Here is a 57260-nt window from a genome sequence, read left to right as displayed (position 1 = left end):
GTCTACCTCGGCTCGCCCGGGTACGTGCCGAAGGACCAGCGGTTGCCCTCCGGATCGCGGGCGGCGAAGTCGCGGGAGCCGTAGTCGGTGACGTGGAGGTCTGCGGTGATCTCCGCGCCCGCTGCCTTGGCGCGGGCGTGGACCGCGTCCGGATCGGCGGTGACGACGTAGGCGCCGAAGACGCCGGGCTGAAGCGGCCACGCGTCGCCCGTCTGGTCCGGGCGGACCGAGCCGAGCATGACGCCGCCGCCCTCCGGCCAGCTCAGTTGGGCGTGCTGGACGTCGTCGCCCTCGCCGTGGACGACGGTCTCCTCGAAGCCGAACGCGTCGACCAGGAACCGGATCAGCGCGCGGGCGTCGTTCGCGCGCAAGGTCGGCCAGACCTGCGGTGCGGGATCGGTGGGCATGGTGGATGCGCCTCCTTCTGCTCCTGCTGCTCCGGCTTCTCCGGACGGGCTGCTGCTCCCAGCATCAACTCGCCGGGTGGTGGCCGGATTGGATGTTTCGGAACTCCTCCGCGAGCCACGCACTCGGCGAGCACCCCGCCAACGCGGCGAACTCACGGTCCAGATGGGACTGGTCGGCATAGCCGCAGTCCGCGGCCAGACCGGCGAGGTCGGGGCGGTCCGGGCGGGTGGCCAGGAGGCGTCTGGCCAGGTCGAAGCGGACGACACGGGCCGCGGCCTTCGGGCTGAGGCCGAACTCCGCGACGAACCGGCTCTGCAGGTGCCGTGCGCTCCAACCCACCTCCGCGGCAAGCGAGTCGACGCGGATGCGCCCGCCCTTGGCGACCAGCAACCGCCACGCGTGCACCGCCTCCGGGGGCGGCACGGACGAGATCCGGCCGGACGCCACCGCGCCACGCAGCAGGCGACCCACCAACCAGCCGTCCACGACCGCGAACCGCTCCGGCCATCCCGTGGCCGCGCGCAGCCGTTCGTGGACCTCGCGGGCGTCAGCGCCCAGCACGTCGTCGGCGTGGACGTCGATCCCGGCCAGCGCGCCGCCCGGCAGCCCCAGCAGGGACCGCGCGCCCAGCGGACTGAGGGCGATCTGCACGCCTGACTGCCGTCCCGGCACGGCGATCAGTGCGGGCGAGGTGTGCAGGCCGCCGAGCAGGGTGGGGTACTCGCCGGGCGCACCTGCCGGATCCGGGTGGGCGGCGATGCTGAGCGGCTCGTCCAGGGTGAGGATCAGTGTCAGCCACGGCGAGGGCAGGCCGCGGTGGCGGGCCTCCGGGAGGCCGCGCTGGCGGTAGCCGGAGTACCAGCCGACCAGCCCGTGCAGCGCGGGCGCAGGCGCGGCGCGGACGGCCTCGTCCACGCGTACCTCGGTGCCGATGTCCACCACGCCGGTGACCACGTCCCCATTCTCACCTCCTCCCCCCTGGCTCGCGTGCTTGCCAGTGATCACCCGAGGCGGGAGGCTGGCGGGCGACACCCGCTGCCAGGGAGGCGATCGGCTCGATGAGTGCGCAGTTCGGCGACTACCAGAACGAGATCTACTTCAACGGACTCTTCGGCCGCCTGCCCGAGCTGCCGATGGCCCACGCCGAGCTGGCCCGCCGGGCGGAGGCCGCGCTGCCGCCCGGGATCTGGTCCTACGTCGCGGGCGGCGCGGGCGACGAGCGGACGCAGGACGGCAATGTCACGGCGTTCGACGGCTGGGGCCTGGTGCCGCGGATGCTGGTCGGGGCCAAGCAGCGCGACCTCACCGTGGAGCTGTGCGGGCTGTCGCTGCCGACCCCGCTGTTCATGGCCCCGGTCGGGGTGATCGGGCTCTGCGCGCAGGACGGTCACGGCGATCTGGCGACGGCGCGGGCCGCCGCGCGGCTCGGGGTGCCGATGGTCGCCTCGACGCTGTCGGTGGACCCGATGGAGGAGGTCGCCAAGGAGTTCGGCGGGACGCCCGGCCTCTTCCAGCTCTACACCCCGACCGACCGTGAGCTGGCCGCCAGCCTGGTGCAGCGGGCCGAGGCGGCCGGCTTCGCCGGGATCGTGGTCACCCTGGACACCTGGGTCACCGGCTGGCGTCCGCGCGACCTCTCCACCGGCAACTTCCCGCAGCTGCGCGGGCACTGCCTGGCCAACTACTTCAGCGACCCGGTCTTCCGCTCCCGGCTCGACAAGACCCCGGAGGAGGACCCCACCTCGGCGGTGCTGGCCTGGACGCAGATCTTCGGCAACCCGCTGACCTGGGACGACCTCGCCTGGCTGCGCTCGCTGACCCGGCTGCCGCTGATCCTCAAGGGCATCTGCCATCCGGACGACGCCCGTCGCGCCAAGGACGCGGGCGTGGACGCGCTCTACTGCTCCAACCACGGCGGACGCCAGGCCAACGGCGGTCTGCCCGCGCTGGACGCGCTGCCGGGTGTGGTCGAGGCGGCGGATGGCCTGCCGGTCCTCTTCGACTCCGGCGTCCGGTCGGGCGCGGACGCGGTCAAGGCACTGGCGCTGGGCGCGACGGCGGTCGGGATCGGCCGCCCCTACGCCTACGGGCTCGCCCTCGGCGGCACCGACGGCATCGGGCACGTGCTGCGCACGCTGCTCGCCGAGGCGGACCTGATCATGGCCGTCGACGGCTACCCGACCCTGGCCGACCTGCGCGCGGAGGGCGCGCTGCGCCGCGTCGGGAGGTAGGGCGCCAAGGCGCCACAGGGCCATGGGGCCAAGGGGCCAAGGGGCCAAGGGGCCAAGGGGCCACCTGGCTCAGAACCAGGCGTAGCTCGGCAGGGTGTGCAGACCGACGGACGCGCCGACCGCGCGGGCCAGCGGGTTCTCGGCGAGTTCGGCGCGGGTGCCGAAGAGGACGGACTCGGGGCCGCGCGCGGCCTTGGCGGCGGCCAGACGGTGGCGCGCGTCGGCGATCCCGTGCTCGAAGGCCTGTTCCGCACCGGCCGGGAGGTCGCCCGGCTCGAACTCACCGTCCGTGCCGACCCCGAGGGCCGCCAGCCGCTCCCGCAGCACCGCCTCCAACGGCAGCACCGGGCAGAACCCGAGCAGGAAGTCGAGGACAGCGAAGAACTCGACGGTGTCCATCGCCTCCTCGCGCCAGATCGGCCAGGCCGGCTCGGGTGCGGGCTCGGGCGCGCCGCGGCCCAGGTAGTCACTGAGCGGCCGGATCCGGAAGCCGCGCCGGAAGGCGGTGTACACCGCCTCCGCGCCGTCCTCGTCCGCGACGGGCTGGGTGCGGCCGGTCAGGCCGACGAGGGTGGTGTCCGCGCGCAGCACACCGGTCACGCCATCCGGGACCCGGCCCTGCCAGCCGGGGCCGGTGAGCAGGTGGTGTCCGCCCTCGCCACCGGTGCTGCCCGACCCGACGAAGCCGACATAGCTGGTGTCCAGGTCGTGCACGGCCACGACGTAGCCACGCTCGGTGGCCGGGACGGTCAGCACCCACGGCTCGGACCGCAGGTCCAGCCACGCCCACGCGGACGGCGGCCCGTCGGGGCCGCCGGGCGCGGTCTCGTGGTGGAACACGCCGAAGCCCACCCCGCCCTCGACCGCCTGCTGGTAGAGCACGTGGTAGTTCTCCAGCAGGGCGTAGCCCCAGATCCACCCCTCGGCGGCGGTGCGGCGGATCTCCTCGACGGGCGGGAATGCCATGACGCCCTCTTCCTCCCGAGCCGGCCCCGTCCCGAGCCGGTCCTCTCCCGAGCGTGGTGGAGCGAGGCCCCCTGCGCCACCCGTACGCGCCGCAAGGGTGGCTGCACGCGCCCTCCCCACGCCCGGCTCGTGCCCAGCCGTAACCGCAGCCGCAGCAGGCTCAGCCCCGGGCGGGCAGGATGCGGCCGGAGACCTCGCCGAAGCCGATGACCGTGCCGCCCGGGCCCGGGGCGGTCGCGGTGATGGTGACCTCGTCGCCGTCCTCCAGGAAGGAGCGGGTGGTGCCGTCCGGGAGGGTGACGGGGCGTTCGCCGTTCCAGGTGAGCTCGATGAGCGCGCCCTCGGTGCCGCGGTCCGGGCCGCTGACCGTGCCGGAGGCGAACAGGTCGCCGGGACGGACCGACGCGCCGTTCACCGTCATGTGAGTGAGCTGCTGCGCCGCCGTCCAGTACATCGCCGCGAACGGCGGTCGGGAGACCACGGTCCCGTTGAGGCGGACCTCGAGGGAGAGGTCCAGGCCCCAGGGCTCCTTTGCATCGCGGTCGTCCAGGTACGGCAGCGGCTCGACGTCGCGCGCGGGCGGGGCGACGCGGGCGTGCTGCAGGGCCTCCAGCGGCACCACCCAGGGCGAGACCGAGGTGGCGAAGGACTTGCCGAGGAACGGGCCGAGCGGCACGTACTCCCAGCTCTGGATGTCGCGCGCGGACCAGTCGTTGACCAGGCAGACGCCGAAGACGTGGTCTGCGAAGCCGTCCAGCGACACCGAGTCGCCCAGCTCGGACGGCGCGCCGACGACGAAGCCGACCTCGGCCTCGATGTCGAGGCGGCGGCTCGGACCGAAACTCGGGAGCGCGTCCGCCGGCGCCTTGCGCTGACCCTGCGGGCGGACGACCGGTGTGCCGGAGACCACGACGGTGCCGGAGCGGCCGTGGTAACCGATCGGCAGGTGCTTCCAGTTGGGCGTCAGCGGCTCGCTGCCGGGACGGAACAGGCGGCCCAGGTTGGCGGCGTGGTGCTCGGAGGCGTAGAAGTCGACGTAGTCGCCGACCTGGAACGGCAAATACAGCGTCATGTTCTGACGTGGCGTCAGTTCAGGCTCGACGGCGGCCTGGAAGGCCGGGTCCGTCAACCACTCGGTCAGCAGCGCGCGCACCCGCGTCCAGACCGGGCGTCCGGCGCCCAGCAGCGGGTTGAGCGTGGGCGCGTCGAGCAGGTCGGTGAGCTCCGGCTCGACGCCGACGGTGTGGGCCACCGCCGCCAGGTTCAGGACCTGCTCGCCGACGGCGACGCCGATCCGCGGGCGCGGGTCGTCCGGGGTGCTGAAGACGCCGTAGGGGAGGTTGTGGATCCCGAACGGCGAGTCGGCGGGCAGGTCCAGCCAGGAGGCGGTGGTCACGCGGTGCTCCACGGGGTGGTCGACAGGTCGACGGGTCGACAGAGAACGGTAGCGGTACGGGCGGGAGGTGATGAATCGTCAACCATCAGGCAGACGTCAGTCGGCGGGCAGCAACCCGAGGGCGGAGAGGTCCTCCAGCGGCTCCAGCACGCTGCACGTCCCGTAGGCGGTGAACGCACCACGCGCGGCCACGGACTGTGCGGGCGTCAGATCCGCCGCCACGGAGGCGAGTCCGTCCGCGCCGTGGTCGCCGAGCACCTGCGACACCGCCTCGACGTCCGCGCCCTGCACCGCGAAGTGCGCGGCCAGCAGGATGTTGAGGAAGCCGTGGTGGGTGAAGCCGGTCGCCGGGTCGGTGTTCCGTACGGCATGGTGCAGCCCGGCCGTGCACTTGAACGCGACCTCGCGCATCGCGCAGCCGGTGACGAACGCCGCCAGCTCCTCGACACTCGGGAAGGCGGCCGGATCCAGGCCTCCGGTGCGGTACTTGGCCCGGTACGGCGACGCGGCGACGACGTCCAGGGTCAGTTCGAGACCCGGGCCACGTCGGAGTTCCACCGCGCCCGTGACGTGCTGGCCGGGCAACTCCCGGTCCAGCGCGGCACAGCCGCGTGCGGCGGACTCGGCCGGGGAGCCTTCGGGGTCGGGGCCGAGCTCCACGCCGACCGGGCGCAGCGCGGGCCACTTCTCCAACTGCGCCATGGCGGCGGGCAACGCGGCCGGTCCGGCGCGGACCACCAGCACGACGTCCAGGGGCTCCTCCCCCGCCGCCGCGCCGACGTCGGCGATGCTGTCCGCGCCGAGCAGGAACGGTCCGATCAGCGGTGCGTACCAGGCCTTGCGGTGGGCCCGGTGCGCCGGGACGGCGTCCTCGACCGGGGCGTTGCCGGGCGGGAAGAGGGCCGCGTCGTCGCAGAGGCCGGTGAACAGCGGCGGCACCGAGTGCGCAGGCCTCACTCCGCCGTCCCCCCGTCGGTGTCGCGGTGCGGCTGGTCCGCCGGGCCGCGTCCGCTCCAACTCCAGGCGTAGCGGCCGTCGTCGGTGGCGCGGGCGCCCTCGGCGAGGTCCAGCGGGCGGAAGGTGTCGACCATGACCGCGAGCTCGTCGAAGAACTCCGCGCCGATGCTGCGCTCGTACGCTCCCGGCTGCGGGCCGTGGGTGTGGCCGCCCGGGTGCAGCGAGACGCTGCCCTGGCCGATCCCGGAGCCCTTGCGGGCCTCGTAGTCGCCGCCGCAGTAGAACATGACCTCGTCGCTGTCCACGTTGGCGTGGTAGTACGGCACCGGGATCGACAGCGGGTGGTAGTCCACCTTGCGCGGCACGAAGTTGCAGATGACGAAGTTGGTGCCCTCGAAGACCTGGTGGGCCGGCGGCGGCTGGTGGATCCGGCCGGTGATCGGCTCGTAGTCGGCGATGTTGAACGCGTACGGGTAGAGGCAGCCGTCCCAGCCGACCACGTCGAAGGGGTGCGTGGGCATCACCATCACGGTGCCGCCGATGCCGCCGCCCACGCGGTGCTTGACGTAGACCTCGACGTCCTCGCCCGAACCGTCCGCGTCCGGGCCGTCCTCGACCACCAGCGGGCCGACCGGGCCGCGCAGGTCACGCTCGCAGAAGGGCGCGTGCTCCAGCAGCTGGCCGTACTTGGAGAGGTAGCGCTTCGCCGGGGTGATGTGGCTGTTGGCCTCGATCGCGTAGAGGCGCAGCGGCGCGTCGCCGGTCGGCAGCCAGCGGTGGGTGGTGGCCCGCGGGATGACGACGTAGTCGCCCTGGCGCACCTCGATGCTGCCGAAGACGCTCTCCATCACGCCCGCGCCGGACTCGACGTAGACGCACTCGTCCCCGATCCCGTTGCGGTAGAGGGGGGACGGCAGCCCGGCGGCGACATAGGCGATCCGGACGTCGGCGTTGGCCAGCACGACCCGCCGGTCACGGACCGGGTCGGCCTGCCGCCACGACGCGCCCGGGAAGAGCTCGTGCAGCTTGAAGTGAAACGGCTTGAGCGGGTGGTTCGGCTCCGGCTTGGCGTCGTCGATCCGCCAGACCCGGCTGTCGACCATGGCCGAAGGGATCGCGCGGTGGTAGAGCAGCGAGGAGTCGGAGGAGAAGCCCTCCTCGCCCATCAGCTCCTCGTAGTGGAGCGAACCGTCGGCTGCTCGGTGCTGCGTGTGCCGCTTCGGGGGGATCGCCCCCACGCTGCGGTAGTAGGCCACCTTCGTCGCCTCCCGGGCTGCTGTGCCTTCGGCCCCCGGACAGACCCCGTCCGGCGCCCTGACAGGACCAGTATTGACGATCAGCAGTACAGGGCCTAGCTTCGCTCGCTGACAACGTCCGGCGGTCGAGGTAGGCAATCTGCCAAGCTTGATCCGGAAAGGAAGGCCGCCAGATGGAAGCTCAGCGCAGAAAACCCGACCAGCTGGACGTGCTGCTGATCCGCGCGCTCAAGGACCATCCGCGTGCCGGGTTCCTGGAGCTCTCCCGGCTGACCGGCGTGTCGCGGGCGACGGTCCAGGCCAGGATCCAGCGGCTGGAGGCCGACGGAGTGATCACCGGCCACGGACCGGACGTCGACCTGGCCGCCGCCGGGTTCCCGGTGATGGCCTTCGTCAACCTGGAGATCTCCCAGGGCAGCCTGGCCGAGCTGGCGAACGAGCTGTCCCAGGTTCCCGGCGTGCTGGACGCCTACGGCACCACCGGCTCCAGCGACGTACAGTGCCGGGTCGCCGCGACCTCGCACGACGGGCTGCAGCAGACCCTCATCGAGATCAGCCGGATCCCCTGCGTGTCCCGGTCCACCAGCGTCATCGCGCTGTCCCAGGTGGTCGCGCCGCGCTACCTGCCGCTGCTGGAGGCGGAGGAACGACCGCGCCCGAGCCGCGTCCCGACCGCAGGGCGGTCGAAGGACGGCGACTCGGGCGCGTAGCGCACGGGCGGAGCGCACGGGCGGAGGGAGTGTCACCGGCGGAGGGAGTGTTCCGCCGGTGACGTTCAGAGGTGTCAGCCGTTCCCGTTCGGGCGCAGGGTGACGCTGAGGATGGTGCGGTACTCGGCGGGCTGCGCGGCGCCGACCGTGTAGAGCGCGGCCGCGTTGGTGCCGTAGGTGTCGCCGACGCTCGGCAGCGGCTTCGGCGTCGAGTAGCCGGCGAAGAGCATGGTCAGCGTGCCGTCGGCGTTCGGCACCACGGTCGGGTCGTAGACGCGGCCGGAGTAGTAGCCGGAGACGCCCAGCGGGCCGCCCTTGGCGTTCAGCTGCTGCAGCGCCGAGAAGGTGTAGTCGGTGCCGATCAGCTTCTGCGGCGCGGACCAGTTCATCCCGTCCTTGGAGGACGAGTAGAAGATCTGGTTGAACGCGTCGCTGTCACCGTCCGCCGCGTACGCGCCGGAGAGGAAGAGGCCGTAGCTGCCGTCCCGGTTGGTGATGACGGTGCCGCGCGAACCGACCCAGCGCAGCACGCTGGCGCTGTTGGAGGTCGGGTCGTTCAGGCCGCTGACCTGGCCCAGGTCGGTGAAGTGCAGGCCGTCCGTGGTGTAGGCGGCGCGGGTGACGGTGTAGTCCTCGTTGTTGCCGAAGAGCGTCTTGGGCTTGTTCTTGCCCTCACCGGTCTTGGACAGCGTCGCGTAGGGCGCGACGGCCGCGCCGGGCGCGCCGACGTCGCTGCCCTTGGCGACGGAACCGGTGCCGCCGCTGCAGCCGGTCAGGTCGGTGGCGTCCTCACCGGTGCAGGTCACCTGGACGATCCCGGCCGCCGTGCCGAGGCTGACGGTGATCGAGCCGCCCGTCAGCGGCAGCTGCGCCGTGCTGCCGACCGGCACGGTGGCGGCGGGCAGGGTGACCGCGGCCGTGGTGGTGGTCGGCGTGTAGTAGTTGACGATCTTCTCGGTGTAGAGGACGCCGACGCTGCCACGCGGCGCGCCCTTCAGGTGCGAGACGGTGCTGATGATGCCGTCGGGCGCGATCAGGCCGCCGGTCTGCTGAGCGTCGGCCGGGATGACCGCGTCGGCCGTGACCTTGTCGCCCGCGGTGATCTGCACGCCGTTGCCGTCGCGGGTGGTGCAGCCGGTGAAGGCGGTCGCGGTGGCGTTGTTGTCGTTGCAGTCGACGATGTGGCCGTCGACGTTGAAGTGGCCGGCCTGCTCGAAGTTCGAGGTGTCGCCGACGTTGACGGTCACGCCGTCGCCGCCCGGACCGGCCGGGACGGAGACCGCGGCGGTCGCGGTGGTCGCGCCGCCCATGCCGACCGGCTCGGCGGAGGGCAGCCCGGCCAGCGGGTCGTCACCCTTCGGGTGAAGCTGATGCACGATCAGGTTGACGCCGAGGTTGTCACCGCTCGGGCGGCTGAGCGTGTAGAGGTACTCCTTGCCGTGGACCGTCAGCGTGAACGCGTGGCCCTGGCCGTCGTCGTCGGTGTTGCCGTCGGCGCACAGGCCCTGGTTCTGCTCCAGCGCCTCGCCGGTGTAGGTCCAGGTCTTCCCGTGGTCGTGGGAGACGGCGGAGACCACGGCCTCGTCGGTGTCCTTGGGCCGGTAGTCGAACAGGCCGGTCAGCGTGCGACCGCCGTTACTGCTGGTGACGAAGGGGAAGTAGTACGGCTGCATCGGCAGCGTGGTGCCCTTGGGCTGACGCACGACCGTGCCGGTCTCCGGCGTCGCACCGCCGCTGCTGCAGTAGCCGGGGAGCGGGCCGGGCGTGCCGGTGACGCCGCTCTGCGCCGGGACGGTGCCGCTGCCTGCGGCCGGGTCGACGGCCAGGTTCGGGTAGGTGACGCCCCCGACGGTGACCGTCCCCGTGCCGCCCGCCGCGTAGACCGGCAGCGACGAGCCGTAGGACTGACCGGCCGTCAGGTCGCCCTGGGCGAGCGTCCACGGACCGCCCTGGACGGTGTCGACGACGGGCGTACCGACGGAGTAGCCCGCCGGACTCCGGTGACGGTGACCGGATTGCGCCGACTGGGCCGAGTGGGCGGGCTGGGCGTCCGCGGCGAACGCCTGGCCGAGCAGCGCGGCGGTCGTGGCGAGCCCGACCACCGCGATGGCAGAGGCCGTCGTGATCCGACGACGAGGCATGGGTGTCCCTTTCAGGGGGCTTGTCAGGGTGCTTGGAGTGGTGCGCGTCTGACGAGACGGCGTGATCCTGGCCCACCGCGCGGGACGCGTGGGAGGGGTCTCAGGGACTGTTCATCGACCGTTCGCACACCGTCCGCCGCACGGTCGCGCGGCTCGAAGCCGGCTGGAGTCGGGCTCGAGTCGGCGGTCGTCGGACGCGGGGAACAAGCGCGGGCCCCCGCACATTGACCTCACCGACGGAAAGTTCGCCGACGGAGAGGACCGCCATGACACTGCGCCTCGGACTGAGCCTGCCTCAGTTCAAGCAGTACACGCCCGGAAAGGACGTCGCGGAGGTGGCACGCGCCGCCGAGCGGATCGGCTACGACAGCGTCTGGGTGTTCGAGCGGCTGCTGGTGCCCGAGGAGCCCACCCAGGGTCTCTTCGGCGTCCCCGGCCTGCCGTGGCCCGACACCTACCGCTCGGTCGCCGAACCGCTGATGACGATGGCGACGGCCGCCGCAGTCACCGAACGGGTCAGGATCGGCAGCAGCGTGCTGGTCGCCTCGCTGCACATACCGTTCCAACTGGCCAAGCAGCTCGCCACGCTCGACGCCGCCAGTGGCGGCCGGGTGCTGGCGGGCTTCGGCACGGGATGGTCCCACGACGAGTACGCGGCGGCCTCGGTCGTGCCCTTTGCCGAACGCGGCACGCAGCTCGACGAGTTGCTCGACGTCCTGGCGGCGGTGTGGGGCGCGGATCCGGTGAGCTACGACGGCCGGTGGACGAAGGTCGCCCCCGCCGTGGTGGGGCCGAAGCCGGTCCGTCCGATCCCGGTGCTGCTCGCGGGCGCGAGCCGTCCCGCGCTGGCCCGCGCTGCCCGCCGCGCGGACGGCTGGCTGCCGGTCGGGGTGCCGTTCGACAAACTGCCCGGCGTCTGGGCCCGGCTCCGTGAGGAGGCCGAAGCGCACGGGCGTGACGCCTCCGGCATGGAGCTCATCGGCCGGGCCAACATCCGGATCACCCCGGACGCCCTGCCCGAGGAGGGCCGTCAGCAGTTCACCGGCAGCCGCGCCCAGATCCTCGCCGACGTGGCGGCGGCGTCGGCGGCAGGCGTGCACGAACTCCTGCTGGACCTCCAGGGCAGCGGCAAGGACGCCCACCACCTGATCGACCTGGCGGCGGAGTTCCACGAGGCCGTCCGCGCGGCCGGGGTGTGACCGTCAGGTGGCGCGGCGGTCAGCGGCTTTCGACGCGGCCGTCGCGTCGCCGCAGCTCGGCGGCGATGTCGTCGACCGCCGCCTTCGCGTCGCGGAGGTTCGCCCCCGTCCGCTCGCGGTAGAACTTGATCGCCTGGATCTTCTTGCCCGCGCGCACGGCGTCCTCGACGTCGACGAGGGCCGGGTCGCCGCCGAACCCGGCACGGTTCCCCGAGGCGTCGAAGCCGAAGTGGGCAAGGAGCACGTCCAGCTTCTGCTCGATCGCCTCAAGCCGCTGTTCGACCGAAGGCCGATCCATCTTTTCAAGATCCATACCCGCACAATATTGCGAGCGGACCGTCCCTGTCCCACCTACGCTGCAACGCATGCTGGTCGCTCGGCCCGACGGCCTCGTGCTGGACACCGACCCGGCCCGCATCGACCGCGACCGGGTGCACGGTTGGCTGGCGTCCGACGCCTACTGGGCGATGCGTCGCAGCCACGAAACGGTGATGCGATCGATCGATCACTCGCTCGTCTTCGGCGTCTACCGCGACGACGAACAGGTGGCCTTCGCGCGGGTGGTCACCGACTACGCGGTCTTCGCCTGGCTCGCCGACGTCTACGTCGCCCGCGAGCTGCGCGGACGCGGCATCGGCACCTGGATCGCCGAGGCGGTCGTCGCCGAGCTCGCGTCGTACCGGCTCAAGCGGCTGATGCTGGCCACCGTGGACGCGCACGACGTCTACGCCCGCGCGGGCTTCGCCCCGGTCCGCGATCCGCAACACCTGATGGCCCTGTCCTGGACACCTGAGGCGCTGTCCGGGACGAGGCCGGACCCGGCAGGCGGGGCTGTTACGGGGTCTGCCTAGACTCAACGCCGTGACGAAGCTCTTCCTGATCATCCACATCATCGCCGCGATCATCGCGATCGGTCCGGTCGCGATCGCCGCGAGCATGTTCCCGCCGGTCGCACGCAAGGTGCTCGCCGCCCCCGACGAGGTCGAGCAGACCGCGACGCTGGGCGTGCTCAACCGGATCTGCAAGGTCTACGCCCTGGTGGCCCTGGCCGTGCCGATGTTCGGCTTCGCGGCAGCGGGCGTGATGAAGGTCACCGGCCAGACCTGGGTGATCGTTTCGATCGTCCTCACCGCGATCGCCGCCGTCGTCCTCGCCGCCCTGGTGCTGCCGCGCCAGACGGAACTGCTGACCGGCAAGGGCGCCGGCGACCGCGCGGTCACCGTCAAGGACACCAAGCAGCTGGCGATGTTCACCGGCGTCTTCAACCTGCTCTGGGTCGCCGTCACCATCATCATGATCGTCCGCCCCGGCTCGACGCTGGGCCACTGACGCGATGAGACGGAATCAATGCGCGCGGGAAGCCGTTGACCTCCATATGAACGACGACGCGGCCGCACCCACCGACTCCCCTCTGGTGCCCTTGGTACCGCTGCTCCAGCTTCCCGGCCTGCCGACGTCGACGGGTGAGGACGTCCCGGTCTGCGGCCCGGACGGCTGCGCGGTGCCACAGCGGGAGCAGTGGGACCAGTCGTCGGAGCAGGACTGAGCGCATGACACGACGGAGGGCCCGTCGGGTGGCACGACCACCCGACGGGCCCTTTCGTTTTCGTTTCGTTCGATCACCGTTCGATCACTGGAAGACATCCGCCAGCGCGGTGAAGATCAGCGCCGTGGAGGTCGCGCCCGGGTCCTGGTGACCGATGCTGCGTTCGCCCAGGTAGGAGGCTCGGCCCTTGCGGGCCTGCAGCGGCACCGTCGCCTTCGCGCCGTCCTCCGCCGCGTGGGCTGCCGCGCGCGCCGCGTCCGCGAAGCCGAGGCGCTTGCCGGCCGCGTCGTCGAACGCCGTGACGGCCGGGCCGAGGGCGTCGACCATCGTCTTGTCCCCGGCCGCCGCCGCGCCCAGCGCCCGGACCGCGTCGAGCCCGGACCGCAGCGCCAGCGCGAACTGGTCCGCGTCGGCCTCCGGCGTGGCCAACTGCTTGCCGATTGCGCGGAACGCGGACCCGTAGAGCGGGCCGGACGCGCCGCCCACACTCGAGATCAGCGTCATGCCGACCTTCACCAGCAACTGCCCCACCGTCCCCGGCGCGAAGTCGCCACCCAGCGCGGCCCGCACGGCCGTGAATCCACGGTGCAGGTTGGTCCCGTGGTCCGCATCGCCGATGGCGGCGTCGAGTTCGGTCAGCTCGCCCTTGCGTTCACCGACGGCGGTCGCCACCGCCTCGATCCAGGCCCGGCACCGCACCAGGTCCAGTGTGTCGGGCTGCTGCGCCGGGCTGCCGTCGGCAGGGCGATCGTCCATGTTCAAACCGGCGTCCCTTTCCATATTCTGACGATATGTCATACGCCCCAGCGCAACGCGGGAGTGTTCACGGGCGCGTCCCACAGGTCGAGCAGTTCGTCATCCGCGCGGCACAGCGTCACCATCGCCCCCGCCATGTCCAGGCTGGTCACGTAGTCGCCGACCAGGCTGCGCGCGATGGTGATCCCCCGGACGTCCAACTGCCGTGCCACCTCGTTGAAGAGGATGTAGAGCTCCGAAAGCGGGGTTCCGCCGAGCCCGCTGACCATCGCGATCACCTCGCGCGGATCCGGGTCGCCACTCTCGTTGTCGCCACTCTCGTCGAAGACCGGCTCGGCCAGAATCGCGTCGAGGGCCAATGCCGCCACCTCCCGTGCCGAGGCCAGCTTCTGACGGCTCCGCCCCGGTTCGCCGTGGATTCCGACGCCGATCTCCATCTCGTCGTCCGGGAGTTGGAATCCGGGCTTGCCGTTGGCGGGAGTTGTGCACGCGGTCAGCGCCACCGCGAAGGAGCGGGAGCGGGCATTGACCCGCCGCGCGATGTCCGCCACCGAGCCGATCCCAGCCCCGCGTTCGGCCAGGGCACCGGCGATCTTCTCGACGAAGACCGTCGCCCCCGTGCCGCGCCGCCCGGCCGTCCAGGTCGAGTCGCGCACCGCCACGTCGTCGTCGACCAGGACCGTCTCGACCCGGATCCCGGCGTCCTCGGACGCCAGCTCGGCCGCCATCTGGAAGTTGAGCACGTCGCCGGTGTAGTTCTTCACGACGAACACCACGCCCGCACCGCTGTCCACCGCCTGCGCGGCGGCCAGCATCTGACCGGGCACCGGGGAGGTGAACACCTCGCCGGGGCAGGCCGCGTCCAGCATCCCCAGGCCCACGAAGCCGCTGTGCAGCGGCTCGTGCCCGGATCCGCCGCCGGACACCAGCGCCACCTTTCCTGGCCTGGTCCGGCTGGCCCGCGTGACGAACGGCCCGCCGCCGCCCGCACTGCCAGTCTCGACGCGCAGCGACGGATGCGCCGCCGCCAGGCCCGCGAGCGTGTCCGCCAGGACGGACTCGGGGGTGTTGAGGAACTTCTTCACCAGATCCTCCTCGGGCGCTGCTTCTGTGCTTCTGTACGTCTGTACCTCTGACTTCTGTACTTCTGTGTCGCAATGCTCCGACTTCGGCGAGGCCGAAACTAGCATCGCTACATGACTGAGAGCAGCAACGCGCCCACCGATCGTGCTGATATGTCGAACGCACGTCCTGCACGTGAAAGCTCATCTGACCTGGTGGGCCTGGTGGGTCTGGTGCTGGTCTCCCACAGCGCGCGACTCGCGGACGGTCTGCGCGAGCTGCTCGATCCGCTCGGCGGCGGCCTGGTCCGCGTGGTCCCCGCAGGCGGGATGGACGACGGCAGTCCCGAGGGCGCGCTGGGCACCGGCTACGAACGGATCGAGGCGGCCGTGGCCACAGCGGACGGCGGAGCCGGCGTGCTGCTGCTCCCGGACCTGGGCAGCGCCGTACTGACCGCGCGCCTGGTCCTGGCCGAGCTGGGCCGCGACGACGTGGTACTGGTCGACGCACCTTTCGTCGAGGGCGGCGTCGCGGCCGTCGTCGCCGCGTCGACCGGCGCGTCGCTCGCGGATGTCGCCGCGGCAGCCCGCGAGGCTCGGACGATCCCGAAGTTCTGACCTCCTGTACGCGTCCGGACAAGTCACCCACCCCGGTGAGCTGTGACAATGGATCCGCAGCAGTGGAGCAGTGCAGCGGTAGAGCGGTAGAGCGGTACAGCTGCTGCGGTGGAGCGGTACAGATGGAGAGCGAGGAACCTCGTGGGCAGTCCTGTCGACCGACTGGTGGACCTTCTCGACCTCGAGCAGATCGAGGTCAACATCTTTCGCGGACGCAGCCCCGAGGAGTCCCTGCAGCGGGTCTTCGGCGGCCAGGTGGCCGGTCAGGCCCTGATCGCCGCTGGGCGCACCGTCGACCCCGAGCGCCCGGTGCACTCGCTGCACGCCTATTTCCTGCGCCCCGGCACGCCGGGCGTCCCGATCGTCTACCAGGTGGACCGCATCCGGGACGGCCGGTCGTTCACCACCCGGCGCGTGCTGGGCGTGCAGCAGGGCAAGACGATCTTCGCGCTGACCGCCGACTTCCACCTGCCGGAGGAGTCGCCGTTCGAGCACCAGGTCACCATGCCGGACGTCCCGTCACCGGAGTCGGTCCCGTCCGCGCTGGAGGAGGTCGGCTCGGTCCTGGGCGAGCTGCCGCCCTTCATCAGCCGCCGTCAGCCATTCGACCTGCGTTACGTGGAGCGGCTGCGCTGGACCGAGGAGGAGGTCAAGGAGCTCGAACCGCGCAGCGCCGTCTGGCTCCGCACCAACGGCTCCCTCCCGGACGACCCGCTGATCCACACCTGCGCGGTCACCTACGCCAGCGACATGACCCTGCTCGACTCGGTCCGCGTCCCGGTCGAACCGCTGTGGGGCAAGCGGAACTTCGACATGGCCTCACTGGACCACGCAATGTGGTTCCACCGGCCGTTCCGGGCCGACGAGTGGCTGCTCTACCAGCAGCAGTCGCCGATCGCGGTCGGCGGCCGGGGCCTCGCACACGGGCAGATCTTCGACCGGAGCGGACAGCTGGTCGTCTCGGTGATGCAGGAGGGCCTCTTCCGCCGCATCGAGTAGGTCGATCGAGTAGGTCGGCTGTCCTCGGTCGCGAGCAGGTCACGAAACCGGGACCGGCTGCCACCGGCGATCGGACGTGGGCGAAGATGCCCCGTGGCCACCGCACAGCAGTCCGATTCCCATCCGCCCGAACCCGAGCCCGTTCGCGAGGCAGGCGTTCCGGCCGCTCCCGGCGTTCCGCCCGAGCCCGGCTCCGAACCGCGGTCCGCGGCGGGCCGCCTGCGGCGGCTCGCGGGCAGCGCGCTCGCCGACATCACGCCGCTGCGCGAGCACCCGCACTACCGGCGGCTCTGGCTGGGCCAGTCCGTGTCCGGCGTCGGCCAGCAGATGACGGCACTCGCCGTCTCCGTCCAGGTCTACGCACTGACCCGGTCGCCCCTGGCCACCGGCCTGATCGGGCTCTGCTCACTGCTCCCGCTGGTGGCCTTCGGGCTCTACGGCGGCGCGATCGCCGACCGGATGGACCGCCGCAAGCTGGGCCTCCTCGGCGCGAGCGGCGCGGCCGTGGTGTCGGTGTTCCTGGCCATCCAGGCCCTGCTCAACCTGCACACGGTCGGACCGCTGTACGCGGCGGTCGCGCTGCAGGCCGTCTGCTTCGCCCTGAACGCACCGGCGCGCTCGTCCATGATCCCGCGCCTGGTCCCGGCCGAGCAGCTCCCGGCGGCCAACGCGCTCGGCTCGGTCAGCATGAACCTGGGCCTGACGGTCGGGCCGATGCTGGGCGGGCTCGGCATCGGACTCTGGGGCTACCAGGCCGCCTACCTGTTCGACGTCGTGGCCTTCTCGGCATCCCTGTACGCGATGTGGCGACTGCCGTCCATGCTCCCGGACCGCGCGGCAGCCTCCGGCAAGCGCGCCTCCGTCCTGGACGGCCTGCGCTTCCTGCGCGAGCGGCCCAACCTGCGGATGACCTTCCTCGCCGACATCGCGGCCATGGTGTTCGGCATGCCGCGCGCCCTCTACCCCGCCCTCGCACTGACCCTCTACGGCGGCGGCGCGGGCACCGTCGGCCTGCTCGCCGCGGCCCCGGCGGTCGGGGCGCTGATCGGCGCACTCTTCTCGGGCTGGGTCAGCCGCGTCCACCGCCACGGCCTGGCCACGGCCTGGGCCGTCGCCGCCTGGGGTCTCACCATCGCCGGGTTCGGGCTGGTCCACCAGCTCTGGCTCGGCCTCCTGCTGCTGGCAGGCGCGGGCGCGGCGGACACCGTCTCGATGATCTTCCGCAACACGATGATGCAGGAGGCCGCCCCGGACGACATGCGCGGCCGCCTCCAGGGCGTCTTCATCGTCGTGGTCGCCGGTGGCCCGCGCCTCGGCGACTTCGAGTCCGGCCTGGTCGCCCAGCTCACCTCCCCCACCATCTCCGCCACCTCCGGCGGCCTCGCCTGCCTGGCCAGCCTCGTACTCCTGCTGGCCCGTTACCCGTCCTTCCTCCGCTACGACTCGCGCACGCCCACGCCGTGATGCCATGACCCCGTGACCTGCACACATCCCCCGGCAAACCTGTGCACAAGCACGGCCCCGGATCCTGTATTGTTCTTCCTGTGCCCGGGAGACCGGGGACGGACCGCAAAGCCGCAAGGCAGCGCAGTCACGGGACGTGGCGCAGCTTGGTAGCGCACTTGACTGGGGGTCAAGGGGTCGCAGGTTCAAATCCTGTCGTCCCGACTCGGACGTTAGTCCAGAGTCGCAGGTCAGAGCCGGTATCTGTTTCATCAGATACCGGCTCTCGGCGTTTTCGGGGCTGTTTCAGCTGGGAGCGGTTTGGGAGCGGAACTGGGAGCACTCGGCTCCCAATCCGCTCCCAGGTCAATCCACGTTGACCGATATCCCCCACAACGGTCGAGATGCCCAGAATTCTTTATCCCCGGCACCGATGAGCTGCAAGGTCCGGCTCCCTTCCGGCGTCTTTGACGCGGCGTCAAATGTTGTCGACCACGCGCGGCCGAGTTGCACTCTTGACGATGCGCATCTGGGGGCAACTTCATGCTCCCAGCGGGTTCCCTGCATCTCAGCCCTCCCGGGCAGCATCGAACGCCCTCGCCGAGCAAGTCGAGGTCTGCACCTGCCGATAACTTCATCCGTGCAGTTCAAGCAGCATGTCGGTACTCATGGATGACGCCACCGAGTCGGTCTCTCCGACGTATGTCCAGGCGGGTGATCTGCCCGGGTTCGAGTGGTTCAGGGACCGGGCGTAGTGGTGCCGCCTGGTTGATGGCTTGGTGGGGCCGGTGGGCGTTGTGATGCTGTTCGAACTCGCGTAGTGCCCGGCGCAGGTGGCTCTCGTTCCAGATCAGTGTCCGGTCCAGGAGTTCGTGGCGGCAGGTCTGCACCCAGCGCTCCATGATGGCGTTCATGCGCGGTATCCGAACGCCGGTGAGCACGACCTGGATGCCGGCATCGGCCAAGATCTGGTCGAAGAGCGCGGGGAACTTCGAGTCCCTGTCCCGGATCAGGTATCTGACGGTGGCTCCGGCGTCCTCCAGGTCCATGACCAGGTTCCGGGCAGCCTGGGCGACCCAGTTCGCGGTCGGGTGCGCAGTCGTGCCGAGGATCCGAACGCGGCGAGTGGCGTGCTCGATGACCGCCAGGATGTACTGGCGCTGGCCAGTCAGGGTGACCGTCTCGATGAAGTCGCAGGCGAGCAGCGCATCGGCCTGAGTGCGCAGGAAGTCGGCCCAGGTGATGGCGCCGCGGTCCGGTGCGGGGTCGATGCCCTCTGCTTTGAGGATCTCCCATACGGTCGAGGCAGCCACCTTGATGCCGAGAGTGGAGAGTTCGCCGTGGACCCTGCGGTAGCCCCAGGACGGATTCTCGCGCACGAGCCGCAGGACCAGGAGCCGGATCGAGCGGACCGTGGGCGGGCGCCCGGACCGCTTCGGCCGGCAGGTTCGCGCGTGGCGCTGCTGCAGGAGATCACGATGCCACCGCAGGATGGTGTCCGGTTGAACCAGCAACCGCATACGGTGCAGGAACTCCCGAGGCAACGGCACCAGCAAAGCAGCGAGGAACGCACGATCCTCCGGACCTAACTGCACCCTGTCCCCACCGAGCTGCCGCTCCAAGACCGCGATCTGATGACGCAGAACAAGGATCTCCGCATCCTTCTCCCGGTCGCTCATCGGCAGCAGCCGCAGCGCGGCGAAGGCATGGGTGACCGCCAAGTAGGCAAAGCGCAGCAACACAGGTGATCATCCTGCCGCAACCGCCGGCAAGGCTCTGAAATGGGCGGATGACATTTTCGGCAGACGCAGTGTTGATGATGCGGTTCTCGGTGGCGCCGTCGCCCATGTGAATCGTGTAGATCGCCTGTTGGGTGGTGGCGCAGGTGTCGGGAACGTGGACGATGACGCGGGTCCACGCGTTGAGCTGAGTGGCGAGCTTCCAGGAGCCGGTAACCGCCATGGTGCCGGTGACCTGTAGAGCCGCGAGGACCTGCGTCTGTGTGCTTGCCAAGGGGCTGAGTACATGGGAGCTGTTGTTTGAGGCGCCCGTGGTGGTGCTACGGGTCTCTGCCTACCAGAGGTGGAAGTCCTCTTTGGCCTCGTAGTAGCCGGAACTGTCGGGGTTGAAGTTGAAGCTCAGGGTGCCGGCGTCACTCCAGGTCTGGCTGCAGCCGTCGACCATGGGTGGCACCTGGCCGCTGACGGAGGCACCTGGCCCGCGACGAGGACCCGGCAGTCCGCCGCAGCATCGCGGACCACCCCCAACTGCCCACCCCCACAGTGATCGCCCTGATCAGCGACCCGGACCCGCAGGTCGCCAAGGCCTCTGCCCGGTCACCCGCCTGCCCACCGAGACAATGGGGCAGCTCCTCGAACTGGCACGCCTATGACACACCCCACCCGGTCGCACTCGGACACGACGCTCCCCACTCGCAACTCCGACACCCGCCCACGGAGATGGGATCAGCAATGGGGCACCTGAGGGCACGACAGCGGGCCCGCGTGCGGCTCGGCAACGCTGGGATCCCGACATCGTCCAAGGACCGCTCCACCGAGCCCTCGATCCTCTACATGTCCAGGCGCTGAGCCGCCCCCGCAGCGGGGGCGCCCGGAAGGGCTACCCCGCCGCTGCTGTGCCCGGGGCAGCGCCGACCGAGGCGGGATGGTGGATGTCAGCGGGAGGGGGCGGGGTCCTCGGGGCGGGCGGTGATGAGCAGGCCGGCGGCGATGGCCGCCAGGAGGGTGAGGGCGGCGGCCCACCAAAGGGTGGTGGTGTAGTCGTGGAGGATCGTGGCGCGGAGTTCGGTGAGTTGGAGGGAGGTGCCCGAGAGGTGGAGGAGGCCGGTGACGAAGAGGGCGGAGCCGGCGCCCGCGCCGAGTTGGAGCGCGGCGCTGACGGTGGATGAGGCCGCGCCCGTGTGGGAGGGGGCGACGCCGGAGGTCGCGGTGGCAAGGAGCGGCATCAGGGCCACGCCCACACCCAGGCCGGTGAGGACCAGGCCGGGCAGGATCTGCGTCGTGTAGTCGGCGGTAAGGGAGACGTCCGTCAGCAGTGCCAGCCCGATGGCCGCGGTGACCAGGCCGGCCGCGATCAGGACGCGGGCCGGAAGGCGGCCCGCGAGGCGGGCGGAGATCAGGGTCGCGCCGAGGAGGAGTGCGAGAGCCATCGGAAGGAAGGCCTCCCCCACCGCCGCAGGGGAGTAGCCGAGGGCGCTCTGTGCGGCCAGGCTCAGCGACGTGAGCAGGGCGAACACGCCGGCGCCGGTCAGGACCATGGCCACAGCGGAGCCTAGCCTGTTGCGGTCCGTGGCGACGCCCGGGGCGACACTCGGGGTGACGCCCGGAGAGAACGCCGGCTCGTTCCGGGACCGCCACCACAGGAAGCCGGCGAACACGGGAGCGCCCACCACCAGCAGGATCACCGTCCCGACTTCGCTCCAGCCGTTGGTCCCGGCCCGGGTGAATCCGAAGGTGACGGCGACCGTCCCGCACGTGCCGAGCAGCACGCCGACCACATCGAAGCGGGCGACGGCACCGCGCGGCGCCTCGTGCAGCAGGGTGAGCGCACCGACCAGGGCGATCACAGCGACGGGGACGTCGGCGTACAACGCCAGGCGCCAGCTCATGAGTTGGGCGAGCCAGCCACCCACGAACATGCCCAGGACCGAGCCGCCGCCGGCGACTGCGGCGTAGAGGCCGAAGGCCGTGCGACGCTCCCGCGGGTCGGTGAAGTTCACGGCCACCAGCGCGAAGGCGGCCACGGTGACCAGCGCGCCCGACGCTCCCTGTAGACCCCGGGCGAGCGTCAGCAGGGCGGCGTTCGGCGCCGATCCGCCGAGCAGGGAGGCCACCGCGAAGACAGCCAGGCCGATGACCATCGTGGCCCTGCGCCCCAGCAGGTCCGCGACCTGGCCGCCCAGCACCACGAGCGCGACGAAGGCGAGCGTGTAGCTGTTGACCAGCGTCGACCGCTCGGCGTTGGAGATGTGCAGGTCCATCTGGATCAACGGGAGCGCGATGTTGAACGTGCCCACTTGGAGGCCCACCAGCAACTGCGCCAGCACGACCGCGATCAGGCCCCACCAACGTCCTCGGTGGGCGGGCATCTGGTCGGCGGGCGTTGAGTCCTGGGGCGCGGGGGCGAACAGGGGCGAGGCGGCCCAGGCACCCTGCCCGGGCCCCGGCGGCTGCCCGAATCCCGGGGGCGGTCCGAATCCCTGCGGCTGCCCGAATCCCGGGGGCGTCGCGCCCGCCGGCCCCGCCCACCCCGCCGGTGCCGTCGGGGTGTAAGCCGGGGACTGCGGCTGCGGCGGCGCCGATGCCGATGCCGATGCCGATGCCGGGGAGGGTGCGACCGGCGTCGGCTGCGCCACGGGCGCCTGCGTGGGTGCCGGCACGTAGTCCAACAACTCGGCCGCATGCCGACCGAGTTGGGCGAGCACCGGACTGGGCAGCCACTCCGTGGCCCGATCGGTCGTCGTCTGCTCGACGACGTGCTGGAGGGTGGGCCGCTCGGCCGGGGCCTTGTGCAGGCACGCGCCGACGAGCTCCGCGAGCGACTCCGGGACGCCCGTCAGGTCCGCCTCCTCCTCCGCGATGCGGAAAAGGTGTGCGTTCAGCCCGCTCTCGCCGGCGCCGAACAGCAGCCGTCCGGTGGCCGCGTAGAGAAGGACCGCGCCGAGGCAGAACACGTCGCTGGCAGGGGTGAGTTCGAGGCCGCGGACCTGCTCGGGTGACATGAACCCCGGGGAGCCGATCAGCATGCCGGTGTGCGTGTGCAGGCTGTCTCCGAGGAGGCTGTCCATGGCGCGAGCGATGCCGAAGTCGATGACCCGCGGGCCGTCGACGGTCACCAGCACGTTGGACGGCTTGAGGTCGCGGTGGATCAGCCCCGCGCCATGGACGGCCTGCAGGGCCAGCGCGAGCCGGTTGCCGAGGATGCGGACCGAGTCCTCGGGCAGCGGCCCGAAGTCCTTGGCGACCACCGTCTGCAGGTCCGGCCCGGGGATGTACTGGGTGGCCACCCAGGGGATGTCGGCCTCGGGGTCCGCATCCAGCACGGCTGCCGTCCAACTGCCGCCCACCAGCCGGGCGGCGGCGACCTCCCGGGCGAAGCGCCGGCGGAACTCCGGGTGCCCGGCGTACTCGGCCTGGACGACCTTCACGGCCACCGTGCGTCCTTGCTCGGACCGCCCCAGATACACCAGGCCCATCCCGCCTGCCCCCAACCGGGCGATCAGGCGGTAGGGGCCGATGAAGCGCGGGTCTTTGCCGGTCAACTGGTCCACCCGAGCAAGATAGTTCAAAGTGCACTGTCTGTTGGGGCAGTTGTCCGAGGCGGAACCGAGCTGCCGCTCAAGGACGGTGATCTGGTGGCGCAGGAACAGGATCTCCGATTCCTTCTCGCAATCGCTCATCGGCAACAGCCGCACCGCCGCGAAGGCACGGGTGACCGCCAGGAAGGCGAAGCGCCGCAACACAGGTGATCATCCTGCCGCAACCCGGCCACCGGGCTCTGAACTGCGTGGATGACATTCGCGGCAGACGCAGGGGCGAGGCCAGAGATATCAGGACTGCTTTGACATTAGATAAGAAATCCTTCAGTATCCTCTTCATGCCACGCACCACCCTTGCCTCCGCCACCACCAACGGTCACTGCCTCGTGCTGATCGGCGTGGCGCTGATGTGCGTGTCGGACACCCACTGTCGCTGACGCCGGTCCTCTCCGGTCGCGTCGAGGCACTGCCTCCGCGGCGGGACGGCTGAACCGGGCGCCCCAGGCTGCCCGGTCCGACTCTGGTCCTGCTCCGTCTTCTCCCAGTCCTCTCCCAGTCTTCTTCCGGGGCCGCACACCGGCCTCCGTACTCGTCGCAGTGAAGTGAAAGGCACCCCAACAGTCATGTCGCGCTCTCATATACCGGGCGGCCTGCGCGCCGTCTCCTCCGTCGCCCTGGTCTCCGCGATCCTGGTGACGGTGGCGGCCTGCGGCCCGAAGGCGACCGGCTCCAGCGCCGACGCGACCGCGCACCAGGGCGGTACTCTCACCGTCCTCGACGAGAACCCGCAGACCGACTTCGACCCGGCGCGGCTCTACACCACCGGCGGCGGGGACGTGCCCGGGCTGGTCTTCCGCACCCTGACCACCCGCGCCCACGTCAGCGGCGCCGCCGGCACGAAGGTCGTCCCGGACCTGGCCACCGACACCGGCGAGCCCTCCGACAACGCCACGGTGTGGACGTACCACCTCAAGCCGGGGCTGAAGTTCGAGGACGGTACACCGATCGCCGCTGCCGACATCAAGTACGGCATCGAGCGCAGCTTCGCCCCCGAACTCTCCGGCGGCCCCTCGTACCTGCGGGACTGGCTGGTGGGCGGTGCCAGCTATCAGGGTCCGTACCAGAACAAGCAGGGCCTGGCCTCGATCGCGACGCCCGACGCCGCCACGATCGTCTTCCACCTCACCAAGCCCGAGGGCGACTTCCCCTACCTGGCAACGATGACGCAGTTCTCGCCGGTACCGCAGGCCAAGGACACCGGGGCGAACTACTACAAGCACCCGATCTCCTCCGGTCCCTACGAGGTGACGGAGAACCAGAACAACGGCACCACCATGGCGTTCAAGCGCAACCCGTACTGGAGCGCCGCCACCGACAGCCAGCGCAAGGCCTACCCGGACGTCATCGACTACGACTCGGGCCTGGACCCCGCGGTGATCAACCAGCGGCTGTCCACCAGTTCGGGCTCGGACGCCGCGGCCGTGACCACGGACACCAACCTCGGCCCCTCGGAGCTGGCGCAGATCGCCGGCAACAAGGGCCTCGCCTCCCGGGTCGGCACGGGGCACTTCGGCGAGACCTACTACATCGCCTTCAACCCAAAGGTGAAGCCCTTCGACAACCCGAAGGTGCGCGAGGCGATCTCCTACGCGATCAACCGCACCGCGGTCGTGGACGCGGCGGGCGGTTCCGCGCTGGCCACCGCCGCCACCACCTTCCTGCCGAACCAGGCGGCCTTCGGCTACACGCCGTACGACTGGTTCCCGGCGGGCGCGAGCGGCAACGCCGCCCAGGCCAAGCAGCTGCTGGCGCAGGCGGGTTACCCGAACGGGATCACGGTCACGCTGACCCACGACGCCTCGGACGGCAGCTACACCGGACCGGCGATCGCCACGGCCGTGCAGGCCGGGCTGAAGTCCGCCGGGATCACCGTCAAGCTCAACCCGGTCCAGGACAGCGACTACTCCTCGCTGGTGAACTCGGTGAACACCGAGCCCGGGATGTACCTGGCCAGCTGGGGAGCCGACTGGCCCAGCGGAGGCCCGTTCCTAGCGCCGGTCTTCGACGGACGGCAGATCGTCACCGACGGCGCCAACTTCAACAACGCGCAGCTGAACGACCCCGCGGTGAACGCCGAGATCGACCGGATCAACGCGATCACCGACCACGCCCAGGCCGCCCAGGCTTGGGGCGCGCTGGACAAGAAGCTCGGCCAGGACGCCTACACCGTCCCGCTGCTGCACCCGGTCTACGAGCGGCTGTACGGCACGGACATCCGCAATGTCGTGATCAATGACTGGGACGGCCGCCTCGACGTCTCCGACGTCGCGGTGAAGTAGCAGCAAGGAAGCAGCAGGGGAAGCAGCAGTAGGGGAACTGGCGATCCGTCATGAGCATTGAGGAATACCCCCGGGTGGAGTCCGCCGGGGTGCTGGTGTGGCGGCGGCTGCGCTCCAGCCGGGCCGCGATGGCCGGGCTCGTGGTGCTGGCCCTGCTGGTCGTCGTCGCGGTGGCCGCGCCGTTGTTGTCCGCGATCGAGGGACAGGACCCGACGACGTATCACGACGGGCTGCTGAACTCGGCGCTCGGCGGCGTGCCCACGGGATCGCTCGGAGGGATCGACTCCACCCACTGGCTCGGAGTCGAGCCCGGCACCGGGCGGGACCTGTTCGCCCGGCTGGTCTACGGCGCCCAGATCTCGCTGTTGGTGGCGGTCGGTTCGACCTTCGTCCAGGTGGTGGTCGGGATGGCTGCGGGGCTGGCCGCCGGGCTCGGTAACCGGCTCGCGGACCAGGTGATCGGCAACCTCAGCGACATCGTGCTGGCGCTGCCCTCGCTGGTGTTCGCCATCGCGCTGATGGCCGTGGTCCCCTCCTCCTTCCCCCGGCCGCTGCTGCTGATGCTGGTCATCGGCCTGCTCGGCTGGGGCGGAACGGCACGGGTGGTCCGCGCGCAGACCCTCACGCTCAAGGAGCTCGACTACGTCGCCGCCGCCCGGCTGGGCGGCTCCGGCACCTGGCGGATCGCCCGGCGCGAGCTGCTGCCCCCGCTGGCCGCGCCGGTGATCACGTACGCCGCGCTGTTGCTGCCGTCCAACGTGGTGAGCGAGGCAGGTCTGTCCTTCCTCGGCGTCGGCGTCAAGCCGCCCACCTCCTCCTGGGGCCAGATGCTCTCCTCGGCGACCACCTGGTTCCAGTCCGATCCGATGTACGTCCTGCTGCCCGCCGCGCTGTTGTTCGTCACCACCCTCTCCTTCACGGTGGTCGGCGACGCCGTCCGCACCGCGCTCGACCCGCGGGCCGCCTCGCGGTTGCGGGTGGGCGTCGAGCGGCCACGCCGCGGCAAGCGGCGGCAGAAGTCCCAGACGTCCCAGGCGTCCCAGACGTCCCAGACCGGGGAGGCCGCCGCATGAACGGGCTGAGCCGATTCGTGCTGCGCCGGCTGCTCGGCATGGTCGCCGTGCTGCTGGTGCTGTCCGTCGCCGTCTACGCGGCGTTCTACCTGGTGCCCGCCGACCCGGCGCAGCTGGCCTGCGGCCCCAGGTGCAGCCCGGCGCAGGTGGCGCAGGTGCGCGACCAGCTGGGGCTCGACGCCCCGGTGTGGGCGCAGTACGGGCACTTCGTTCAAGGCATCTTCGCCGGACGGGACTTCGGGACCGGTTCGGCCTCGGTGCACTGCGACGCGCCGTGCCTGGGGATCTCCTACAAGACCGGCGAGCAGGTCACCACCATGCTGTGGGACAGGCTGCCGGTGACCGCCTCGCTCGCCTTCGGCGCCATGGTGCTCTGGCTGCTGCTGGGCGTCGCCTCCGGACTGCTGTCCGTGCTGCGCCGGGGCCGGCTGACCGAGCGGGCGCTGACCGCGCTCACCCTGGCCGGCAATGCCACCCCGGTCTTCGTCATCGGACTGCTGCTCCTGCTGCTCTTCTGCGCCTATCTGCAGTGGCTGCCCTTCCCGAGCTATGTCGGGCTCACCCAGGATCCGCAGCAGTGGTTCTGGGGACTGCTGCTGCCCTGGGTCTCGCTGGCGTTGATCGAGTCCGCCAAGTACGCCCGGCTGACCCGCTCCTCAATGCTGGAGACCCTGGCCGAGGACCACATCCGCACCTTCCGCGCCTACGGTGTCGCCGAGCGCCGACTGGTCACCCGGCACGCCCTGCGCGGGGCGCTCACCCCGGTGATCGCGCTCAGCGCGCTCGACCTGGGCACCATGTTCGGCTCCGCGGTGCTGACCGAGTCGCTCTTCGGCCTGCCGGGGCTCGGCAAGCTGCTGGTCTCCTCGGTGGCGATCGTGGACCTGCCGGTGGTGGTGGGCCTGGTGCTGGTCACCGGGTTCTGCGTGGTACTGGCCAACGCCGTCGCCGACCTCCTGTACGCGACGGCCGACCGACGGGTGGTGCTGTCGTGACCGAAAAGCTCAGGACTGAAGAGCTCAGGACTGGAGAGCTCATGACCGATCAGCCGGCGACCGAGCCGTTGGCGACCGAGCACCTGGTGGAGGTCCGCGACCTCACCGTGGACTTCCCGGTGGACGGCGGCAGCACCGTGCGCGCGGTGGACGGACTCTCCTTCGACCTGGCGCCGGGCGCCGCGCTCGGCATCGTCGGCGAGTCCGGCTCGGGCAAGTCGACGGCGGCCTACGCGCTGCTCGGGCTGCATCGCGGCACCGGCGCGGCGACCGGCGGCAGCGTGCGCGTCGCGGGAGTCGACCCGCTCGGCGCACCCGAGGCCGAACTGCGGCGGCTGCGTGGCGGTTTGGCCGCCATGGTCTTCCAAGACCCGCTCTCCTCGCTCGACCCCTACTACTCCGTCGGCGACCAGATCGCCGAGGTGTACCGGGTGCACAACCGCGTCTCCCGCCGGGCTGCGCGGCAGCGCGCCGTCGAGGTGCTCGACCGGGTGGGCATCCCCGACGCGGCCCGCCGCGCCCGCTCCCGCCCGCACGAGTTCAGCGGCGGAATGCGCCAACGCGCCCTCCTCGCCATGGCCTTGGCCTGCGAACCCCGTCTGATCGTCGCGGACGAGCCGACCACCGCGCTGGACGTCACCGTCCAGGCCCAGATCCTCGACCTGCTCCACGAGCTGCGCGCCGAGACCGGGGCCGGGCTGCTGCTGGTCACCCACGACCTGGGCGTGGTGGCCGGCAGCGTGGACCGGGTCCTGGTGATGCGGGACGGCCGTGCGGTCGAACTCGGCCCGGTGGCCGAGGTGCTGGGCTCCCCGCGCGAGGAGTACACCCGCGAGCTGCTGGACGCGGTGCCGCGGGTCGAGACGGCGCGCCGCGAGGCCGTCGAGTTGCGCGGGACCGACCAGCCGGACGAAACGGACGGGCTGGACGGGCTGGACGAGCCGGGCGACGACCGTCCCGTCCTGCTGGAGGCAGTCGACCTGCGCAAGGAGTTCCGCCGCCGTGGCGCGCCGACCGTGAACGCCGTCGACGGCGTCTCGCTGACTGTGCGTCAGGGCGAGACCCTCGGCGTGGTCGGCGAATCCGGCAGCGGCAAGACCACGCTGGGCCGGATGCTGGTACGGCTGCTGGACCCCAGCGGCGGACGGCTGGTCTACGACGGCCGCGAGATCGGACGGGCGAGCGAGCGCGAACTGCGGCCGGTACGCGGCGAACTGCAGATGGTCTTCCAGGACCCGGTCTCCTCCCTCAACCCGCGCCGCTCGATCGGCGAGTCCATCGCCGACCCGCTGCGCGCGGCGGGAGAGCGCGACGACCGGGCGATCGCCGGGCGGGTCCGCGAGCTGCTCGACCTGGTCGGTCTCAACCCCGACTGGTACAACCGGTATCCGCACGAGTTCTCCGGCGGCCAGCGCCAGCGGGTCGGCATCGCCCGGGCGTTGGCCCCGCGCCCGCGCCTGCTGGTCTGCGACGAGCCGGTCTCCGCACTGGACGTCACCACGCAGGCCCAGGTGGTGGAGCTGCTCGGCCGCCTGCAACGGGAGTTGGGGCTCTCGCTGGTCTTCATCGCCCACGACCTCGCGGTGGTGCGCCAGGTGAGCGACCGGGTCGCGGTGATGCGCCGAGGGCAGGTCGTGGAGTCGGGACCTGCCGAGCGGGTCTTCACCGCACCACAGCACGCCTACACCCGCAGGCTCCTGGAGGCGGTCCCGGTCCTGGACCCCGCGCTGTCCGCCGAACGGCGCGCGGCCCGGGCGGTGCCCGCCCTCGAAGCCACCGGCTGAGCGCCGGCCGCGCGCCGGGCACCACATCGTGAAGACGACGGTCGTTGTCCTCGAAGCTTCCCAGGTGACCTGGCTTGTAGGGTGGCGTGGAACATCTCTGATCTGATTCCTGAGGGAGGGCCCGGTGCGCGCCCGTCGGTGGATATGTGTGGTCGCTGGAGTCGTCGCGCTGAGCAGCCCGACGGTCGCGTATGCCCGTGGTGGCAGCGGTAGTCACGGGTTCGGCGGGGGCGGGAGCAGCCATGGTGGTGGCTTCCACGGGTCGACCAGCGGCGGCTTCGGCCACGGTTTCGGCGGCGGCTTCGGAGTCGGCCTTGGAGTCGGCGGCGGTGGGATCTTCCCCTTGCTGTTGATCGTGGCTGTGGTCCTCCTGATCTTGTGGCTCAGGTCCCAGCGCCGGAAGGCGGGGCAGGCAGCCGGTCTGAACACGGTGTCGGACCGCACGGCGCACCGCGCGGACGCACAGGCGCGCGACCGCGCCGCCCAGGTCGGGGCCCGGGTCGATGCGCTCGCCGACACGGATGCGACCTTCGACCGCGGTGCGCTCGAGCGCCGCGCTGTCTGGTTGTACGTGACTGCCCAACGGGCCTGGACGGAACGCGATCACGCCACCCTGCAGCAGATCCTGTCCCCGGTGCTCTACGGCAAGTGGGCTGACGAGCTGCGCGATTACGCGTCACGTGGCGAGGTCAACGTCGTGGAGGTCCTCTCCGGCCCGGTGGTCGAGTTGGTCGATGTCGCGAACCGTGCAGGTGAGGTGAACGACACCGTCACCTTCCGGATCACCGCGACGCTCAACGACTACGTCCGCCGCAACTACGGCCCAGACGACATGCGCAAGGACGGCTCGACGCGCCCGGTCGAGTACTGGACGCTGCGCAAGAGCAGCGCCGGGGAGTGGATCGTGTCGTCGGTGGAGCAGGCGGCCGAGGGTGCACACCACCTGACCAGCGCCATCGAGACGGACGGCTGGGATCAGAAGGAGGTCGCTCGGGAAGCGGTGCTCGAGGTGGCCGGGAAGACCGCGGTCAAGGGTGTAAGCGACATCCTGTCGCTGACCAGTATTTCGTGGAGCACGGATGCCGACGCCGCCGTCGGCGATCTGAGCGTGCTCGACGGCCGGTTCGACAAGTCGGTTCTCGAGGTCCCCGTCGAGCGGTTCCTCGAGGAGTGGGTCATGAACGACGGCAGCCTCGACTTCACGTCCGTACGCACGCCCAGTCGAACCGTCATGCGTGACGCTGTCATCACGTCGGTCAAGGTGCGCTCGCTGGTCTCGCGCAACCCCATCGTGTTCCGTGTCGCGGTCGACGCAGAGGGCGTCTACTACGAGGTCGACCGCCGAAGCGAGCAGGTGCTCCGCGGTGACGCACGCAAGCGCGGGCCGATCACCTTCTCGTTCGATCTGCGGCTGGACGACACGTCGACCAAAGCGTGGACAGTGATCGCCGCCGACGTGGCCTGATCGAGGTCCCGGCCGTCCCCCCACGGCCGGGACACTCCATCGCTCACGCGAGTGATCCAGCCGCCGATTCTGTCGGACCTGCCCGCACCCGGAGCACCTCCGTCTGGAGGGTGTCGCCACCCCCGACCAGAGGTTTTCCGGTCCAAGGAGTGCGCGACGCGCCGATAACGCCACGGGGAGATCTCGCGGCGCAGGCGGCAGTCCCGCGGACCGGTTCGGAGGGTCAGCCGCCTGCCGGGCGCCACATCGTGGTGACGACATGGCCGTTCGGCATCCTCAGCTCGCCGTTCGGGACGAAGCCGACGGCGGCGTAGCGCTTGTCGTTGGCCGCGGGGTTGCTGGATTCCAGGTAGGCGGGCATGTTGAGCTCGTCGATCCGAGCCAGGCTCTCGCGGAGCAGTGCCATGCCCAGCCCCTTGCCGCGGTGGGCGTCGTGGGTGCCGAGCAGACTCAGGTAGAAGTGCGGCTCGCGCGGGCGGGCCGCCGCCATCGGCTCCAGGACCCCCAAGATCACCGCGGCCGTCTCCCTGTCGGTGATCTCGAGCAGGAAGTCAGCGAAACCGTGCTCCTCCTGCTCGGTGAGCTCTGTGCCGCCCGGCGGGATCCACACCGCGGCGGCCTCCACCTGTTCGCTGACCAGAAGCCACGGGTAGCGCAGCGCGGAGGTGGCCATAAGCCGCCACAGTGCACCCGCCTGCGTCGCCCGCCGCCCGGGATCAGGGAAGGCCGGCCCCCACACCGGGTCCTCGAAGAAAGCGGTGGTCAGCGTGGCGACGACGGCATCCGTCTCGTCGGCGCGCGCCGTCCGTACGGACAAGGACTGGGCTTGGTCGCTCATCCCGCCACGATAGTTCAGCGCGCCTGCCAGGCGGGGTTCGTCATGGCCTGGGCAGCAGGCCGGCCGCCTGCACCGCCGAGGTCGGCGGTCAGCGGGGGTAACCGGCCTCCATCCAGGCCTGGAATTCTCGCGTCCGCTCGGGTGGCCAGGCGCCGTCGCAGGGCATGACGCCCTGCGCGAGCGCCTGGTGGATCCTTTCGGCGTTGGCACGTACATCCTGGTAGGAGGACAGGTCGAAAGCCTTCGACATCGCTTCGATGTCCTTCGCCCGAAAGAGGGGCCTGATGTCCCGTTCGAAACTCGGTTCCTGTTGGCTCACGGCCTTGTCTCCTTCGGTTGACGCATGGCGGGGGCGTCCGCGGATTCCGGTCGAGGATGGCGCAGTTCGATCAGCGCGGCCACCGCAGGCCGCACTGCGGGGCACACCGCTCCTGCCTGCCCGCCCGGCGGCAACGCCGCCGGCAGTTCAGTGACCGCCGGAACCGGCGGATGCGCTGGGCGCGGAGGTCGGCGTATCGCTCGGTGTGGGGCTGGGGTTCGGGGTTGGGCTCCGAGCGGGGATCGTGGCCGGTCCGGCCGGAGAGGTGCTGACGGCAGAACTCGGCGACGCGGTCTGGTGAGCGGCACTCGTGCCGCCGACGCCGCCGCTTCCCCCGTTGCCCGCAGGGGGCGAGGTGGACGGTGCGAGGGACGGGGTCGCCGACGGCCCCGCTGATCGGGACGCCGACGGAGCAGGAGAAACCGACGGTGATGGAGAAGGTGTGCCGTGGCCAGAAGCCGTGGGGGACACGATCGGGGCCGCCGGGATCTGCCGGGCCGAGGTCCCGCTCAGCAACAGCGGTGTCACCACGGCCGCGGCCGCGGCCAGCACCAGACCGCCTCCGCCGGCCACGGCGCGCAACCGCTTACGCCAGGTCGCACCGCGCCGGATCTGCTCGAATGTGCCGGGGGGCGGCATCAGCAGCACCGGGTCCGGTTGCAGCAACGCGGACAGCTGGCTGTCGCGCTCGTCCTCCGGATCCTCAACGCGCGTGATCAAGATGTCCTCCAAGCTTGGCACGCAGCAGTTCCCTGGCTGCGTGCAGATCGGCCCTGACGGTTCCTTCCTTACGCCCTGTCAGCGCGGATATCTCCCGGACCGGCAGATCGGCGTAGTAGTACAGCAGCACCGGGGTGCGCAGGCGTTCCGGCAGCGACTGCGCCAACAGCCGCACGGACATGTCGGCGTGCTCGCCCTGCGCCCCGACGAAGGCCTCGGTGGACGCCTGGCGCATGGCCCGCCGCTCGCGTTCGAGTTTCCGCCAGTGGTCGCGGACCAGGTTCGCTGCCGTCACATAGAGAAAACCGCGCGGCTCTTCCACCTTGGTCCAGCGGGCCCAGAGGCGGGTGAACGCCTCCGCGGCGATCTCGTGGGCGGTCCCGTCATCGTCCGTCAGATGGCGGCACCAGCCGGCGAGGCCGGGGTAGATGGCAGCGAACAGCTCGGACGCTGCGGCGTCCTGGGACCTGCTCAACGTTCTCCAGGGCTGTGCGAGGGGGTCCGGTGGGTGGGGCGTGCGGCACCGCGCACCCCACCCACCGGCTGACTGACTGTTGCTAGCGACCGATCACTCTCCGGGGTCCAGCGACGCGAAGACGAGCACATTGTCGAGGTAGCCGTGTCCGCTGCTGTCCCGGGGACCGCCGCAGGTGATCAGACGCAGTTCGGGGCGGTCGACGTTCCCGTAGACCTCGCTCGTCGGAAACTGCGCCTTGCTGACGGTCTGCACCTTGTACACGGTGAAGGCTGCCGAGGCTCCGTCCTGGAGCCGCACGGTGACACGGTCGCCGCTCCTGAGTCTGGCCAGGTGCAGGAAGACTCCGTTGCCGAACTGACCCACCGTCACATGCGCCAGGATCACCGACGGACCCACCTGGCCCGGCGTAGGCGACCCCTGGTACCAGCCGGCCGGCGCGTTCGCCTCGATCGGGGGCACCTGTACGGTCCCGTCGGCATCAAGCCCCAGTCGCATGACAGGCGTATCGACCCCGATGACGGGAATCTCCAGCCGCACTGGCGCCGAGCGCGCCAGCGCGCGCGCAGACGTCCCGTCGGCCGGAGCCCCTGGAGTCCCGACCGGCGTCTGCAGCGGCGCACCGGCAGGGCTGCTCGCGACTGTCGAGGCCCCGACCGCGGACGACGAGTCGGCGGCGCATCCGGAGGCCAGCGACACGACCGCAAGGCTCAGCACAGCCAGCCACGCGCCTGCGTACTTCACCGACACGGATCAGGCCCGGGTCTTGCGGCGGCGCAAGACCAGCAGGCCGGCCCCGCCGACCAGCACCGCTCCAGCGACTGCCGCCTCGGTCACGGCGGTGTCCCCGGCACCCTGTCCCGCGACCGGTGCGACCCCGGTGTCGGGCGCACCGCTGGGCACGGCACCGACCTGGCCGCTGGCGGCGGACTGCGAGGGCGCGACGGTCGGCGTGCCGCCCACACCACCCGAACCCCCCGCCTGCGAGGGCGACGCGCTCGGCGCGGCACTGGGAGTGCCGCTCGTCGCGGCGCTCGGCGCGGCAGTGGGAGTAGCGCTCGTCGCGGCGCCCGGCGCGGCGGTGGGCGTGGCGCTCGTCGCGGCGGCGGGCGCCGAGCCGGACGCGGCCAGGGCGGAACCCGCCCCACCCAGCACAACGGTGCAGGCCAGGGCCACGGAAGTGATGACAACACTTGTACGCATGAACAGCTTCCCTCTCATCGGCACGATCGACCCCGTCCAAGGGGTCGGCCGTGCTGCGTTCCTGATCGGGCGGAGAGACGAACCAGCACCGGCTCCTGCTGTAAAGAGTTGGCAAAGTTAACGGGCCGTCGCGGCTGCCACGTTGGACACCGCAGCGCCGCTGACGATCCGGAGCGGTCGACGCTGCCGCTCAAGGACAGTGATCGGCAGGCGCAGTGCCGGTTGTCGTGGAGGACTCCGCCTCGTCGGTCGTGTCGACGCGTCTCCACGTGCCGCCACCAACAAGGTCAGCCATGGATGCTCCATCAAGTCTGTTGCAGGCAGGGGCACAAGGCTCTGCCACTCGATCAGCGGCTCCCGTCAGGCAACGTGCGCCGATGCGGCTGACGGGCGATCTCGGGGGCCAGGGTCTCGGCGACGCCTCGCCCGTGGCCGTCAGGCAGTGGGTAGCCGCGGGGTGCCGCCTGGGGCAGAAGGGTGGTCGAGCGGGGGCGGGTCAGGCGGCGAGGCGGGCGGCGTCGCGGGCCGGGTCGATCAGGGTGACGGCCGCGAGCGCGCCCACCAGCAGGAGGACGCCCGAGACCACGATGGCGGTCTGGTAGCCGGTCGCCCCCTGGCTGTCGACGAGCTTTCCGACAATGGCCGGGGCGATCAGACCCGCGGTGGTGACCACGGCGTTCATCGTGCCCAGGGCACCGCCGCGCCGGGCGGGCGGGACAAGTTCGGCGACGGTGGTGACCGCGACGGTCGCGAAGGATCCCCCCAGCCCGAAGCCGACGACCAGCAGCGCCGTCTTCGCTCCGGCGCCGGGCGCCAGGGGAAGGGCCAGGCAGGCAGCGGCCCCGAGCGCCAGCAGGCCGCCGCCGACCCCGCCACGCGACCAGCGGCTGCCGACGCCGCGTCGCATCAGCCAGCCGGTGAGGGCCGCCTGGCCCAGGAGCGCGAAGGCTCCCAGGAGCCACGGCAGAGCGACGAGCTGTCCGGAGACGGCGGCGGAGTGACCGAGACCGTTGCTCAGGTAGGAGGGCATCCAGACGAGCATCAGTGCCACGCACCAGTAGGTGGCGAAGTAGGCGACGGTGGTACCGATCCAGGTACGGCTGCCGAAGATCCGACGGTACGGGAGCCTCGCTGCGGAGCCGCCGGACTCGGCAGGCTCGGCGGATTCGGCGCACGGCGAGTCCGGGGTGCCGACGCGGTGCGTCCCGTGGCCGCCGAACACGGCCCACAACACGGCCCACACCGCACCGGCGGCCGCGACCACCCACAGCGCGGCGCGCCAGCCGTGGTGTCCGATGACCCAGGTCAGACCAGGAGCGGTGATGATCACGCCGAGCGTGATGCCCAGGGTCACCAGGGCCCCGGGCAGGTTCCGGCGGTGATTGGGGAAGAAGGACAGCGCGGTCTGCTGGGCGACCGGGAACGCGGGCCCCTCGGCGGCCCCGAGCACGATCCGCGAGCCGACCAGCACGGCCAGACCGCCGCCCAGAGCCGCGGGCACCTGCGCGAGTGACCAGAGCACGGCCATGCCCAGCAGCAGCCACTTCGGTCGCACCCGGTCCGACAGCAGGCCCGCGGCGACCGCAGCCACCGAGAACAGCAGGAAGAAGGCGCTGTTGGCGAGCCCGAACTGGGTGGCGGAGAGCCCCATGTCCGCGCGGATCTGGTCGGCTGCGAGGCCGAACACGGACTTGTCCGCGAAGTTCACCATCATGAAGAGCACGAGGAGGCCGGTGACGACCCAGGCGCGGGTGCCGGGTCCCCGATCGGTTGCCGGGTCTGCGCGGAGCGTTCTGGCGGGTGTGTCGGCGGCTGTCACCGGAGTCCTCCGAGAGTGTGCTGGTCAGGGGCGCGGACAACGCCGACAGCGGACGCGCCACGGCGCGGACCGGGCGCGGGGTGGCCGCTGCGGTGCTCACGGATTCAGGACAGCGGGGCTCCGGCGATCGCGATGCGCTCCATGACGCGGCGCTGCGGGTAGTAGTCGTTGATCGCGTAGTGCTGGACCGCGATGTTGTCCCAGATGGCGACGGAGTCCGGCTGCCAGTGGAAGCGCACCTGGAACTCGGGGATCCGGGCCTGCAGCACGAGCTCGTTGAGCAGGTCCTGGCTCTCGGCGTCGGAGAGGCCGCCGATCCGCGTGGTGAAGGGCTCGTTGACGTACAGCACCCTCCGTCCGGACTGCGGGTGGCGGACGACCACCGGGTGCTGCACGGCCGGCAGGGTCTTGCGGAGCCCGGCGATCTGCTCCTCCGTCATGAACGAACCCCAGGTCGGCACCCAGTCGTGCTCCGCGGTCAGCCCCTCGATCCGGGCCTTCATCTCCTCGCTGAGGTTGTCGTACGCGACCCCCATGTCCGCCCACATGGTGTCGCCGCCGGCATCCGGCACCTCGACGGCACGCAGGACCGAACCCAAGGCGGGCGCGGCCATGAAGGAGTGGTCGCTGTGCCAGATGTTCTCGTTACCGACCGCCATCGCGTCCTTGGCCAGCCGCGAGACGCCCGGGGTGTCCCCCGTCGGGAAGAACGGGTTCGCCTCCGGCTCGCCCCAGACCCCGGCGAGCGCCAGGTGGCGCTCCGGCCCGAAGTCGCGCTGACCGCGGAAGAAGATCACCTTCCACTCCAGCAGCGCCTGCCGCAGCTCGCCGGCGAGATCCTCACCGATCGGCTGCGCGAGGTCGACACCGCTGATCTCGGCACCGATGTGCGGGGTGAGCGGGGAGATGTCCAGGATCCGGTACTCGGCCGCCGGGGCTCCGGGGGCGGTGCGGTCCAGGACCCGGCGCCCGAAGTGGATCAGGGGCTTGTCCAGGACGGATGCGGGCGCGGCAGACGTGGCCATGGGGTACCTCCAAGGGGCGACCACTGATTCGTTACCGGAAGTATCGATATCTGCGGCGCACTCGGCAAGGGTCTGCGGGTCTTAATTTCGTTACCTGTGGTAATCATTCTCCGGGCTCACGACCGACACCCTGCGTCGGCCCGTATCCTCGGACCATGGTCGGCACACAGGCACTGGGGGTCGAGCGGGGGCCGGGGCGTCCGCGGGAGGCACGTGTCACCAGCGCGGCCATGAAGGCCGTGATCGAGCTGATAACCGAGCAGGGTGTCGCGGCCGTCACCATGGACGCGGTGGCCGCGCGAGCCGGGGTGAGCAAGCCCGCGATCTATCGTCGCTGGCCGTCCAAGCAGGCCCTGATCGTCGCGGCTGCCGAGAGCCGCATCGGGCCGCTCTCGGTGCCGGACCAGGGAGATCTCCGGGCGGAGCTGCGCGAAGTGTTCACCGCGCGATTGGCGTCCTACCGGCTGCCGGGAACCGACCGACTGCTGACCGAGTTGATCGGCGCGGCCAGAAGGGGCAGCCTCGACCGGGAGGCGTACACCGCGTACGAAGACCGCGTGACGAGTGAGACCCGGATCATTCTCGAGCGCGGACTGGTCCGTGGTGAAGTGAGGTCGGACGTCGACATCCGGTCTGCGGCCACGCTCGTGGCGGCGCCGCTGGTCTACCGGCTGCTGGCGGAACGCGAGCTGCCCGACGGACGTTTCGTGGACGACCTGGTCGAGCTCATCGTCCGTGCGGTCGCACCCTCGGACCCGTAGGAGGCGCCGCCGGGCCCCATGAGGCGCTGACGCGCGACACTGCTCGGCAGGCGCAGGTCGGCCGATCGGCACACCATGGAATGGCCACGTTCTGCAGCCCCTCACTCGAGAAGCCTCGGCCATCCGGACCCCGTTGCCTTCTCCGGGAGGAGAAGGGAGGCGGTGGCCACGCCATCATTCGAGCCGCAGCCACCGGGGCCCGGGCTCGGTACGCGGAATCCACTGAGGCGCCGCAGTGACTTCCTCCGGGGCTGGTTGCGGGCGCTCTTGGTCGTGAGCCTGGCCGTCACCGCCGCCCTGTGCGTCCTGCTGGGCCTCCACTTCTACGCCGCCGACCGCGCTTCCGTGGTCCGGCACGCCGAGCGACTGCATCGGGTCACCGCGGAAGCCGTGGCACAACCCTTGCCCGGCGGCGCCGGAGCGAGGATCGCGACGCTCGACTGGACTGACGCTTCCGGCAAGCACATCGTGCAGGACCCGGTTCCGGCCACGACGAGGCCGGGCGACCACGTGGTCCTCTGGGTCGACCGGAACGACGTCCCGCAGGCGGCCCCGCCTGGGGCAGCCCAGAGCGCGGGAACCGCCGTGGCGTACGCGATGGCGGCGTTCGCCGGGTGCGCCACGCTCCTGGTCGGCGGACACGCCTGGGCCGGGCAGGCACTGAACCGGCGAGTGGAGCGGTCCTGGGAGGACGAGTGGGCTCAGGTCGAGCCGGAGTGGAACCACCGGAGCTGAGCCGACAGGAAGCAGCCGCGGCGGCCCCTCACGCCGCCCCGTGATCGCGCAGGCCCGCGTCGCGTCGGCCGACCCGGCGCCAGATGGCTCGCTGGACCTTGAGCGTGAGTGTGCCGACCGCGATCAACACCACGATGTTGACAAGTAGTTGGACCAACGATCCGCGAGCCTCGCTCCAGCTGCCGAATGCCGTCGAGACGCCGATGTCCGCGGCCGCCGGGATGGTGGTGACGGAGATGAAGACTCCGAGCAGCGCACTCGTCCTGGCTTCCGTCAGCGAGACGACGCCCACGATTCCGGCCAGCGCCGCGACCGCGAACGAGAAGAAGTCGGGCGTGTCGATCAAATGGGAGACGGGGCGTAGTCCGACGCTGAACGCCTTCGACTGGAACCCGCATCCGCGGATCAGCAGGCTGAACAGGAACGTGGCGACGATGGCCAGCAGGAAGCCGACGAGCAGCGCGGCCAGGCCTTGGCGGATCCTGGGCCGCGAGCGCTGGTCGATGCCGAGCGCGATGCTCACGATGGCCCCGTACTCGGGCCCGACGACCATCGCGGCGACGATGAGGATCTGGGAGTTGGTGACGATCCCCACAGCTCCGAGCAGGCCCGCGACGACCAGGTAGAGGTAGAAGCTCGGCGCGTACGTCCCCTCCGCGCGGATGCGGGCCTCGACCTGTTCCCAGACCGGCGCGTTGCCGAGCGCGCCGAGTCTGCCGGCTCTGATCTCGTCGGCCCGATCGGAGAAGGCCATGTCCACCGGCTCGATGACGATCGAGCCGCGCCGGTCCAAGCGCAGGACACGCAGGCGGCGCAGGACCTCGTTCGCCCCTCCGGTCAGCACGTCGCACACGATCTGGTCGCCGTCCGGGTTTCGCGCGGCTTCCCTCTGGACGACCAGGTTGAGCACGCTCGGCTCACTGCCGAGGATCTCGAGCGCCCGCTCAGTGAGATCCGCGGGGCTGACAAGGCGGACATGGATCATGTCCATGCAGAACCTCCGCGTTCCGTCGTCGCACTCTCCGCACCCTGCGGTCACCTCCAGTAACAGCGCGGCCGCGGAAATCGGCAATCCAAGCTCCGCCGCAGGCCAGGCGGGACCGCCGCTCCTGTCCGATATTGGATCGTGCCGGCAGTACGACCGGGAACTGACGGGAAACGGACCAGTCCATGGACACCCACACGCAGCCAGGGCCCTCGGGCGCAGGGCGGATGAGCCCGGACGACTTCCGGGCACTGTACGAGCGTCTGAGCGGGCAGTCCTCCGGCGGTGCTCGTGGCGCCCTGGACATCATCACGCCGGAGCGGGTTCGGGCAGCGGCCGCCGAGGTCCGCACCGGCCGGACCGTGACCCTGGCCGCGCCGGTGGAGACCGACCCCGGACCCGACAATCCGCAGCCCGCCGGTCATCGGTTCACCAGTCCGCCCGAAGACCAGGCAGCACCCGTCGGGCTGCACTTCGCGACAGACCACTTCAGCATGAACGTGCACGGCGACGCCGACAGCCACCTGGACGCGCTCTGCCATGTGGTCTACGACGGCACCCTGTACGGCGGTGTCCCCGCGGACACCCTGAAGCCGACCGGAGCCACCGCCCTCTCCGTCGAGATCGCCCACGACGGGATCGTCGGGCGCGGCGTGCTGCTCGACATCCCACGGCTGCGTGGCGTGCCCTGGCTCGAACCGGGCGACCATGTGACGTACGGCGACCTCGTCGCCGCAGAGACGGCCCAGCGGGTCAGGGTCGGCGAGGGCGACCTGCTCTTCGTCCGCGTCGGCCACCGACGCCGGCGCACTGAATCCGGACCCTGGGACTCGGCAACCGCCCGCGCCGGGCTCCACCCCACCGCCATGGAGTTCCTGGCGGAGCGTCGCGTGGCGGTGCTGGGCAGTGACAGCAACAACGACACGGCCCGCAGTTCGACGGACGGCGTCGACTTCCCCGTGCACGTCCTCGGGATCCATGCTCTCGGGGTCCACCTCCTCGACTACCTCCAGTTCGAGGACCTGCTGACGGTCTGTGAGCAGGAGGACCGCTGGTCGTTCCTGTGCGTCGTCGCGCCGCTGCGCCTGCCGGGGGCCACCGGCTCCCCCGTCAATCCGATCGCGATTCTCTGAGGAGCCGGTGCGTTCGAGTGAACGAACGCCCCGCCCCGATGCCCGACTCGCCCAGGGGAGCAGCGCCCGATAGCTTGCGATTTGACATGGATTGGCCGCGCCGCGGCGAGGCCGACGACCTGAGGACGGAGGCCAGCATGGCCGACGATCAGCACTACGACGTCATCGTCATCGGAACCGGCGCGGGCGGAGGCACCCTCGCCCACCGGCTCGCCGGCTCGGGCAAGCGGGTCCTGATCCTGGAACGCGGCGGCTACCTGCCGCGGGAACGTGACAACTGGGAGTCCACGGCCGTCTTCGTCAAGGGCAAGTACCTCGCCCCTGAGGCCTGGTACGACAAACACGGCAACGAGTTCCAGCCCGAGGTCAACTACTACGTCGGCGGCAACACCAAGTTCTACGGCGCCGCCCTGTTCCGACTGCGTCCCGAGGACTTCGGCGAACTGCGGCACCACGGCGGCATCTCACCCGCCTGGCCCATCGACTACCAGGATCTGGAGCCGTACTACACCCAGGCCGAGCACCTCTACCTGGTGCACGGCCGGCACGGCGAGGACCCCGGCGAGGGCCCGGTCAGCGCGCAGTACGCCTATCCGCCGGTGGAGCACGAGCCGCGGATCCAGCAGCTCAGTGATGATCTGGAGAAGCAGGGGCTGCACCCGTTCCACCTGCCGATCGGGGTCAACCTCACCCAGGACCAGCAGGGCCGGGCCACCCATGAGAGTGTCTGCATCCGCTGCAACCGGGTGGACGGCTTTCCCTGCCTGGTACGCGGCAAGGCCGACTCGCAGGTCATCTGTGTCGAGCCGGCCCTGGAGCACGACAACGTGCGGATGGTCACCGGCGCCAACGTGCAGCGTCTGGAGACCGACGCGACCGGACGGGTCGTCACCAAGGTGGTCACCGTGCTCGACGACGGATCCACGGCCGACTTCAGCGCCGACATCGTCGTGGTCGCCTGCGGGGCCGTGAACTCCGCCGCGCTGCTGCTTCGGTCGGCGAACGACCGGCACCCGCGCGGCCTGGCCAACAGCTCGGACGTGGTGGGCCGCCACTACATGCGGCACAACAACCTCGCCCTGATGGCGGTCTCGAAGGAGCCGAACGACACCGAGTTCCAGAAGACCCTCGCGATGAACGACTGGTACCTCGGGGCGGACGACTGGGACTACCCACTCGGCGGCATCCAGATGCTGGGCAAGTCCGACGCCGACCAGATCCGCGGTGAGGCCCCGCGCTGGGCCGGCAAGGCCTCCCCGGACATGCCGTTCGACGTGCTGGCGCACCACGCGGTGGACTTCTGGCTGTGCGGTGAGGACCTACCCCAGCCGGACAACCGGGTCACCCTGGACGGCGAGGGGAGCATCCACCTGGCCCTGGACGAGAAGAACAACATCGAGGGGCTCAAGCACCTGCAGCGCAAGCTGCAGGGCATGCTGGGGCATCTGGGCATGCATCCGCACCACCTCATGCCGCACAGCCTCTACCTGCACAAGGGGATGCCCATCGGCGCCACCGCACACCAGGCGGGCACCGTCCGCTTCGGCGACGACCCGAGCAGTTCGGCCCTCGACGTCAACTGCAAGGCCCACGACCTCGACAACCTCTACGTCGTGGACACGAGCTTCTTCCCGAGCATCGGCGCGGTGAACCCGTCGCTGACCGCCATCGCCAACGCCATGCGCGTCGGTGACCACATCACCGACCGCCTGCGCTGACGACGGCTCAGCCCCGGCTCCCGCCTCCGCGCCTGCCGCCTACCCGGGCGGGGACGCGGAGGCGGGGCTGAGAAGGACGGCGATGTCTCCGGCCTGCGGCGTCGCCTGCCGGCTCTGAGTGACCGGCGTGAGCCGCCCGTCCGGGTGCACCAGGAACAGCGCGTCGTGCCCGGCAGGGATGCCGCCACCGTCGACCCGGTGCGTCACGATCCGGGCGCCGGTCTCATATCTGCGGGCCAGCTCCGGTCGGGTGAGCCCTGCTCCGAAGAGCGGCTCCCCGCCGGTGAACGGGGCGACCACGCCGTGACTGCGCGTGGGGGGCCCGAGGCGCTGGACCGGACCCTCGACGCTGCCCCGCAGGGTCACCGCGGCCAGTGCGTTGAAGTCGTCCTCCTCGGTGAGCAGCAGGACTCCGGTGATCCCTTCCAGCTCCGCGCCCTCGCCGGTGGCCGCCGCGAACAGTTCGCCCTGAGCCAGCTCCAGCCCGGCCTCGCTGATCTGCTCGCGCTGGCGGTCGCTGCCGGCCCACATCAGGACGTCCAGGCCGGCCGAACGCAGCGCCAGCCCCAGATCGACCGCCCACGGCTCCCCGCCGACCAGCAGTGGACGCGAGCGCGCCGGTCGCAGCACGTCGAGGCGCCTGGCCACGGGGAAGGCCGTCAGGCCGTAGAGCGTGACCGTGGCGACGATCACCAGAAAGGTCACCGGGAGGATCTTCTCGGCGCCACCGACGCCCTTGGTGACCAGCGTGGCCGAGAAGGTCGACGCTGTGGCCGCGGCGACGATGCCGCGCGGCGCCATCCAGCCGATGAACGCGCGCTCCCCGCGCGGGACATCGCTTCGGGCGGTGGAGAGGGCCGCGACAAGCGGCCGGACCACCAGGACCAGCGCGGCGACGAGGCCGAGCGTGGGCAGCAGCAGATGCCGCAGGGACGCGGGGGTGACCGTGGCGGAGATGGAGATGAACAGCAGCCCGATGATCAGCGACACCAGGGTCTCGAAGAACGGCCGCCGGGCCGGCAGGTCCAGGCCGGGAAGGTTGGCGAGCGCCATCCCCATCACGACCGCGGCGATCAGCCCGGTGTCGTCACGGATGGCGTCGCAGGCCGCCGCAACGCCCACCGCGGCGGCGAGTTGCACCGTCGTCCCGAGGACCTCACCGAGCCTCAGACTGCGCAAGAGCACCCAGAGCAGGGCGGCTCCCACCGCGCCCCCGAGCAGGCCGACCGCCGCACTCGCCGCGAACTGCGCCACCTGGGCGCCCAGACCCTTGTGGGTGCTGGAGATGACGCCGTGGAAGACAAGCGCGCCCAGGATGCCGCCGACCGGGTCGATCAGCGAGCCCTCCCAGACCAGGATGCGCTGCAGCCGCTCGGTCGGACGCACGAAGTTGAGCAGCGGCCCCACGACCGTCGGTCCCGAAACGACGAGGATCGCTCCCAGCATCACGGCCGAACCGGATGAGATGCCCAGGAGCGGGGCGGCGAGGGCTGCGGCGGACGCCCAGGTGACCAGTGTGCCGATCCAGATCAGCCGGACCACGACACGGCGCTTGTGTCCTTGGAGTCTGCGCAGGTCCAGTTCGAGTCCGGCATCGTAGAGGATCACTGCCACAGCCAGCGACACCATCGGGGAGAAGGCCGGGCCCAACAGGCGGTCGGGGTTGACGTCGCTGGTCAGTGCGCCGGCGGTGAATCCGACCGGCAGCAGGACGATGAGCGCGGGGATGCGCAACCGGCTCGCCAGCAGTTGGGAGCCGACGGCGAGCACGACGATCAGGCCGAGGCCCACCAGAATCTGATTTGTCGTCAACACATGCCTCCGGATGCCCGACGCTTCGTCATGCGCCCCTCCGCAACCGCCGTATCAGGTGGACGGGGTGTCGGGGTGGGTGGAGCCGCCCTCGACGTCCGCTTCGGTCTGCGCTTCGAGCAGGCCGCGGGTGTCGAGGCGGTAGAGCAGGAACAGCGGAGGCCCGACGAGCACGATCGCGATCAGGAATACCAGGATGAGCCACTGCAGTGGTCTGGTCGCGCCGGCGGCCTGCTGCACGGTGAGGGAGGTCGGCACCAGGTAGGGGCGCTGCGCGGTGCCCCAGGCGAAGATGACCAGGGCCACGGCGGCGACGGAGGTGAACCGGGCCCAACCCGCTTTCCCGACGACCAGCCCTGCGGTGGCCAGGGCGGCCACCAGCGACAGGAGCACCAGGAGGAGTCCGAGTCCGTGGGTGAGCCCGTGGTAGACGTAGGAGCTGTGCCTATGGGTGGTGCCGAGGCCGATCAGGGCCAGGACGCCCACGACGACCAGGGCGCACCAGGACCGCAGCCGGAAGTACTTCTCCAGGTCAGGTGCGTCGAAGCGGCGGGCGTCCGCGGTGAGGAACACCGCACCCAGGAAGGCGGTGGCCGCGACCGCGAGCAGGCCGGCGATGACGGAGCTGGAGTTGGCCCACACCTCGGCCGAGGCCGTGACGCCCGGAGCTGCCCGACCGGATGCCACTCCGCCGATCGCGGCTCCCAGGAAGAACGGCGTCACCAGGGAGGAGACCGCGAAGACGGCACCGTAGAGCCGGCGTCGGGCCAACCGCGTGGTGGGCTTGCGCAGGGCGAATCCCGCGCCGCGCAGCACCAGCCCGACGGCGGCCAGGGCCAGCGGCAGCCACATCGCGCTGAAGACGGCCTCGAAGAAGACCGGGAAGCCGGTCCACATGAGGATGAACACGAAGATCAGCCAGACGTTGTTGACCTCCCAGACCGGTTCCATCGCGTGGTCGATCAGCCAGCGTGGACGCTCTCCGCGCTGGGTGCCGCCGGCGACCAGGTCCCAGAACCCCGCACCGTAGTCGACTCCTCCGCCGCAGGCGTAGGCGGCGACCGCCACGAGCAGGATCCACGCCACGACGCCGGCGGTCATTGGGTGCCTCCCCTCGTCGGCCCGGTCCCGGGGTCGGGCGGCAACGCGGAGGACCCGGAGGCACCGGAGGACCCCGGGGCGACGGCTGCCGGTTCCGGCCGGGGTCCGTAGGGCGTGTCGGTCTCGGGGCCTTCGTCCGTTCGGCGGGCCAGGCCCAGGTCGGCGCGGCGCCAGCGTCGGCTCATCATCCGGAGCACTCCCACGAAGGCGCCGCCCAGGAGCAGGTAGACCACGACGATGATGGCGAACGTGGTCCACAGCGAGCTCGCCTTGGTGGGTGTGACCGCGTCGGAGACCCGCATGTACTGGTAGACGATCCAGGGTTGGCGGCCCACCTCGGTGGTGATCCAGCCGCATTCCACGGTGATCCAGCTGGCCACGCCGGCCAGGGCGGCGCAGCGGAAGAACCACCGGGTCCTGGGCAGGTCCCGGCGCCGCCACCAGTACACGGCATACCACAGGGCGAGTGGGATCAGCACGCTGCCGATCAGGGCCATGATGTCGAAGGTGAAGTGCACCAGGGTGGCTTCCGCCGTGGTGGGCCGGTCGTCGGCCGGGACCGAGGTCAGGCCCGTGACCTGTGTCTTCGCGCTGAATCCGGCGAGGAAGGAGTCCAGGTCGGGGATCTTCAGGCCGCCTTTGACGCTGCCGTCGGACTGCAGTCGGCCGAAGAGGTACTCGGGGACGTGGGTGCCGGTGTTCCAGACGATCTCGGCTGCGGCGAACTTCTCGGGCTGCTTGTGGTAGATCTGCCGGGCGATGTTGTCGCCGAGGAAGAACTGCACCGGGGTGAGGATGGCGGCGAGGGTGAACGGGACGCAGAAGCCGAGCTTGTGGTAGCGGTCGCGGCGTCCGCGCAGCCAGCCCACCGCGTAGACGCCGGCCACGACATACCCCGCCGTCAGGAACATGGCGGCCACGAAGTGCCAGTACTCGGGGCCGAACATCGGCGTGAAGATCGCCTGCTGGACGGTCACGTTCACGGGCTTGCCGCTGGAGTCCAGGGTGAAGCCCTGGGGGGTGTTCATCCAGGAGTTGGCGCCGATGATGCCGAAGGCGCCCATCAGCGCGGTGAACGGCAGCGGCGCGGCGAGCCAGAAGTGCGTCCACGGCTTGAGCCGGCGCCAGCCGTAGAGGTAGATCGCGATGAGCACCGCCTCCAGGAAGAACGCCCACGCCTCGACCCCGAAGCCCAGGCCGAAGACGTCTCCCCAGGTGCCCATCATCTTCGGCCACAGCAGGCCGAACTCGAACGTCAGGACGGTGCCGGTCACGATGCCGACGGCGAACTGGACCGCCATCACGGCCGACCAGCGGCGCGCAAGCAGTAGCGCGACCGGGTCGTTCTTGCGCAGCGCCCGGTGGTGCATGACCAGGGTGATGAACGGCAGTGCCACGCCGAAGGGCACCAGGAGGATGTGGTAGCCCAGGGTGAAGGCCATCATCTGGCGGGCGGGCGCCTCTTGCGCGGGGCCGCCGCTGGCCAGCAGGGCCGTGAGGGTGTTCATGCGGGCCTCGGTGGATCGTGCCGGGTGATCGTCCGATCAGCCGGGGAACCGGACAGGGACGGCGCGTCCGCCATCGCGCCCCGCGATCGGGATGAGGTGAAAGCCCGTTCACGCCGGGAACCGGAGGCGAAGACCACCGCCCAGCTGATCAGTGCCCCGAACCGGCTGCGGAAGCCGGTGAGGAAGACGATGTGGATGAACAGCCAGATCAGCCAGCCCGGCAACCCCGACGCGTGGAACCGGCCCATCTTCACCACCGCCCGGCCACGGGAGATGTAGGCCGCGCTGCCCAGGTCCAGATAGCGGAACGGGCGCGGCTTGCCGGTCCGGCCCTCGAGGGTGTGCCGGATCCGGCGGCCCGCGTAGGCGCCGCTCTGCATCGCGACCTCGGCCAGACCCGGCAGCTTGTTCAGGCTCATGAGATCGCCGACTACCCGGATCTCGGGGTGGCCGGCAATGGTGAGGTCCGGTTCGACCATGATCCGCCCCGCCCGGTCCCGCTCGGCTCCGGTCGCCCGGGCCAGCGCCGCAGCCAGGGGCGGGGCTTCGACCCCGGCGGTCCACAGGACGGTGCGGGCCTCGAAGCGTTCCGTGCCGCCGTCGTGCCGGCGGACCGTCAACCCCCGCTCGTCCACCTCGGTGGCGATCGCACCCAGGCGAATCTCGACGCCGAGGTTGCGCAGCGTCCGGGCCGCGCGGCGGGCCAGGACCGGACCGAACGCGGCCAGGACCGCGTCCGCGCCGTCGAAGAGCAGCACCCGCGCCTGGCTCGGGTCGATGCTGGTGAACTCCCGGTCCAGGGTGAGGCTCGCGATCTCCCGGATCTGCCCGGCCAGCTCGACCCCGGTGGGACCGGCCCCGACCAGCGCGAAGGTGAGACAGGCGGCACGTTCTGGCGGATCCTCGGCCGCCTCCGCCATCTCGAACGCACGATAGATCCTGCGCCGCAGACCGAGAGCGTCGTCCAGGGTCTTCATACCCGGGGCGTGCTCGGCGAACTCGTCGTGCCCGAAGTACGACTGCTGCACACCGACGCCCACGATCAGGTCGTCGTAGGGAACGGTGAGGCTGCTGCCGTCCGGGCGCACGGCGTGCACGACCCGACCGGTGACGTCCACGTCCGTGGCCGTCGCGAGCAGACAGCGCACGTTCTCGTGACGGCGCAGCACGGCGCGCAGGGGCTGCGCGATCTGACCGCTGGACAGGATCCCGGAGGCGCACTGGTAGAGCAACGGCTGGAACAGGTGGTGCGCGCAGCGGTCCACCAACGTCACCTCGACGGGTGCCCTGCGCAGGGCCCGGACGGCGAACAGTCCGGCGAAGCCACCACCGAGGATGACCACCCGGCGCGGGGTGACATGATCCTCCACCGGGCGTCAGCCTCCGGTGGCGAAGCCGGGGAAGAGGGTCATCCCGCCGTCGACGTAGATCGTCGTGCCGACGACGTAGTCCATCAGATCGGACGCGAGCACGGTCACCGCGTCGGCGATGTCCTCCGGGTCGCCGACCCGGCGGTAGGGGATCAGCTTGAGGAGCTCCTGCTCGGCCTCGGGGGTGTCCCAGGCGCTGCGGTTGATGGGGGTGCGGATGGCACCCGGCGCGACGGCGTTGACCCGGATCCCGTGCGGGCCGAGCTCCTGCGCGAGGGTCTGCATCAGCATCAGGACACCGCCCTTGGAGGCGGCGTAGTTCACATGCCCGGACCAGGGGATGATCTGGTGCACCGAGCTCATGCAGACGATCTTCCCCGCGGAACGGGACACCTCGGGCACGACGCCCCGACGCAGGAACTCCTTCGCCGCCTCCCTGGCGCACAGGAACTGGCCGGTGAGGTTCACATCCAGGACCTTGTGCCACTGCTCCACGGTCATGTCCGTCACAGCGGCGTCGCGCTGCAGGCCGGCATTGGCCACCAGCACGTCGATGGTGCCGAACTCCTCCATCATGCGCGCGAACATGCCGACGACCTGGCCCTCGTCGGACACGTCCGCCTCGTGCGCGAACGCCCGTACCCCGAAGCTCTGGATCTTGCTGACCACGTCCTCGGCTGCCTCCTTGCCGAAGACGTAGTTGACGACCACATCCGCCCCCGCGCGGCCCAGCCCGATCGCCGTCGCCAGGCCAATACCGGAGTTCGCCCCGGTCACCAGCGCCTTCTGCCCTCGCAGCAGCGGCAGCGCCATCGGCTGCGGTCCACTGTCCGCCGGTGAGGTCACTGCCGTCTCCCCTCGCTGGTGTGCCCGGGCGCCGAGAGCGACCGAGCCTGCACGCGCGACGCAACCACCCCGAGCGGCCGACTGCACGCAGGCGCACTCTTCGTTGGACCGTCGGAGGTATCGCTCGTCCGTCCAATGGACCAGCAGGCACGGCCGGGGCAGCCGTCCGGGGAACCCCTCAGCCGGGCGGCACGACGACGTTCCAGAGCTCCTCCCCCGCCAGATAACGCTGCACCTGGGCGCGGACAAGTCGCTGGGCGCGGGGCAGGAACGCGGAAGTGTTGCCACCCACATGAGGACTGATCAGGGTGCGGGGGGCATGCCACAGCGGATGCCCGGCCGGCAGCGGCTCCGGATCCGTGACGTCAAGGGCCGCGCTCAGTCGGCCCAGCCGCAGCTCCGCCAGCAGTGCGGCGGTGTCGACGACGGCCCCGCGCGCCACGTTGACCAGCAGGGCGCCGTCCCGCATCGCGGCGAGGAAGCCGGCGTCCACGAGATGGTGCGTCCCCTGGGTGAGCGGGAGAGTCAACACCACCACGTCGCACCGCGGCAGCAGCTCCGGGATTTCCGACAGAGCGTGCACCGGTCCCCGTGGTGCCATCCGGGCCGATCGGGCCACCCGCAACACATCGCACTCAAAGCCGACGAGTCGGTCCTCGACGGCCTCACCGATCGAGCCGTAGCCGAGGATGAGGACGGTTCGGTCCGCCAGCGAGGGAAAGTACCCGCCCTGCCAGGACTCGTCGTCCTGTGCCCGCACGAAACCGGGGATGCCGCGCAAGGCCGACAGGGTCAGCGTGACCGCGAGTTCCGCCGTGCTCGTGTCGTGCACGCCCCTGGCATTGCACAGCACGACACCCGGGGGCACGAATGCCCGGAGATCCTCCACACCGGCCGACAGGCTCTGCAGGACCCGCAACCGGGGCATGCGCCCGAACAACGGCACGGACTCAGCGGCGAGGCCGTACGGGATGACAAAGAACTCCACCTCGTCGAGCACGCTCTGCGTCGGCGGTTCGCCGCGGCCGTCCCACTGCGCCACGGACGGCTCGGGGAGGGGACCGATCTCCACCGGCGGATACGGGAGCAGGATCCGAGCCGGAGACCGGCCCGGCGACGGGTCCGCGAGGCTCATGGAACGAATCCCAGCACCGATCGGCGACTCGGGCATCTCGACCGGCCGTGCCCGGAGGCACGACCTGGGACGGACGTCCCGGGCCCATCCGGGTCATTTCCGCGGGCAGCCACGGCGGCGCATCGCTCGCCGCGGCTGCCCACGCGCACAGGATCGCCCGTAGTGGTCGCGGGGATCACGCGAGAGCCAGGTGGGGCTTCATGGGCACATCCGGGACAGCGCCGACAGTCGTCGTGGTCATGGGCGTGTCCGCGTCGGGCAAGACCACCTTCGGACGGCTCCTGGCGCAGCGCCTGGGGGTGGCCTTCGTCGAGGGCGACGACTTTCACTCGGCGGAGAGCCTGGTCAAGATGACCGCAGGTCACGCGCTCGACGACGCGGATCGCGCGCCGTGGCTCGAGGTCCTGGCCGACTGGATCCGCGGGACTCGACGCGAGCACCGGGGTTGTGTCCTGGTCTGCTCGGCACTCAAGGTCGAGTACCGGGACCTGCTCCTCGCGGCCAGTCCCGGCGTCTGGTTCCTCCACCTCGCTCTGGACCGTGAGGTCGCCCGCGAGCGGATCTCCCGCCGTACCGGGCACTTCATGCCGCCGGAGCTGCTGGACTCCCAGTACGACGCGTTGCAACCGCTGCGCGCGGGCGAGCCCGGACTGACCATGGACGCGACCGCGGACACCGCTGCCAACCTCGACCTGGTGCAGAGCGCCGTCAACCGGTTCGAAGCCGACCGCCGGCGGGCGCCGGGACCTGGCGATCTCTGAATGAGCACCACCCCGCGCGTCCGCACACCGGCGTGCGGCAGCGGGCGTCGAGAGTTCTCATGGCCTCATGGAAGAACATCCGACCGTCACGTACACCAACGAACTGCTGTCTCTCACCGAGGATCTGGACCGCGCGGCCGCCTCGGACTTCGTCCTGCGCGTCTTCGACAGCGGCGCCGACCACGGCTCCCACGACACCCTTGCCAACGTCGCAGCCGAAGAGACCGAGAAGGACGCCCAGATCCGTCGGCTCGCCGAGCGCCTGGCGGCCCTGGGCGAGGACCCACTGGCCATCGCGAGGGTGATGGCGGAGGGCGGCTGAGACGACAACACTCCGGACGACGGAGCCAGGCCCTCGGCTCCCTCATCAAGGCTGGTCCGGGCGCCGCAGTTGGTTGCGGCCCGGCGGTTGGAGAGGCCCGGATTCCTCGGCGGCCGGGGAAGCGGTCGGGGACCGCGCGGATGTGACGAAGAAGGACAGCACCCTCATCACCCCGGCGACCACGGCGGTCAGGCCGAACCCGGCGCCCAGGAACGCCGTCGCGACGAGCAGCAGTGGGTACGCGACCGATTGGTCGGTCTTCACGCCGGTGCTGGCGATCAGCAATCCCATCGAAACGGCGCTGCAAGCCAGGCCGATCAGGTAGACCCGCTTCATGGTGATCCGGCGAGCCAGCCCCGAGCCGAGCAGCGACGCAACAATCGCCGTCGTGACCTGCGGCAGGAACATGACGCCGTACTGGGTGCTCGAAAGCCCGTACTCGCTCTTCTCGGTGAAGATGGTGCTCGCCGCAGGAAACGTGACCAGGACGATGCCCTGCACCAAGCCGGCCGCATTGACGACGGCGCTCTCAGTTCTTGAACCAGCAGCCACTCAGCCGCCACCTCCGCCTTTACGGGCCCGCCTTTATGGGCAAATCCGATACCCCGTCGGAGTCACCTCATGGCGTCGCCGAGCCCCAGGTCCCCCATGGCATGAGACCCCAGCGCAGGCTGTGCTGGTCGCCGCCTGCCAGGGTCACCAGGGCGTCGCCGCTCTGGAAGGCGTTCGCCGGGCAGGTCATCGGCTCCACGGCCAGTGACCGGCGCCGGGCAGCCTCGGGAAGCGTGTCCCCGCTGTACACCTGCACGAAGTCGGCTCCCTCGCCGAGCCGGACGTCCACGCCGCGCAGCCCGTCCGGATGGGCCAGACGGACCACCGACCCGCCCTTGGCGTCACGCTCCAGGCCGGTGAAGGCGGTGTCGAGATGCCGGCCGGCGATGTTCTGCGGGGTGCGGAAGTCGTAGGGAGTGCCCTCGACCGACTCGGTCACCGAGGGAATGCCCCGTTCGTCCGTGCGGAGCCGACGACCGGCGGGCACCGTGAGCACGATGTCGTCGACCAGCTCCGTCCCCACCGTGAGATAGGGGTGCTGGCCGGCGCCGTAGGGCGCGGCGCGCGAGCCGGCGTTGCGCGCGGTGATCGCGACGTCGAGTCCGTCAGACGTGAGTGCGTACGCAGCCGTCAGCTCGAGCAGGAACGGGTAACCCGGCTGGGGCCAGAGGGTCGCGCCCAGCGTGACGTGGTCCTCCGCTGCGTCCTGCACGTCCCAGGAGGTCCAGCGCATCAGCCCGTGGATGGCGTTGCCGTGCTCGGCCTCGGTCAGCGGCAACTGGAGCTGTTCTCCGTCCCACTGGTAGGCGCCTCCCCGGACGCGGTTGGGCCACGGTACGAGCAGCTGACCGCGTCCTCCGTCGATCGCTTCGTCGACGCCGAACCCGTCGACGACGGGCTGCCCGGCCACGCGGTAGTCGCGGAGGGCAGCACCCAGCTCCACGACCACGGCCGTCTGATCGCCGTGCCGGAGCCGGTGCTGGCGACCGGTCAGGAAATCGGTCACACGTGGCCTCCTCGCAATCCGTCACGGCTTCGCGCCGCGCCACCGGCGCCACCGGGCGGGCTCCCGGGCGGGCTCCCGGGCGGGCTCCCGGGCGGGCTCCCGGGCGACTCTTCTGGTCGACACTGCAGGGATCAAGACCGACACGGGTGAAGTCACCCGATCGCGCGGCCGCCCTCGCCCCCCGACGGCTCGCCACCCGCAGGTCGGGAAGCCTCCGGAGTGGCGGCTCCGGCGGCTGCCAGCGGGGTCAGCCTGAGCGTGATGACGTAGGAGACCACGACCGACACGATCACCAGGGGCATCACGGTGAGCCCCTGCGTCCCCAGCAGCAGGGTGGCCAGCAGCACGGAGACCATCGGGAACTTGAGCATGGAGGCGGACATCGCCCCCACGCCCATCGCGAGCCCGGCGGTCTCGCCGAGTCCGGGCAGGTGGGAGAGCAAGATGCCGCCGGCCGCGCCGACGAACATCGAGGGGAACACCGGACCGCCGCGGAAGGCGGACAAGGACACGCTGTACGCGAGCGCCTTGCAGACGACGAGTACCGCGAGGGCGCCCGCCGAATACTTCGCGCTGCTCTCGAGGAGGGGGCCGAGTCCGCTCTGCCCCGAGTACAGGACTCCGGAGGCCGCGTGGCCGGTCCACTCCGCGTAGACGAGGGCGATCACACCGACGACGACGCCCGCGAGCACCGTTGCCGGCAGCCGTCGCGGCTCGACCAGTTTCAGCAGGCGGAGCGCCAGCCACCGGATCCCGGCGCCGACGAAAGCCGCCGCCACCCCGATCAGCAGTGCCCAACCGAACTCGGCAGCGTCCGGTCGGGCGGCGTGAGGGACGTCCGGCAAGATCAGCGAGTAGGTGCCCAGACCGGTCCACGAGCCCAAGCCGGTGAAGATCAGCGCACCGATGCCGGAGGCGAGCAGGCCGGGCACGAGGACGACGCCGAGCATCGGTCCGCCCAGTCCGGACATCTCCATCAGCAGGAACGCCCCCAGCAGCGGCGAACCGAGCAGCGTGCTGATCGCGGCGAAGCTCCCGGAGGCTCCCACAACTGCTGTCGCCTGCTTCGGGAACGACTTCCTGGTCAGCCGGAGCGCGGCCACGGCCAGCCCACTGCCGATGGCGATGAGCGGGGCCTCCGGCCCGATGACCGCCCCGAGGCTCAGCGAGGCCACGGCGGCGAGCGCGACACCGGGGAGGTCGGCCGTCGGGGTCGGGCCCGAGGCCACGAAGCCGTGGGCCGGCTCGTGCCCACCCTTGCCGGGGAGGTACCGGATGATCGGGCCGACAAGGAGCCCGGCCACGGCCAGCAGCGGCACCGGCCACCAGTTCGGCGTGCCGTGGAAGCCCAGGGCCTTGGGCAGGTCCGTGTAGGTCAGCGACTGGAGCTCGTTGACGAGCGCGAGGAAGCCGAATGCCGCCGCCGAGATCGGGACGCCGAGGACCGCGGCGATCAGGAGCAGCATCACGTATCCGCGGCTGCGGACGAGCTTGAGCGGGTCCGGGGCGGCTGCCGGTGGACTCCCCTCGGGCTCGGCCGGAGGGCTCGGGGCAGTCACACCGACTCCCGAGGACCGGGCAGGGTCTCGGCGGAGTCGCTCATGTCGAACTCCGGCGGCCGCTGGCGATCGGACGGCACGGCCTGGCGGGGCCGGTGGCTCTCCTGGGACATCGCAGGACTCCTGACCGATCTGGCTGAGCCCACGCCGCAGTGGGGCCCGAGGACTACCGGGGCGATCAGGGCACCCGGCGCGGACTCGACTCCCGGCTGAACGGCCGCGACGGCTGCTCGGGGTGCCCCTCACGACAGATCATCACGGCCCGAACCTGATTCGGCATCCGGGCGTTCCGCGACCGCACGAATCGCGCTGAGCACGGCCACCGGAGGCGAAGGCGCGGGGCACGTCGGATAGTGGGTCGGGGGGATCCTCTCGATTGGACAGCTCATGGACCGCTACCCTCCGATCGCCGACCACGGGCTGGTGGGCGATCTCCAGACGGCAGCCCTGGTCTCCTCGCAGGGTGTCGTCGACTGGTTCGCCGCTCCGCGGTTCGACTCCCCGAGCATGTTCGCGGCCTTGCTCGACCACGACAAGGGCGGCTACTTCCGGCTCGCGCCGGATGCGCCGGACGATTCCCGCAAGCAGCTGTACTACCCGGACACGGCCGTCCTGGTGACTCGGTTCCTGTCCCCGGACGGCGTCGGAGAGGTACTCGACTGCATGGATCCCGCGGGCTCGGGGACCGCCACCGACCGGCACACCCTTATTCGGGCGATCCGCTCGGTGCGGGGCTCGGTACGGTTCACCCTGGAATGCCGTCCGCGCTTCGACTACGGCCGTTCCAGCCACGACCTGGACCTCACCCCCGACGGAGCCGTGTTCCGAGCTCCGGAGATCACCGCCCACCTGCAGACGAGCTTCCCGGTGGAACGCGACGCCAACGACGCCGTGGGCAGCGTGACCCTCCATGAGGGCGAGACCGCGGTAGTCGTCCTCACCGTCTGCAGCCCCGTCGGACCCCCACCGCCCCCCACGACCCTCGCCGAGACGGAGGAGCGGCTCTGGGGCATCGTCGACTTCTGGCAGCGCTGGGTACGCGGGTCCCGCTACCGCGGCCGCTGGCCCAACATGGTCAACCGGTCCGCCATCACCCTCAAGCTGCTCACCTACGCGCCCACCGGCGCGCCGGTCGCCGCCGCGACGATGGGCCTGCCCGAACAGGTCGGCGGGGAACGCAACTGGGACTACCGCTACACCTGGGTCCGTGACGGCTCACTGTCCATCCGGTCACTGCTCGACCTCGGGTTCACCGAGGAGGCGACCGCGTTCACCCACTGGCTTCGCAACCGGCTCCTGGCCGAACGGGAGAAGGGCAGCAAGGAAGCCCTGCAGATCATGTACCGGGTCGACGGGGAGCCCATCCTGACGGAGGAGATCCTCGAACACTTCGAGGGATACCGCGGCTCATACCCGGTCCGGGTCGGCAACGCGGCCGCGGATCAGCTCCAACTCGATATCTACGGCGAGGCGCTGTACGGCCTCTCCGAGGGTCGCACGGTCGGCATGCAGGCGGACTACAAGGGCTGGAAGACCGTCGCCGACGCGCTGGACTGGCTGGCCGACTCCTGGGACCGGCCCGATGAGGGCATCTGGGAGACCCGCGGCGGACGCAAGGACTTCACCTACAGCCGGGTGATGTGCTGGACCGCCTTCGACCGCGGACTGCGCATGGCAGCCGCGTTCAGCCGTCCCGCCGACACCGAGCGCTGGACCAAGGCCCGGGACGCCATCCTGGAACAGGTCATGACCCGCGGCTGGAGCGACACGGACAAGGCGTTCGTCCAGCACTACGACGGGACCCCCGTCCTGGACGCCTCGCTGCTGCTGATGCCCCGGGTGGGCTTCGTGGCCCCCCGCGACCCGACCTGGCTCTCCACCCTGGACGCGATGGACCGCACGCTGGTCTCCGACAGCCTCGTCTACCGCTACGACCCCGCCGCATCCCCCGACGGCCTGCGCGGCTCCGAGGGCACCTTCAGCCTGTGCACCTTCCTCTACGTGGACGCACTCGCCCGCGCAGGGCGCCTGCGCCAAGCCCGCTACACCTTCGAGAAGATGCACACCTACGCCAACCATGTCGGTCTGTTCGCCGAAGAGGTGGGCCCCAGCGGCGAGCAACTCGGCAACTTCCCGCAGGCGTTCACCCACCTGTCACTCATCACCGCGGCCACCACCCTGGACGAGGCCCTGGACCAGGCCCTGGAAGCGATGCGCGAGTGACGACCCGGGGCAGGTGTCCCCACTCGCCATGATCCGCCCGGCCGGGCGGATCGCGTGTGCCCACTCGACCCGGCCCTGGGCGCGGTCCGGGACAGGACCGACCAACCAGGCCGACCGCAAGTTCGGTGCGCACGTCTTCGACCCGGCCAACGGTGGTGCCATCCTGTGGCAACACTTGTTCTGGTTCTTCGGGCACCCAGAGGTGTACATCATCGCGCTGCCGTTCTTCGGCATCGTCTCCGAGGTGATCCCGGTCTTCTCGCGCAAGCCGATGTTCGGTTACCAGTCGCTGGTCGCGGCCACGATCGCGATCGCCGGCCTGTCCGTGACCGTGTGGGCCCACCCCCACTTCCACTACGTGGTCTTCGGCACCGTCGTCTTCGCGATGTTCGCGGGCTTCCACTCCTGGTGGCCCAAGATGACCGGCAAGATGCTCGACGAGCGCCTCGGCAAGATCTGCTTCTGGCTGCTCTTCATCGGTTTCCACACCACCTTCCTGGTGCAGCACTGGCTGGGCGCCGAGGGCATGCCGCGCCGCTACGCCACCTACCTGCCCTCCGACGGCTTCACCACCCTCAACGTGATCTCGACCATCGGCTCCTACATCCTGGGCACGTCGTGGGCGACCTCCTGCCCGCCGCCGCGGCACAACTTCCTCACGCTGCCCCGCATCCGCTCCGAGTCCCCCGCCTTCGAACTGCACCACCCGGCGA

General features: G+C 70.8%; 51 protein-coding genes, 1 tRNA gene and 1 pseudogene. 23 read left to right on the top strand and 30 right to left on the bottom strand.

Annotated features, from left to right (window positions below):
* Positions 1-2 precede the first annotated feature (2 nt).
* Both ABH928_RS27835 and ABH928_RS27830 read right to left on the bottom strand, forming a co-directional pair.
* Positions 3-407, bottom strand: coding sequence for a VOC family protein (locus tag ABH928_RS27835; RefSeq protein WP_370071352.1), 405 nt, complete (start codon positions 405-407; stop codon positions 3-5).
* Positions 408-471: 64 nt separating this feature from the next.
* Positions 472-1362 (bottom strand): helix-turn-helix domain-containing protein, encoded by an 891-nt coding sequence (locus ABH928_RS27830; RefSeq protein ID WP_370071350.1) that lies wholly within the window; start codon positions 1360-1362, stop codon positions 472-474.
* 104 nt (positions 1363-1466) lie between these two features.
* Between ABH928_RS27830 and ABH928_RS27825 the strand changes: the two genes are divergently transcribed.
* Positions 1467-2639: an alpha-hydroxy-acid oxidizing protein gene (locus ABH928_RS27825; RefSeq protein WP_370071348.1), complete on the top strand. Its 1173-nt coding sequence runs from the start codon at positions 1467-1469 to the stop codon at positions 2637-2639.
* A 69-nt stretch (positions 2640-2708) separates the two neighbouring features.
* On the opposite strand, the gene ABH928_RS27820 is transcribed toward ABH928_RS27825, so the two are convergent.
* The 4 genes from ABH928_RS27820 to ABH928_RS27805 all read right to left on the bottom strand — a co-directional run bounded on the left by ABH928_RS27820 (position 2709) and on the right by ABH928_RS27805 (position 7214).
* Positions 2709-3605: a DUF1254 domain-containing protein gene (locus ABH928_RS27820; RefSeq protein WP_370071346.1), complete on the bottom strand. Its 897-nt coding sequence runs from the start codon at positions 3603-3605 to the stop codon at positions 2709-2711.
* Positions 3606-3765: 160 nt separating this feature from the next.
* Positions 3766-5001 (bottom strand): fumarylacetoacetase, encoded by a 1236-nt coding sequence (gene fahA / locus ABH928_RS27815; RefSeq protein WP_370071344.1) that lies wholly within the window; start codon positions 4999-5001, stop codon positions 3766-3768.
* A gap of 96 nt (positions 5002-5097) precedes the next feature.
* Positions 5098-5958: a hypothetical protein gene (locus ABH928_RS27810; RefSeq protein ID WP_370071342.1), complete on the bottom strand. Its 861-nt coding sequence runs from the start codon at positions 5956-5958 to the stop codon at positions 5098-5100.
* Positions 5955-7214: a homogentisate 1,2-dioxygenase gene (locus ABH928_RS27805; RefSeq protein ID WP_370071340.1), complete on the bottom strand. Its 1260-nt coding sequence runs from the start codon at positions 7212-7214 to the stop codon at positions 5955-5957. The genes ABH928_RS27810 and ABH928_RS27805 overlap by 4 nt, the downstream gene beginning before the upstream one ends.
* A 173-nt stretch (positions 7215-7387) precedes the next feature.
* On the opposite strand from ABH928_RS27805, the gene ABH928_RS27800 reads away from it, so the two are divergent.
* Positions 7388-7924: an Lrp/AsnC family transcriptional regulator gene (locus tag ABH928_RS27800; protein ID WP_370071338.1), complete on the top strand. Its 537-nt coding sequence runs from the start codon at positions 7388-7390 to the stop codon at positions 7922-7924.
* A 74-nt stretch (positions 7925-7998) separates the two neighbouring features.
* Here the strand turns inward: ABH928_RS27800 and ABH928_RS27795 are convergent, their stop codons facing one another.
* Positions 7999-10065: a hypothetical protein gene (locus tag ABH928_RS27795; RefSeq protein WP_370071336.1), complete on the bottom strand. Its 2067-nt coding sequence runs from the start codon at positions 10063-10065 to the stop codon at positions 7999-8001.
* Between the two features lie 266 nt (positions 10066-10331).
* Here ABH928_RS27795 and ABH928_RS27790 point away from each other — a divergent pair, with 266 nt between their 5' ends.
* A complete protein-coding gene (locus ABH928_RS27790) occupies positions 10332-11264 on the top strand; it encodes a TIGR03619 family F420-dependent LLM class oxidoreductase (protein WP_370071334.1) in 933 nt (310 codons plus the stop codon).
* A 19-nt stretch (positions 11265-11283) separates the two neighbouring features.
* Here ABH928_RS27790 and ABH928_RS27785 read toward each other — a convergent pair whose 3' ends face one another.
* Positions 11284-11562: a hypothetical protein gene (locus ABH928_RS27785; protein WP_370071332.1), complete on the bottom strand. Its 279-nt coding sequence runs from the start codon at positions 11560-11562 to the stop codon at positions 11284-11286.
* Between the two features lie 67 nt (positions 11563-11629).
* Here ABH928_RS27785 and ABH928_RS27780 point away from each other — a divergent pair, with 67 nt between their 5' ends.
* The 3 genes from ABH928_RS27780 to ABH928_RS27770 are packed head-to-tail and all read left to right on the top strand — an operon-like array spanning position 11630 to position 12810.
* Complete coding sequence (locus tag ABH928_RS27780) at positions 11630-12115, top strand: GNAT family N-acetyltransferase (protein ID WP_370071330.1); 486 nt, start codon at positions 11630-11632, stop codon at positions 12113-12115.
* A gap of 10 nt (positions 12116-12125) precedes the next feature.
* A complete protein-coding gene (locus tag ABH928_RS27775; protein WP_370071328.1) occupies positions 12126-12593 on the top strand; it encodes a hypothetical protein in 468 nt (155 codons plus the stop codon).
* 46 nt (positions 12594-12639) lie between these two features.
* Positions 12640-12810, top strand: coding sequence for a hypothetical protein (locus tag ABH928_RS27770; RefSeq protein ID WP_370071326.1), 171 nt, complete (start codon positions 12640-12642; stop codon positions 12808-12810).
* An 84-nt stretch (positions 12811-12894) separates the two neighbouring features.
* Here the strand turns inward: ABH928_RS27770 and dhaL are convergent, their stop codons facing one another.
* Together dhaL and dhaK are read right to left on the bottom strand one after the other, a co-directional pair.
* On the bottom strand, positions 12895-13566 hold the full coding sequence (gene dhaL, locus ABH928_RS27765; RefSeq protein WP_370071324.1) for a dihydroxyacetone kinase subunit DhaL: 672 nt from the start codon (positions 13564-13566) through the stop codon (positions 12895-12897).
* A 38-nt stretch (positions 13567-13604) separates the two neighbouring features.
* Positions 13605-14651, bottom strand: a complete 1047-nt coding sequence (gene dhaK, locus ABH928_RS27760; RefSeq protein ID WP_370071322.1) for a dihydroxyacetone kinase subunit DhaK — start codon at positions 14649-14651, stop codon at positions 13605-13607.
* Positions 14652-14801: 150 nt separating this feature from the next.
* Here dhaK and ABH928_RS27755 point away from each other — a divergent pair, with 150 nt between their 5' ends.
* The 4 genes from ABH928_RS27755 (at position 14802) to ABH928_RS27740 (ending at position 17912) form a co-directional block, all read left to right on the top strand.
* On the top strand, positions 14802-15245 hold the full coding sequence (locus tag ABH928_RS27755) for a PTS-dependent dihydroxyacetone kinase phosphotransferase subunit DhaM (RefSeq protein WP_370071404.1): 444 nt from the start codon (positions 14802-14804) through the stop codon (positions 15243-15245).
* Between the two features lie 141 nt (positions 15246-15386).
* Positions 15387-16244, top strand: a complete 858-nt coding sequence (gene tesB / locus ABH928_RS27750) for an acyl-CoA thioesterase II (protein WP_370071320.1) — start codon at positions 15387-15389, stop codon at positions 16242-16244.
* A gap of 219 nt (positions 16245-16463) precedes the next feature.
* Positions 16464-17708, top strand: coding sequence for an MFS transporter (locus tag ABH928_RS27745; protein ID WP_370071403.1), 1245 nt, complete (start codon positions 16464-16466; stop codon positions 17706-17708).
* Between the two features lie 130 nt (positions 17709-17838).
* A tRNA-Pro gene (locus tag ABH928_RS27740) sits at positions 17839-17912 on the top strand.
* A 422-nt stretch (positions 17913-18334) separates the two neighbouring features.
* On the opposite strand, the gene ABH928_RS27735 is transcribed toward ABH928_RS27740, so the two are convergent.
* Both ABH928_RS27735 and ABH928_RS27730 read right to left on the bottom strand, forming a co-directional pair.
* Positions 18335-19429 (bottom strand): integrase core domain-containing protein, encoded by a 1095-nt coding sequence (locus ABH928_RS27735; RefSeq protein ID WP_370071318.1) that lies wholly within the window; start codon positions 19427-19429, stop codon positions 18335-18337.
* 932 nt (positions 19430-20361) lie between these two features.
* On the bottom strand, positions 20362-23169 hold the full coding sequence (locus ABH928_RS27730) for an MDR family MFS transporter (protein ID WP_370071316.1): 2808 nt from the start codon (positions 23167-23169) through the stop codon (positions 20362-20364).
* A gap of 419 nt (positions 23170-23588) precedes the next feature.
* Between ABH928_RS27730 and ABH928_RS27725 the strand changes: the two genes are divergently transcribed.
* The 5 genes from ABH928_RS27725 to ABH928_RS27705 all read left to right on the top strand — a co-directional run bounded on the left by ABH928_RS27725 (position 23589) and on the right by ABH928_RS27705 (position 30621).
* A complete protein-coding gene (locus tag ABH928_RS27725) occupies positions 23589-25304 on the top strand; it encodes an ABC transporter substrate-binding protein (protein ID WP_370071314.1) in 1716 nt (571 codons plus the stop codon).
* A gap of 50 nt (positions 25305-25354) precedes the next feature.
* Complete coding sequence (locus ABH928_RS27720) at positions 25355-26377, top strand: ABC transporter permease (RefSeq protein ID WP_370071312.1); 1023 nt, start codon at positions 25355-25357, stop codon at positions 26375-26377.
* A 5-nt stretch (positions 26378-26382) separates the two neighbouring features.
* Complete coding sequence (locus ABH928_RS27715; RefSeq protein WP_370071402.1) at positions 26383-27372, top strand: ABC transporter permease; 990 nt, start codon at positions 26383-26385, stop codon at positions 27370-27372.
* A gap of 41 nt (positions 27373-27413) precedes the next feature.
* The gene (locus ABH928_RS27710; protein ID WP_370071310.1) at positions 27414-29156 is read left to right on the top strand and encodes an ABC transporter ATP-binding protein; all 1743 of its coding nucleotides are present in this window, start codon (positions 27414-27416) and stop codon (positions 29154-29156) included.
* Between the two features lie 124 nt (positions 29157-29280).
* The gene (locus ABH928_RS27705) at positions 29281-30621 is read left to right on the top strand and encodes a TIM44-like domain-containing protein (RefSeq protein WP_370071308.1); all 1341 of its coding nucleotides are present in this window, start codon (positions 29281-29283) and stop codon (positions 30619-30621) included.
* A gap of 223 nt (positions 30622-30844) precedes the next feature.
* Here the strand turns inward: ABH928_RS27705 and ABH928_RS27700 are convergent, their stop codons facing one another.
* From ABH928_RS27700 to ABH928_RS27665, 8 genes are all read right to left on the bottom strand, one after another.
* On the bottom strand, positions 30845-31459 hold the full coding sequence (locus tag ABH928_RS27700) for a GNAT family N-acetyltransferase (RefSeq protein WP_370071306.1): 615 nt from the start codon (positions 31457-31459) through the stop codon (positions 30845-30847).
* A gap of 88 nt (positions 31460-31547) precedes the next feature.
* Complete coding sequence (locus ABH928_RS27695) at positions 31548-31778, bottom strand: hypothetical protein (protein ID WP_370071304.1); 231 nt, start codon at positions 31776-31778, stop codon at positions 31548-31550.
* Positions 31779-31925: 147 nt separating this feature from the next.
* The gene (locus ABH928_RS27690; RefSeq protein ID WP_370071302.1) at positions 31926-32498 is read right to left on the bottom strand and encodes a hypothetical protein; all 573 of its coding nucleotides are present in this window, start codon (positions 32496-32498) and stop codon (positions 31926-31928) included.
* Positions 32482-32973 carry an RNA polymerase sigma factor gene (locus tag ABH928_RS27685; RefSeq protein ID WP_370071300.1) on the bottom strand — a complete coding sequence of 164 codons (492 nt, stop codon included), beginning with the start codon at positions 32971-32973 and terminating at the stop codon, positions 32482-32484. Before ABH928_RS27685 ends, ABH928_RS27690 begins: the two co-directional genes overlap by 17 nt.
* A gap of 93 nt (positions 32974-33066) precedes the next feature.
* Positions 33067-33672 (bottom strand): class F sortase, encoded by a 606-nt coding sequence (locus ABH928_RS27680; protein ID WP_370071298.1) that lies wholly within the window; start codon positions 33670-33672, stop codon positions 33067-33069.
* A gap of 54 nt (positions 33673-33726) precedes the next feature.
* Complete coding sequence (locus tag ABH928_RS27675; protein ID WP_370071296.1) at positions 33727-34176, bottom strand: LPXTG cell wall anchor domain-containing protein; 450 nt, start codon at positions 34174-34176, stop codon at positions 33727-33729.
* 496 nt (positions 34177-34672) lie between these two features.
* A complete protein-coding gene (locus tag ABH928_RS27670; protein WP_370071294.1) occupies positions 34673-35995 on the bottom strand; it encodes an MFS transporter in 1323 nt (440 codons plus the stop codon).
* Between the two features lie 104 nt (positions 35996-36099).
* Positions 36100-37020 carry a TauD/TfdA dioxygenase family protein gene (locus ABH928_RS27665; protein WP_370071292.1) on the bottom strand — a complete coding sequence of 307 codons (921 nt, stop codon included), beginning with the start codon at positions 37018-37020 and terminating at the stop codon, positions 36100-36102.
* 155 nt (positions 37021-37175) lie between these two features.
* On the opposite strand from ABH928_RS27665, the gene ABH928_RS27660 reads away from it, so the two are divergent.
* Both ABH928_RS27660 and ABH928_RS27655 read left to right on the top strand, forming a co-directional pair.
* Positions 37176-37781 (top strand): TetR/AcrR family transcriptional regulator, encoded by a 606-nt coding sequence (locus ABH928_RS27660; protein ID WP_370071290.1) that lies wholly within the window; start codon positions 37176-37178, stop codon positions 37779-37781.
* A gap of 273 nt (positions 37782-38054) precedes the next feature.
* Positions 38055-38516 carry a hypothetical protein gene (locus tag ABH928_RS27655; RefSeq protein ID WP_370071288.1) on the top strand — a complete coding sequence of 154 codons (462 nt, stop codon included), beginning with the start codon at positions 38055-38057 and terminating at the stop codon, positions 38514-38516.
* 28 nt (positions 38517-38544) lie between these two features.
* On the opposite strand, the gene ABH928_RS27650 is transcribed toward ABH928_RS27655, so the two are convergent.
* Positions 38545-39507 (bottom strand): DUF389 domain-containing protein, encoded by a 963-nt coding sequence (locus tag ABH928_RS27650; protein ID WP_370071286.1) that lies wholly within the window; start codon positions 39505-39507, stop codon positions 38545-38547.
* Between the two features lie 221 nt (positions 39508-39728).
* Here ABH928_RS27650 and ABH928_RS27645 point away from each other — a divergent pair, with 221 nt between their 5' ends.
* Together ABH928_RS27645 and ABH928_RS27640 are read left to right on the top strand one after the other, a co-directional pair.
* Entirely contained in the window at positions 39729-40634 is a 906-nt protein-coding gene (locus tag ABH928_RS27645) for a cyclase family protein (protein WP_370071401.1), read from the top strand.
* A gap of 137 nt (positions 40635-40771) precedes the next feature.
* Entirely contained in the window at positions 40772-42352 is a 1581-nt protein-coding gene (locus ABH928_RS27640; RefSeq protein ID WP_370071284.1) for a GMC oxidoreductase, read from the top strand.
* A gap of 39 nt (positions 42353-42391) precedes the next feature.
* Here the strand turns inward: ABH928_RS27640 and ABH928_RS27635 are convergent, their stop codons facing one another.
* The 6 genes from ABH928_RS27635 to ABH928_RS27610 form a co-directional block, all read right to left on the bottom strand.
* Positions 42392-44164 (bottom strand): cation:proton antiporter, encoded by a 1773-nt coding sequence (locus tag ABH928_RS27635; protein WP_370071282.1) that lies wholly within the window; start codon positions 44162-44164, stop codon positions 42392-42394.
* Between the two features lie 54 nt (positions 44165-44218).
* Positions 44219-45265 (bottom strand): cytochrome d ubiquinol oxidase subunit II, encoded by a 1047-nt coding sequence (locus tag ABH928_RS27630; protein WP_370071280.1) that lies wholly within the window; start codon positions 45263-45265, stop codon positions 44219-44221.
* Complete coding sequence (locus ABH928_RS27625; RefSeq protein ID WP_370071278.1) at positions 45262-46773, bottom strand: cytochrome ubiquinol oxidase subunit I; 1512 nt, start codon at positions 46771-46773, stop codon at positions 45262-45264. The genes ABH928_RS27630 and ABH928_RS27625 overlap by 4 nt, the downstream gene beginning before the upstream one ends.
* Complete coding sequence (locus tag ABH928_RS27620) at positions 46770-48143, bottom strand: NAD(P)/FAD-dependent oxidoreductase (protein ID WP_370071276.1); 1374 nt, start codon at positions 48141-48143, stop codon at positions 46770-46772. The genes ABH928_RS27625 and ABH928_RS27620 overlap by 4 nt, the downstream gene beginning before the upstream one ends.
* A gap of 6 nt (positions 48144-48149) precedes the next feature.
* Complete coding sequence (locus tag ABH928_RS27615; protein ID WP_370071400.1) at positions 48150-48956, bottom strand: SDR family oxidoreductase; 807 nt, start codon at positions 48954-48956, stop codon at positions 48150-48152.
* A 211-nt stretch (positions 48957-49167) separates the two neighbouring features.
* Positions 49168-50124: a 2-hydroxyacid dehydrogenase gene (locus ABH928_RS27610; protein ID WP_370071274.1), complete on the bottom strand. Its 957-nt coding sequence runs from the start codon at positions 50122-50124 to the stop codon at positions 49168-49170.
* Between the two features lie 200 nt (positions 50125-50324).
* On the opposite strand from ABH928_RS27610, the gene ABH928_RS27605 reads away from it, so the two are divergent.
* Together ABH928_RS27605 and ABH928_RS27600 are read left to right on the top strand one after the other, a co-directional pair.
* Positions 50325-50885, top strand: a complete 561-nt coding sequence (locus ABH928_RS27605) for a gluconokinase (RefSeq protein ID WP_370071272.1) — start codon at positions 50325-50327, stop codon at positions 50883-50885.
* 67 nt (positions 50886-50952) lie between these two features.
* Positions 50953-51207: a hypothetical protein gene (locus tag ABH928_RS27600; protein WP_370071270.1), complete on the top strand. Its 255-nt coding sequence runs from the start codon at positions 50953-50955 to the stop codon at positions 51205-51207.
* 45 nt (positions 51208-51252) lie between these two features.
* On the opposite strand, the gene ABH928_RS27595 is transcribed toward ABH928_RS27600, so the two are convergent.
* The 3 genes from ABH928_RS27595 to ABH928_RS27585 form a co-directional block, all read right to left on the bottom strand.
* Positions 51253-51759 carry a hypothetical protein gene (locus ABH928_RS27595; RefSeq protein WP_370071268.1) on the bottom strand — a complete coding sequence of 169 codons (507 nt, stop codon included), beginning with the start codon at positions 51757-51759 and terminating at the stop codon, positions 51253-51255.
* A 67-nt stretch (positions 51760-51826) separates the two neighbouring features.
* A complete protein-coding gene (locus tag ABH928_RS27590) occupies positions 51827-52765 on the bottom strand; it encodes an aldose 1-epimerase family protein (RefSeq protein ID WP_370071266.1) in 939 nt (312 codons plus the stop codon).
* Between the two features lie 152 nt (positions 52766-52917).
* Complete coding sequence (locus ABH928_RS27585; protein ID WP_370071264.1) at positions 52918-54324, bottom strand: chloride channel protein; 1407 nt, start codon at positions 54322-54324, stop codon at positions 52918-52920.
* Between the two features lie 387 nt (positions 54325-54711).
* Between ABH928_RS27585 and ABH928_RS27580 the strand changes: the two genes are divergently transcribed.
* Positions 54712-56547 (top strand): glycoside hydrolase family 15 protein, encoded by a 1836-nt coding sequence (locus ABH928_RS27580; RefSeq protein ID WP_370071262.1) that lies wholly within the window; start codon positions 54712-54714, stop codon positions 56545-56547.
* A 106-nt stretch (positions 56548-56653) separates the two neighbouring features.
* Positions 56654-57260 (top strand): annotated as a pseudogene (locus ABH928_RS27575) (cbb3-type cytochrome c oxidase subunit I); the annotation flags it as partial.

The organism is Streptacidiphilus sp. MAP5-3 (genome assembly GCF_041262505.1).
Taxonomy (GTDB): domain Bacteria; phylum Actinomycetota; class Actinomycetes; order Streptomycetales; family Streptomycetaceae; genus Streptacidiphilus.
The sequence above is the reverse complement of the archived record's forward strand: the minus strand, read 5'-3'. Positions and strand labels throughout refer to the sequence as shown.

Coding starts and splice junctions, on each gene's coding strand:
- ABH928_RS27645 (WP_370071401.1), top strand. CDS start 39,729: ATGAGCCCGGACGACTTCCGGGCACTGTACGAGCGTCTGAGCGGGCAG.
- ABH928_RS27600 (WP_370071270.1), top strand. CDS start 50,953: ATGGAAGAACATCCGACCGTCACGTACACCAACGAACTGCTGTCTCTC.
- ABH928_RS27790 (WP_370071334.1), top strand. CDS start 10,332: ATGACACTGCGCCTCGGACTGAGCCTGCCTCAGTTCAAGCAGTACACG.
- ABH928_RS27615 (WP_370071400.1), bottom strand. CDS start 48,956: ATGGCGCTGCCGCTGCTGCGAGGGCAGAAGGCGCTGGTGACCGGGGCG.
- ABH928_RS27665 (WP_370071292.1), bottom strand. CDS start 37,020: ATGGCCACGTCTGCCGCGCCCGCATCCGTCCTGGACAAGCCCCTGATC.
- ABH928_RS27610 (WP_370071274.1), bottom strand. CDS start 50,124: ATGAGCCTCGCGGACCCGTCGCCGGGCCGGTCTCCGGCTCGGATCCTG.
- ABH928_RS27650 (WP_370071286.1), bottom strand. CDS start 39,507: ATGGACATGATCCATGTCCGCCTTGTCAGCCCCGCGGATCTCACTGAG.
- ABH928_RS27580 (WP_370071262.1), top strand. CDS start 54,712: ATGGACCGCTACCCTCCGATCGCCGACCACGGGCTGGTGGGCGATCTC.
- ABH928_RS27640 (WP_370071284.1), top strand. CDS start 40,772: ATGGCCGACGATCAGCACTACGACGTCATCGTCATCGGAACCGGCGCG.
- ABH928_RS27825 (WP_370071348.1), top strand. CDS start 1,467: ATGAGTGCGCAGTTCGGCGACTACCAGAACGAGATCTACTTCAACGGA.
- ABH928_RS27795 (WP_370071336.1), bottom strand. CDS start 10,065: ATGCCTCGTCGTCGGATCACGACGGCCTCTGCCATCGCGGTGGTCGGG.
- ABH928_RS27625 (WP_370071278.1), bottom strand. CDS start 46,773: ATGAACACCCTCACGGCCCTGCTGGCCAGCGGCGGCCCCGCGCAAGAG.
- ABH928_RS27770 (WP_370071326.1), top strand. CDS start 12,640: ATGAACGACGACGCGGCCGCACCCACCGACTCCCCTCTGGTGCCCTTG.
- ABH928_RS27780 (WP_370071330.1), top strand. CDS start 11,630: ATGCTGGTCGCTCGGCCCGACGGCCTCGTGCTGGACACCGACCCGGCC.
- ABH928_RS27710 (WP_370071310.1), top strand. CDS start 27,414: ATGACCGATCAGCCGGCGACCGAGCCGTTGGCGACCGAGCACCTGGTG.
- ABH928_RS27630 (WP_370071280.1), bottom strand. CDS start 45,265: ATGACCGCCGGCGTCGTGGCGTGGATCCTGCTCGTGGCGGTCGCCGCC.
- ABH928_RS27660 (WP_370071290.1), top strand. CDS start 37,176: ATGGTCGGCACACAGGCACTGGGGGTCGAGCGGGGGCCGGGGCGTCCG.
- ABH928_RS27725 (WP_370071314.1), top strand. CDS start 23,589: ATGTCGCGCTCTCATATACCGGGCGGCCTGCGCGCCGTCTCCTCCGTC.
- ABH928_RS27700 (WP_370071306.1), bottom strand. CDS start 31,459: ATGAGCGACCAAGCCCAGTCCTTGTCCGTACGGACGGCGCGCGCCGAC.
- dhaL (WP_370071324.1), bottom strand. CDS start 13,566: ATGGACGATCGCCCTGCCGACGGCAGCCCGGCGCAGCAGCCCGACACA.
- ABH928_RS27755 (WP_370071404.1), top strand. CDS start 14,802: ATGTCGAACGCACGTCCTGCACGTGAAAGCTCATCTGACCTGGTGGGC.
- ABH928_RS27785 (WP_370071332.1), bottom strand. CDS start 11,562: ATGGATCGGCCTTCGGTCGAACAGCGGCTTGAGGCGATCGAGCAGAAG.
- ABH928_RS27720 (WP_370071312.1), top strand. CDS start 25,355: ATGAGCATTGAGGAATACCCCCGGGTGGAGTCCGCCGGGGTGCTGGTG.
- ABH928_RS27800 (WP_370071338.1), top strand. CDS start 7,388: ATGGAAGCTCAGCGCAGAAAACCCGACCAGCTGGACGTGCTGCTGATC.
- ABH928_RS27835 (WP_370071352.1), bottom strand. CDS start 407: ATGCCCACCGATCCCGCACCGCAGGTCTGGCCGACCTTGCGCGCGAAC.
- ABH928_RS27675 (WP_370071296.1), bottom strand. CDS start 34,176: ATGCGTACAAGTGTTGTCATCACTTCCGTGGCCCTGGCCTGCACCGTT.
- ABH928_RS27820 (WP_370071346.1), bottom strand. CDS start 3,605: ATGGCATTCCCGCCCGTCGAGGAGATCCGCCGCACCGCCGCCGAGGGG.
- ABH928_RS27605 (WP_370071272.1), top strand. CDS start 50,325: ATGGGCACATCCGGGACAGCGCCGACAGTCGTCGTGGTCATGGGCGTG.